Source organism: Methylosinus trichosporium OB3b (assembly GCF_002752655.1).
Lineage (GTDB): Bacteria > Pseudomonadota > Alphaproteobacteria > Rhizobiales > Beijerinckiaceae > Methylosinus > Methylosinus trichosporium.
This window is the reverse complement of record NZ_CP023737.1, coordinates 168,476-224,494: the sequence shown is the minus strand read 5'-3', so window position 1 is coordinate 224,494 and position 56,019 is coordinate 168,476. Positions and strand designations below refer to the sequence as shown.

At 67.5% G+C, this 56,019-nt stretch carries 51 protein-coding genes and 2 pseudogenes (2 of these 53 only partly in view); 20 read left to right on the top strand and 33 right to left on the bottom strand.

What is annotated here, in order from left to right; genetic code table 11:
- Nucleotides 1-849 carry the 5' end (the start) of an ABC transporter transmembrane domain-containing protein gene (locus CQW49_RS01065; protein WP_003610888.1) on the bottom strand. The gene continues 972 nt to the left of window position 1, outside the view, so only the first 849 of its 1,821 coding nucleotides appear in the window; the start codon lies at nt 847-849; its stop codon lies beyond the left edge, outside the window.
- Nucleotides 850-1,134: 285 nt separating this feature from the next.
- On the opposite strand from CQW49_RS01065, the gene CQW49_RS24985 reads away from it, so the two are divergent.
- Complete coding sequence (locus tag CQW49_RS24985; protein WP_003610889.1) at nt 1,135-1,311, top strand: hypothetical protein; 177 nt, start codon at nt 1,135-1,137, stop codon at nt 1,309-1,311.
- Between the two features lie 232 nt (nt 1,312-1,543).
- Here CQW49_RS24985 and CQW49_RS01060 read toward each other — a convergent pair whose 3' ends face one another.
- Both CQW49_RS01060 and ligA read right to left on the bottom strand, forming a co-directional pair.
- Nucleotides 1,544-2,260, bottom strand: coding sequence for a DUF1013 domain-containing protein (locus CQW49_RS01060; RefSeq protein ID WP_003610890.1), 717 nt, complete (start codon nt 2,258-2,260; stop codon nt 1,544-1,546).
- Nucleotides 2,261-2,502: 242 nt separating this feature from the next.
- On the bottom strand, nt 2,503-4,644 hold the full coding sequence (ligA, locus tag CQW49_RS01055; protein WP_003610891.1) for an NAD-dependent DNA ligase LigA: 2,142 nt from the start codon (nt 4,642-4,644) through the stop codon (nt 2,503-2,505).
- 156 nt (nt 4,645-4,800) lie between these two features.
- Between ligA and CQW49_RS01050 the strand changes: the two genes are divergently transcribed.
- Nucleotides 4,801-5,025: a DUF433 domain-containing protein gene (locus CQW49_RS01050; RefSeq protein ID WP_003610892.1), complete on the top strand. Its 225-nt coding sequence runs from the start codon at nt 4,801-4,803 to the stop codon at nt 5,023-5,025.
- Nucleotides 5,025-5,353 (top strand): annotated as a pseudogene (locus CQW49_RS26260) (DUF5615 family PIN-like protein). The gene CQW49_RS01050 and the pseudogene CQW49_RS26260 overlap by 1 nt, the downstream one beginning before the upstream one ends.
- A 15-nt stretch (nt 5,354-5,368) precedes the next feature.
- Here the strand turns inward: CQW49_RS26260 and CQW49_RS01040 are convergent.
- Nucleotides 5,369-8,239 carry an EAL domain-containing protein gene (locus tag CQW49_RS01040; RefSeq protein ID WP_003610894.1) on the bottom strand — a complete coding sequence of 957 codons (2,871 nt, stop codon included), beginning with the start codon at nt 8,237-8,239 and terminating at the stop codon, nt 5,369-5,371.
- Between the two features lie 304 nt (nt 8,240-8,543).
- Between CQW49_RS01040 and ptsP the strand changes: the two genes are divergently transcribed.
- Nucleotides 8,544-10,811, top strand: coding sequence for a phosphoenolpyruvate--protein phosphotransferase (gene ptsP, locus CQW49_RS01035; RefSeq protein WP_003610896.1), 2,268 nt, complete (start codon nt 8,544-8,546; stop codon nt 10,809-10,811).
- A 233-nt stretch (nt 10,812-11,044) separates the two neighbouring features.
- Here the strand turns inward: ptsP and CQW49_RS01030 are convergent, their stop codons facing one another.
- From CQW49_RS01030 to CQW49_RS00995, 10 genes and pseudogenes are all read right to left on the bottom strand, one after another.
- Nucleotides 11,045-12,499 carry an RCC1 domain-containing protein gene (locus tag CQW49_RS01030; protein WP_003610899.1) on the bottom strand — a complete coding sequence of 485 codons (1,455 nt, stop codon included), beginning with the start codon at nt 12,497-12,499 and terminating at the stop codon, nt 11,045-11,047.
- A 215-nt stretch (nt 12,500-12,714) separates the two neighbouring features.
- Entirely contained in the window at nt 12,715-13,590 is an 876-nt protein-coding gene (locus CQW49_RS01025) for an RCC1 domain-containing protein (RefSeq protein ID WP_244593407.1), read from the bottom strand.
- Between the two features lie 30 nt (nt 13,591-13,620).
- Nucleotides 13,621-13,689: pseudogene (locus tag CQW49_RS26255) on the bottom strand (hypothetical protein); the annotation flags it as partial.
- Nucleotides 13,690-13,746: 57 nt separating this feature from the next.
- Nucleotides 13,747-14,055 (bottom strand): Ig-like domain-containing protein, encoded by a 309-nt coding sequence (locus tag CQW49_RS25335; RefSeq protein ID WP_003610901.1) that lies wholly within the window; start codon nt 14,053-14,055, stop codon nt 13,747-13,749.
- Nucleotides 14,056-14,161: 106 nt separating this feature from the next.
- Nucleotides 14,162-15,577 carry an Ig-like domain repeat protein gene (locus CQW49_RS01020; RefSeq protein WP_003610902.1) on the bottom strand — a complete coding sequence of 472 codons (1,416 nt, stop codon included), beginning with the start codon at nt 15,575-15,577 and terminating at the stop codon, nt 14,162-14,164.
- A gap of 90 nt (nt 15,578-15,667) precedes the next feature.
- The gene (locus CQW49_RS01015) at nt 15,668-17,110 is read right to left on the bottom strand and encodes an RCC1 domain-containing protein (RefSeq protein ID WP_003610903.1); all 1,443 of its coding nucleotides are present in this window, start codon (nt 17,108-17,110) and stop codon (nt 15,668-15,670) included.
- 306 nt (nt 17,111-17,416) lie between these two features.
- The gene (locus tag CQW49_RS26250; protein ID WP_197507806.1) at nt 17,417-17,527 is read right to left on the bottom strand and encodes a hypothetical protein; all 111 of its coding nucleotides are present in this window, start codon (nt 17,525-17,527) and stop codon (nt 17,417-17,419) included.
- A 360-nt stretch (nt 17,528-17,887) separates the two neighbouring features.
- Nucleotides 17,888-19,330: an RCC1 domain-containing protein gene (locus CQW49_RS01000; RefSeq protein WP_099831848.1), complete on the bottom strand. Its 1,443-nt coding sequence runs from the start codon at nt 19,328-19,330 to the stop codon at nt 17,888-17,890.
- An 81-nt stretch (nt 19,331-19,411) separates the two neighbouring features.
- Nucleotides 19,412-19,555 carry a hypothetical protein gene (locus CQW49_RS24250; protein WP_003610906.1) on the bottom strand — a complete coding sequence of 48 codons (144 nt, stop codon included), beginning with the start codon at nt 19,553-19,555 and terminating at the stop codon, nt 19,412-19,414.
- A gap of 166 nt (nt 19,556-19,721) precedes the next feature.
- The gene (locus CQW49_RS00995) at nt 19,722-21,203 is read right to left on the bottom strand and encodes an Alpha-tubulin suppressor and related RCC1 domain-containing protein-like protein (protein WP_003610907.1); all 1,482 of its coding nucleotides are present in this window, start codon (nt 21,201-21,203) and stop codon (nt 19,722-19,724) included.
- A 204-nt stretch (nt 21,204-21,407) separates the two neighbouring features.
- Here CQW49_RS00995 and prfA point away from each other — a divergent pair, with 204 nt between their 5' ends.
- The 4 genes from prfA to CQW49_RS00975 all read left to right on the top strand — a co-directional run bounded on the left by prfA (nt 21,408) and on the right by CQW49_RS00975 (nt 24,560).
- On the top strand, nt 21,408-22,478 hold the full coding sequence (gene prfA / locus CQW49_RS00990; RefSeq protein ID WP_003610908.1) for a peptide chain release factor 1: 1,071 nt from the start codon (nt 21,408-21,410) through the stop codon (nt 22,476-22,478).
- A gap of 144 nt (nt 22,479-22,622) precedes the next feature.
- Complete coding sequence (locus tag CQW49_RS00985; RefSeq protein ID WP_003610909.1) at nt 22,623-22,871, top strand: hypothetical protein; 249 nt, start codon at nt 22,623-22,625, stop codon at nt 22,869-22,871.
- 279 nt (nt 22,872-23,150) lie between these two features.
- The gene (locus tag CQW49_RS00980) at nt 23,151-24,233 is read left to right on the top strand and encodes a 3-deoxy-7-phosphoheptulonate synthase (RefSeq protein ID WP_003610910.1); all 1,083 of its coding nucleotides are present in this window, start codon (nt 23,151-23,153) and stop codon (nt 24,231-24,233) included.
- A 114-nt stretch (nt 24,234-24,347) separates the two neighbouring features.
- Nucleotides 24,348-24,560 (top strand): hypothetical protein, encoded by a 213-nt coding sequence (locus CQW49_RS00975; protein ID WP_003610911.1) that lies wholly within the window; start codon nt 24,348-24,350, stop codon nt 24,558-24,560.
- 362 nt (nt 24,561-24,922) lie between these two features.
- Here CQW49_RS00975 and CQW49_RS00965 read toward each other — a convergent pair whose 3' ends face one another.
- Nucleotides 24,923-25,153, bottom strand: coding sequence for a hypothetical protein (locus tag CQW49_RS00965; RefSeq protein ID WP_003610913.1), 231 nt, complete (start codon nt 25,151-25,153; stop codon nt 24,923-24,925).
- Between the two features lie 135 nt (nt 25,154-25,288).
- On the opposite strand from CQW49_RS00965, the gene CQW49_RS00960 reads away from it, so the two are divergent.
- Complete coding sequence (locus CQW49_RS00960; protein ID WP_003610915.1) at nt 25,289-25,738, top strand: four-helix bundle copper-binding protein; 450 nt, start codon at nt 25,289-25,291, stop codon at nt 25,736-25,738.
- A 52-nt stretch (nt 25,739-25,790) separates the two neighbouring features.
- Here CQW49_RS00960 and hisN read toward each other — a convergent pair whose 3' ends face one another.
- Complete coding sequence (hisN, locus tag CQW49_RS00955; protein WP_003610916.1) at nt 25,791-26,627, bottom strand: histidinol-phosphatase; 837 nt, start codon at nt 26,625-26,627, stop codon at nt 25,791-25,793.
- Between the two features lie 38 nt (nt 26,628-26,665).
- Nucleotides 26,666-27,613: an N-formylglutamate amidohydrolase gene (locus tag CQW49_RS00950; protein ID WP_003610917.1), complete on the bottom strand. Its 948-nt coding sequence runs from the start codon at nt 27,611-27,613 to the stop codon at nt 26,666-26,668.
- Nucleotides 27,614-27,823: 210 nt separating this feature from the next.
- Between CQW49_RS00950 and cpdR the strand changes: the two genes are divergently transcribed.
- Entirely contained in the window at nt 27,824-28,198 is a 375-nt protein-coding gene (gene cpdR, locus CQW49_RS00945; protein ID WP_003610918.1) for a cell cycle two-component system response regulator CpdR, read from the top strand.
- An 84-nt stretch (nt 28,199-28,282) separates the two neighbouring features.
- Complete coding sequence (rpmE, locus tag CQW49_RS00940) at nt 28,283-28,513, top strand: 50S ribosomal protein L31 (RefSeq protein WP_003610919.1); 231 nt, start codon at nt 28,283-28,285, stop codon at nt 28,511-28,513.
- A gap of 234 nt (nt 28,514-28,747) precedes the next feature.
- Here rpmE and rcdA read toward each other — a convergent pair whose 3' ends face one another.
- Together rcdA and CQW49_RS00930 are read right to left on the bottom strand one after the other, a co-directional pair.
- Nucleotides 28,748-29,284, bottom strand: coding sequence for a protease adaptor protein RcdA (gene rcdA / locus CQW49_RS00935; protein ID WP_003610920.1), 537 nt, complete (start codon nt 29,282-29,284; stop codon nt 28,748-28,750).
- A 252-nt stretch (nt 29,285-29,536) separates the two neighbouring features.
- The gene (locus tag CQW49_RS00930) at nt 29,537-29,815 is read right to left on the bottom strand and encodes a hypothetical protein (protein ID WP_003610921.1); all 279 of its coding nucleotides are present in this window, start codon (nt 29,813-29,815) and stop codon (nt 29,537-29,539) included.
- 132 nt (nt 29,816-29,947) lie between these two features.
- Here CQW49_RS00930 and CQW49_RS00925 point away from each other — a divergent pair, with 132 nt between their 5' ends.
- Together CQW49_RS00925 and CQW49_RS00920 are read left to right on the top strand one after the other, a co-directional pair.
- Nucleotides 29,948-30,826, top strand: a complete 879-nt coding sequence (locus CQW49_RS00925; protein ID WP_003610922.1) for an aldose 1-epimerase family protein — start codon at nt 29,948-29,950, stop codon at nt 30,824-30,826.
- 62 nt (nt 30,827-30,888) lie between these two features.
- Nucleotides 30,889-31,920 carry a cysteine synthase A gene (locus CQW49_RS00920; protein WP_003610923.1) on the top strand — a complete coding sequence of 344 codons (1,032 nt, stop codon included), beginning with the start codon at nt 30,889-30,891 and terminating at the stop codon, nt 31,918-31,920.
- An 87-nt stretch (nt 31,921-32,007) separates the two neighbouring features.
- On the opposite strand, the gene mobA is transcribed toward CQW49_RS00920, so the two are convergent.
- The 3 genes from mobA to CQW49_RS00905 all read right to left on the bottom strand — a co-directional run bounded on the left by mobA (nt 32,008) and on the right by CQW49_RS00905 (nt 34,130).
- On the bottom strand, nt 32,008-32,643 hold the full coding sequence (gene mobA / locus CQW49_RS00915) for a molybdenum cofactor guanylyltransferase MobA (RefSeq protein ID WP_003610924.1): 636 nt from the start codon (nt 32,641-32,643) through the stop codon (nt 32,008-32,010).
- A gap of 24 nt (nt 32,644-32,667) precedes the next feature.
- On the bottom strand, nt 32,668-33,501 hold the full coding sequence (locus CQW49_RS00910) for a hypothetical protein (protein WP_099831723.1): 834 nt from the start codon (nt 33,499-33,501) through the stop codon (nt 32,668-32,670).
- 341 nt (nt 33,502-33,842) lie between these two features.
- On the bottom strand, nt 33,843-34,130 hold the full coding sequence (locus tag CQW49_RS00905) for a CCDC90 family protein (RefSeq protein WP_003610927.1): 288 nt from the start codon (nt 34,128-34,130) through the stop codon (nt 33,843-33,845).
- Nucleotides 34,131-34,256: 126 nt separating this feature from the next.
- Here CQW49_RS00905 and CQW49_RS00900 point away from each other — a divergent pair, with 126 nt between their 5' ends.
- Nucleotides 34,257-34,772: a DUF7716 domain-containing protein gene (locus CQW49_RS00900; RefSeq protein WP_003610928.1), complete on the top strand. Its 516-nt coding sequence runs from the start codon at nt 34,257-34,259 to the stop codon at nt 34,770-34,772.
- 72 nt (nt 34,773-34,844) lie between these two features.
- Here the strand turns inward: CQW49_RS00900 and CQW49_RS00895 are convergent, their stop codons facing one another.
- Nucleotides 34,845-40,295, bottom strand: coding sequence for a GH36-type glycosyl hydrolase domain-containing protein (locus CQW49_RS00895; protein ID WP_003610929.1), 5,451 nt, complete (start codon nt 40,293-40,295; stop codon nt 34,845-34,847).
- Between the two features lie 303 nt (nt 40,296-40,598).
- Between CQW49_RS00895 and CQW49_RS00890 the strand changes: the two genes are divergently transcribed.
- A complete protein-coding gene (locus CQW49_RS00890; RefSeq protein ID WP_003610930.1) occupies nt 40,599-41,330 on the top strand; it encodes a hypothetical protein in 732 nt (243 codons plus the stop codon).
- Nucleotides 41,331-41,544: 214 nt separating this feature from the next.
- Here the strand turns inward: CQW49_RS00890 and CQW49_RS00885 are convergent, their stop codons facing one another.
- Nucleotides 41,545-42,426 carry a metallophosphoesterase family protein gene (locus tag CQW49_RS00885; protein ID WP_003610931.1) on the bottom strand — a complete coding sequence of 294 codons (882 nt, stop codon included), beginning with the start codon at nt 42,424-42,426 and terminating at the stop codon, nt 41,545-41,547.
- A gap of 10 nt (nt 42,427-42,436) precedes the next feature.
- Nucleotides 42,437-43,408, bottom strand: a complete 972-nt coding sequence (gene mbfA / locus CQW49_RS00880; RefSeq protein WP_003610932.1) for an iron exporter MbfA — start codon at nt 43,406-43,408, stop codon at nt 42,437-42,439.
- A 123-nt stretch (nt 43,409-43,531) separates the two neighbouring features.
- On the opposite strand from mbfA, the gene CQW49_RS00875 reads away from it, so the two are divergent.
- Entirely contained in the window at nt 43,532-44,023 is a 492-nt protein-coding gene (locus tag CQW49_RS00875) for an NUDIX domain-containing protein (RefSeq protein ID WP_003610933.1), read from the top strand.
- Here CQW49_RS00875 and CQW49_RS00870 read toward each other — a convergent pair.
- Both CQW49_RS00870 and CQW49_RS00865 read right to left on the bottom strand, forming a co-directional pair.
- Nucleotides 44,014-44,535, bottom strand: coding sequence for a GNAT family N-acetyltransferase (locus CQW49_RS00870; RefSeq protein ID WP_003610934.1), 522 nt, complete (start codon nt 44,533-44,535; stop codon nt 44,014-44,016). The genes CQW49_RS00875 and CQW49_RS00870 overlap by 10 nt on opposite strands.
- A complete protein-coding gene (locus tag CQW49_RS00865; RefSeq protein WP_003610935.1) occupies nt 44,529-45,086 on the bottom strand; it encodes a GNAT family N-acetyltransferase in 558 nt (185 codons plus the stop codon). The genes CQW49_RS00870 and CQW49_RS00865 overlap by 7 nt, the downstream gene beginning before the upstream one ends.
- 75 nt (nt 45,087-45,161) lie before the next feature.
- Here CQW49_RS00865 and CQW49_RS00860 point away from each other — a divergent pair, with 75 nt between their 5' ends.
- The 3 genes from CQW49_RS00860 (at nt 45,162) to CQW49_RS00850 (ending at nt 48,855) form a co-directional block, all read left to right on the top strand.
- Nucleotides 45,162-45,659, top strand: coding sequence for a GNAT family N-acetyltransferase (locus tag CQW49_RS00860; RefSeq protein WP_003610936.1), 498 nt, complete (start codon nt 45,162-45,164; stop codon nt 45,657-45,659).
- A gap of 25 nt (nt 45,660-45,684) precedes the next feature.
- Complete coding sequence (gene zapE / locus CQW49_RS00855) at nt 45,685-46,815, top strand: cell division protein ZapE (protein ID WP_003610938.1); 1,131 nt, start codon at nt 45,685-45,687, stop codon at nt 46,813-46,815.
- A 189-nt stretch (nt 46,816-47,004) separates the two neighbouring features.
- The gene (locus CQW49_RS00850; RefSeq protein ID WP_003610939.1) at nt 47,005-48,855 is read left to right on the top strand and encodes an ABC-F family ATP-binding cassette domain-containing protein; all 1,851 of its coding nucleotides are present in this window, start codon (nt 47,005-47,007) and stop codon (nt 48,853-48,855) included.
- Nucleotides 48,856-48,861: 6 nt separating this feature from the next.
- On the opposite strand, the gene CQW49_RS00845 is transcribed toward CQW49_RS00850, so the two are convergent.
- The 6 genes from CQW49_RS00845 to CQW49_RS00820 form a co-directional block, all read right to left on the bottom strand.
- Nucleotides 48,862-49,194, bottom strand: a complete 333-nt coding sequence (locus tag CQW49_RS00845) for a GNAT family N-acetyltransferase (protein ID WP_003610941.1) — start codon at nt 49,192-49,194, stop codon at nt 48,862-48,864.
- A gap of 229 nt (nt 49,195-49,423) precedes the next feature.
- Nucleotides 49,424-50,650, bottom strand: a complete 1,227-nt coding sequence (locus CQW49_RS00840) for a hypothetical protein (protein ID WP_024749393.1) — start codon at nt 50,648-50,650, stop codon at nt 49,424-49,426.
- Entirely contained in the window at nt 50,647-51,327 is a 681-nt protein-coding gene (locus tag CQW49_RS00835) for a hypothetical protein (protein WP_003614915.1), read from the bottom strand. Before CQW49_RS00835 ends, CQW49_RS00840 begins: the two co-directional genes overlap by 4 nt.
- A complete protein-coding gene (locus CQW49_RS00830; RefSeq protein WP_003614916.1) occupies nt 51,272-53,605 on the bottom strand; it encodes a GumC family protein in 2,334 nt (777 codons plus the stop codon). Before CQW49_RS00830 ends, CQW49_RS00835 begins: the two co-directional genes overlap by 56 nt.
- A 37-nt stretch (nt 53,606-53,642) precedes the next feature.
- The gene (locus tag CQW49_RS00825; protein WP_003614917.1) at nt 53,643-54,359 is read right to left on the bottom strand and encodes a polysaccharide biosynthesis/export family protein; all 717 of its coding nucleotides are present in this window, start codon (nt 54,357-54,359) and stop codon (nt 53,643-53,645) included.
- 92 nt (nt 54,360-54,451) lie between these two features.
- Nucleotides 54,452-55,252, bottom strand: coding sequence for a tyrosine-protein phosphatase (locus tag CQW49_RS00820; protein WP_003614918.1), 801 nt, complete (start codon nt 55,250-55,252; stop codon nt 54,452-54,454).
- Between the two features lie 283 nt (nt 55,253-55,535).
- Between CQW49_RS00820 and CQW49_RS00815 the strand changes: the two genes are divergently transcribed.
- Nucleotides 55,536-56,019, top strand: the start of a protein-coding gene (locus CQW49_RS00815; protein ID WP_003614919.1) for a sugar transferase. 1,064 nt of this gene lie beyond the right edge of the window; 484 of the gene's 1,548 nt are visible here — the first part of the coding sequence; it begins with the start codon at nt 55,536-55,538; its stop codon lies beyond the right edge, outside the window.

Here is a 56,019-nt window from a genome sequence, read left to right as displayed (position 1 = left end):
CGCGAGCACGTCATGGGCGCCGAGCCACAGCATGGCGACGACGCTCGAGAAGACGAGGAAGATCGTCACCGCCGTCACCAGCGCGCGCGCGCGCGTCGCGTCGCGCGCCGCGTCATAGGCGTGCTCCGCCGCGGCGGCGAAGCGCCCGGCCGCTGCATCCTGCGCGTTGCAGGCCTGCATGGTGCGCACGGCGGCGAGATTTTCGGCGGCGTAGGCGCTGGCCTCGGCGAGCCTGTCCTGCGCATGGCGCGATCGCTTGCGCACGGCGCGGCCGGAGAGAATGAGCGGCAGCACGATCAGCGGAATAGCGGCGAGCGCGACGGCGGAGAGCTTGGCGCTCGACAGCGCCATCATGATCACCGCGCCGACGAACAAGAACAAATTGCGCAGAGCCACCGAGGCGGAGGCGCCGAAAACCGCCTTCAATTGAGTCGTGTCGGCGGTGAGGCGCGACATCAGCTCACCGGTCTTGTTGGCGTCGTAGAAGCCTGCGTCGAGCCGGGTCAGATGGCGGAACAAGGTCGCGCGAAGATCGGCGACGATCCGCTCGCCGAGCGTCGTGACGAGATAATAGCGGGAGGCCGAGGCGAGGGCGAGAATGGCGACGACGCCCACAATGGCGCCGAAATACGCGTTGACGGCCGCCGGATCGTCGGTCGAGAAGCCATGGTCGATCATGCCGCGCACGGCGAGCGGCAGAGCGAGCGTCGCGAGGGAGGCGGCGGCGAGCGCGACAACGGCGAGACCGATTCGGCCGCGATATCGCAGCGCAAAGGGCGCGATCCGCCGCAAGGGCGCGAGAATGCGACGCCAACGGGAACCGGATTCTGGGGGATTTTCGTCGTTCATCGCCGGCGATATAGCCCGCAAATCGGACTCGTTCCACTTTTTTCGCCGATGCGACGCCGCCTGCGCGCCCCCTGCGACGTCATAGATGGTTGACTTTGTTGAAACTCGTAAAAAGCCTCGGAAAACCCGCGCGATCGGACGCAGAGAGCGACTGGACAGTCGATAAGGTTATGTTAGGCTCTGCATCGTCGATAAGACGCCCCCCGGCCAACGGGGGTATGAGCGCACCCGCCACCCTAGCAAAGATAAGGCGGGACGCTCGGGAAACCGGAAGGAGTGACAGCAATGGCCGAGAAAGAATTCGAACCGACCCTGTCCACCAACGTCTATCTCTTCGCCGGCATCGGCGCGCTTCTGCTCGGCGGCCTCGGCGCTGCGGGCCTCGGCGGCATCGCCAACACCGTCTCCGCCGCTGTCGTCGGCGGTCTCGCGGGCGGCGTGCTGGGCTTCTACTTCAAATAAGCCCAGCTCTCACGCGGCCGCTCTGCTTCGCGTGCGAGTCAAAACGCCCATCTGCCGCTGACCGGCTTCGGTCGCTTCGTGGCTGATCAAATCTAGCGCCGACGGTTGCCGCCGTCGGCGTTTTTGATTCTCTCACTCTCGCCGCCGACCTCTGCAGGAAACCATGAAGCACGGGCGTCGGTAAATGCGCCAGATTGTCGCGCCCCCCGTCCGCCCCTGCCCGCATAGTCGCTCAGTCCTCGAAATCGAGGTTTTTCAGGCGGCCGAACACGCGGTCGGCGTCGAAATGGTCTTCCTCCTGCTCGACCGGCGCCGGCGTGCTCTTGCCGAACACGTCCTCGGTGGTCGTCGGCTCGTGATAGGGCCGCGTGGTGACCTCCGCCGGCTGCAGCGTCTGGCCCTGCTCCTCGAGCGCCGCCGGACGATCCTTGGCGGCGCGAGTGACCTCGAAATCGAGATCGATCTGCGAGCAGAGGCCGAGCGTGACCGGGTCCATCGGCGCGAGCGCGGCGGAATTCCAATGGGTGCGCTCACGCACCGCCTTCAGCGTGCTCTTGGTGGTGCCGACGAGGCGCATGATCTGCGCATCCTTCAGTTCCGGATGATTGCGCACCAGCCACAGAATCGCATTGGGCCGATCCTGACGACGCGACAGCGGCGTGTAGCGCGGCCCGCGCGCGCGCTTGATCTCCGGCACCTTCACCTTTGACACCGACAGCGACAGGCGGTGCGCGGAATCGCGCTCGCCGCGCGCGATCTCCTCGCGCGTCAACTGGCCGGAGGTGATCGGATCGAGCCCGCGAATGCCGGCGGCGACTTCGCCGTCGGCGATGCCTTTGACCTCGAGCGGATGCAGCTTACAGAAGTCGGCGATCTGATCGAAGCTGAGCGACGTGTTCTCGACGAGCCAGACGGCGGTCGCCTTGGGCATGAGCGGAGCGGTGCTCATCTTCTGATTCTCCTTCACGTGCGATGGCCGCGGCGCGCGTGGCCGCGCGGCCCGAGGCATCCGCCTCGTCACTCGATCACCATGCTGGGGGATAGTCTTCATATAGCCTGTGGCGCCGGGAAGCGCAATGCGCGCTCTGCGCTCGAGCTCGAGCAGACAGCATAGAGCGATTCCTCGAAGGACTGCGAAGCCGCTCGCCGTCAGCGAGAAGCGAAGCGACCGACCGACCGGCGAGGATCGCTTCATTGCCCGGTGCGGGTGAACCACTCCTCCTCGCTGATCACTTCCACCCCGAGTTCCTTGGCCTTTGCGAGCTTCGAGCCGGCGCCCGGACCAGCGACGACGAGGTCCGTCTTCTTCGAAACCGAGCCGGAAATCTTGGCGCCGAAGCGCTCGGCCTGGGCTTTCGCCTCCTCGCGCGTCAGCCGCTCGAGCGCGCCGGTGAACACCACCGTCTTGCCGGCAACGGGCGAAGCGTTCTCTATGGTCGGCATAGGCTCGAGGCTCACATGAGCGAGCAGAGCGTCGATCTCGCGCTCATTGTGCGGCTCGGCGAAGAAATCATGCAGCGCCTCGGCGACGACGCCGCCGATTCCTTCGATCGATTCGATGCGCTCGCGCGCCTCGCTGCCGGGCGCCGCCTCGCGCGCAGTGTCGCGTAGGCTGGCGAAATCGGGGAAATGGCGCGCGAGGCGACGAGCGTTGGTCTCGCCGACATGGCGAATGCCGAGCGCATAGAGGAAGCGATTGATCGGAACGGTTCGCCGCGCGTCGATCGCCGCGAACAGATTGCGCACCGAGGTCTCGCCATAGCCCTCCTTGTTCTCGAGCTTCGTCAGGCTGGCGCGGTCGCGCTCGGCGAGCGTGAAAATCTCGGAGGCGGTGCGCACAAGCCCATCGGTGAAAAAATATTCGATCTGCTTGTCGCCGAGCCCTTCGATGTCCATGGCGTTGCGCGAGGCGAAATGCTTCAGGCGCTCGATCGCCTGCGCCGGGCAGACCAGCGAGCCGGTGCAGCGGCGCACGACGTCCTCGACGCCCTTCTCGTCGATCTCGCGCAGCGCCGCCGAGCCGCAGGCCGGACACTCGTGCGGAAACACATAGGGCGTCGCGCCTTCCGGCCGCTTGTCGAGGACCACTTCGACGATCTGTGGAATGACGTCGCCGGCGCGCTGCACCACAACAGTGTCGCCGATGCGAATGTCCTTGCGGGCGATCTCGTCCTCATTGTGCAGAGTGGCGTTGGAGACGACGACGCCGCCGACGGTCACCGGCTCCAGCCGCGCGATCGGCGTCAAGGCGCCGGTGCGGCCGACATTGATCTCAATGTCGCGGACAATGGTCTTCGCCTGCTCGGCCGGGAATTTATGCGCCACCGCCCAGCGCGGCGCGCGCGAGACGAAGCCGAGGCGGATTTGCAGGCCGATGTCGTCGACCTTGTAGACGACACCGTCTATGTCATAGCCGAGCGTCGCGCGCAGCGCTTCGATGTTTCGATAATGAGCGAGCAGCTCCTCGGCGCTTCCGCAGAGCTGCGTCAGCGGATTGGTGGCGAGGCCGAAGGACGCGAAGGCCTGCACCATGCCCAATTGCGTGTCCGCCGGCATCACGCTGACCTCGCCCCAGCCATAAGCGAAGAAGCGCAGCGGCCGGCTCGCGGTGACATTGGGATCGAGCTGGCGCAGCGAGCCGGCGGCGGAATTGCGCGGATTGGCGAACAGCGGCTTGCCCGCCTCCGCCTGCCGCTGGTTGAGTGCGAAAAAATCCTCGCGGCGCATATAGACCTCGCCGCGGATCTCCAGCACCTCGGGGATCACGTCGCCGCGCAGACGCTGCGGGATTTCCTCGAGCGTGCGAATATTTGCGGTGATGTCCTCGCCCTCCTCGCCGTCGCCGCGCGTCGCGGCGGAGACGAGCTCGCCCTTCTCATAGCGCAGCGAGCAGGAGAGGCCGTCGATCTTCGGCTCGGCGGTGAACAGCAGCGGCGCCGCGTCGGAGAAATTGAGGAAGCGCCGCACGCGCGCGACGAATTCGTGGACCTCCTCGTCGGCGAAGACGTTGCCGAGCGAGAGCATGCGCACGACATGCCTGATCTTGGCGAATTTCTCCGCCGGCGCGGCGCCGACCGTCTTCGTCAGCGAGGCGTCTCCGCCGAGCTCGGGAAAGGCTTTTTCGAGCGCCTCATAGCGCTGGCGCAGCGCGTCATATTCGGCGTCCGAGATCGCCGGATCATCCTCCTGATAATAGCGCCGGTCATATTCGGCGATCTCCTCGGCGAGCCTCGAATGCTCGAGCTTGGCGCGGCGTGGAGACAGCTCTGCCACGGGAGGGCGTTCTCTTTCGCCTCGCTTGCGGGGAGAGGGACGGACGTTGTCGGCGCTCATGACAATTCCCTTGATGGTCCCTGTCTCGTTTACGATTATTCGCCGGCCGGCGCCAAGAGAGTCCGACCTCGGGTCGCGCTCGCGCCGACCGCCGCGGGATGACTGGCGGCGGCGGCGGCGATATAGTGGGTTCCATTCCCTGGAGGAGGAGCGCTCGTGAGTGAATTGCATCGCATCACCGTCGATCCGCTCCAATGCGGCGGGCGTCCCTGCGTCCGTTCTCTCCGCATTCGCGTGAAGGACGTGCTGGACCTTCTCGCCGCCGGCGCTTCGCGCGAGGAAATCCTGGAGGATTACCCCATGCTCGAGGCGGCGGACGTCGCCGCCGTCCTGGAATTCGCGGCCAGGCAGAGCGACCATCCGATCCTGCGCGTCGCGTGATGCGCTTTCTCGTCGACGCCCAGCTGCCGCCGGCGCTGGCGCGCTGGCTCGTCGCTATGGGCTATGAGGCGGAGCATGTCTCCGACGTCGGCCTCGGCGGTGCGCGCGACGACGCGATCTGGAGCTCGCGCTTGCCTGCGGAGCGGTCGTGGTCACAAAGGACGAAGATTTTGCGCAGCGGAAGGCTCTCGAAAAAGACGGGCCGGCGATCGTCTGGATCAGGGTCCGCAACTCGCGAAAGCGCGAGCTTTTGCGCTGGTTCGAGACCATGCTCCCGGAAATCCATGCGGCATTGAACCGCGGCGAGACCTTGATCGAAGTCGTGTGAATGACGTGAAATGCCCTACGCCGCCTCCGGCGCCGCGCCGACCAGCCGCCGCGCCTCCATGGGCGTGATCGGGCGACCGAAGGCGTAGCCCTGCGCATAGGCGCAGCCGAGCTGATAGAGCTCGATCGCATCCGATTCCGTTTCCGCGCCCTCGGCGATCACATCCATGCCGAGGTCATTGGCGAGCGCGATCAGCGAGCGCAGGATCACCGCGCGCGAGGCCCTGCCCGTCTGCCGCACGAAATTGCGGTCGATCTTGATCGCGTCGAAGGGAAAACGCTGCAGATAGGCGAGCGAGGAATAGCCCGAGCCGAAATCCTCGAGCGACAGCCCGGCGCCGAGCTCCTTGATCCGCGCCAGCATCTCGACCGTATATTCCGGGTTTTCCATCACCAGACTCTCGGTCAGCCCGAGCTTCAAGCTGCCGCGCGCGATGTCGTTGCGCATCAGCACGCTCTTGACATCGCGTAATAGATCGTGGCGCAGCAATTGCCGCGAGGCCACCTCGACCGTGGCGAAGATCGGCGGATCGACGGCGAGCGCGCGCTGCCAGGCGGCGAGCTCGCGCGCCGTGCGCTCCAGCGCCAGCAGACCGAAATCGACGACGAGGCCGGTCTGCTCGGCAACCTGTCCGAACTCGCGCGGATCGAGCTGGCCGAGACGCGGATGGTCCCAGCGCAGCACGGCCTCGAAGCCGGCTATGGTGCGGTCCTCGAGCCGCACCACCGGCTGAAAGAACACTTTGACCTCGCCGCGCTCCAGCGCGCGGCGCAGCTCGGCCTCCAGCGTCAGCCGGTCGGAGCGCTGCGAGCGCATCGCCGGACGGAACACCTCGATGCGATTGCCGCCGTTGCGCTTGGCGTGGCGCAGCGCGATCTCAGCGTCCTCCAGCATATCGTTGTGATCGGGATGCAGCTCCTTATCGAACAGAGCGACGCCGATCGACACCGAGAGCGCAATCTCCCGATCGGTGAAGCGCACCGGCGTCGCCAGCGCCCGGCGCACCGCGTCGGCCAGGGCGATCACATGATCGACATGGGTCTCGGAGACGAGAATGATGGCGAAGCGGTCGCCGCCGAGCCGCGCCAGAGTGTCCTGCTTCTGCAGGAGGCGCGTCAGCCGATGGGCGACGGTCAGCAGCACGGAATCGCCGGTCGCCATCCCGACCTGCTCATTGGTCTGGCGGAAACGGTCGACATCGATGCTGAGCACTGTCGGCCGCACGCCGGAGTCGAGCCCGGCGAACACCAGAGCGGCGGCGAGACGGTCGCAGAACAATTCGCGATTGGGCAGGCCGGTCAGATTGTCGTGCACGGCGTCGTGCAGCAGCCGCTCCTGCGCATTGCGCATGTCGGTGACGTCGGTCAGCGCGCCGACGACGCGAATGACCTCGCCGTCCTGGCCGATCACCGGCCGCGCGCGCAGCCGATAGCACATGTAATGGCCGTCGGCGCCGCGCAGCCGGAACTCCTGATTGATGCGGCCGCGCCTCTGCTCGAGAATGGCGTCGAGGCAGGCGCGATAGCGATCATGCTCGAAGGGATGCAGCAGCGCGAGCCAGGAGGAGGCCGCGCCCTCGAGCCCGCCGCGGTCGAGGCCGAGCTGCTCCTCCACCTCGGGGCTCACATAAATGTAATCGGCCGGCACGTCCCAGTCGAAGACGATCTCATTGGCGCCGGTCAGGGCCAAGGCCTTGCGCTCCACCTCGGAGATCGCGCCATGGCCGAGGCCGCCGCTGGCGAAGGCATTCTGCATAACGGTGAAGCCGATCAGCATCACAATCAGCACCAGGCCGCCGACCAGCGCCGGCGAGACGAGGTCGTTGGTCAGCCATCCGCCCACGGTGAAGCCCGCCGCGCACACCCACAGCAGCAGCAGGAACCAGGTCGGAATGAGCATGATGGCGCGATCGAAGCCATGGGTGGCGAGATAGAGAACCAGCACGAAGCCGACAACCGCGACCGTGGCCAATGAGATGCGCGCGACGCCCGCCGCCACCGGCGCGTCGAAGACCGCGAGGCCGACGAGATCGGCGAGGATCAGCAGCCAGAGCGCAGCCACATGCCAGGCGCGCACATGCCAACGGTTGAGGTTGAGATAGGCGAACAGGAACACCACGAGCGTGGCCGAGAGCACGGTCTCGGCGCCGGCGCGCCAGATGCGGTCGGCGTTGGGATCGGCGCCGAAAATTTTGGCCCAAAAGCCGAAATCGATGCACACATAGGCGAGCACGGTCCAGGCGAGCGCCGCAGCGGCCGGAAAGATCACCGCCCCCTTGACCACGAAGACGATGGTGAGAAACAGCGCGAGAAGCCCGGCGATGCCGATGACGATGCCCTTATAGAGAGTGAGGCTCGTCACCTTGTCCTTATAGGCGTCGGGCTCCCACAAATAGAGCTGGGGCAGATTGGGCGTGCGCAGCTCGGCGACATAAGTGATGGTCGCGCCGGGATCGATGGTGAGGCGGAAGACGTCGGCGTCGGCGCTGTCCTCACGCTCGGGCGCGAAGCCCTGGCTGGCGGTGACCGCCGAGAGGCGGATGGCCCCGAGATCGGGCCAGACGACGCCCGAGCCCTGCAGGCGGAAATGCGGCGCGACAATCAGCCGCTCCAATTGCTCGTCCGTATCATTGGTGAGCGCGAAGACGATCCAGCTCGGCCGCGTGCCCGGCTCCTTGGCGCCCACCTCGATGCGGCGGATGATGCCGTCGGAGCCCGGCGCGGTCGAGACCTGCAGCCGGTCGCCCTGCGACGAGTAGGTCTCGACCGCATGGGTGAGGTCGATGGCCGCCGCGTCCTGCGGCACGCGCACGGAATCGATAGCCAGTGCGCGAGACGCCCAGAAGACGACAAAAAGCAGAGCGATCAGATATCTGGTCGAGGGCACGAATCACGTCTCTGGCGCGATGGCCGAAAGGCCCGGTGCGAAGCGGGAGGCGCCGTCCGGGCTTTCGGATTTCTTCTTGTCGGAACTTTGACTGGTATCGGCTGCGCAGCCGCTTCGCAAGGCGAACGAACCGGTATGGTCCTTGCGTCGGGGCGCCGGCCGCGCAGCCGCGCTTGCGGAGGCGGGAGGAGGCCAATATAGCTCGTTGGACGGGCGTGGAGATATTGGAACAGGTCTAAATCGAAGCGGGGCGAACCTGTCGGCTCGCCGCGGCGAAGGCATGTCGTCGGAACAGGAACACTAGATGCGTAGCGCTCTCGGCGGACCCCGCTTGCTGCTCCGCCGGCTTCGCGAGGTGATGGCGGAGCCGGTAAGCGCCCAGGCGCGGCTCGACAAGATCGTCGTGCTGATCGCGTCTAACATGGTCGCCGAGGTCTGTTCTGTGTATGTCCAGCACGCCGACCAGACGCTCGAGCTCTACGCCACCGAAGGCCTGAACCGCGAGGCGGTGCATCTCACCACCATGCGCACGAGCGAGGGCCTCGTCGGCCTCATCGCGCGCAACGCCGAGCCGCTCGCCCTCTCCGAGGCGCAGGAGCACCCCTCCTTCGCCTATCGGCCGGAGACGGGCGAGGAGGTCTATCACTCATTCCTCGGCGTGCCGATTCTGCGCGGCGGCAACACGCTCGGCGTGCTGGTCGTGCAGAACAAGGTGCGGCGCGTCTATTCGGACGAGGAGATAGAGGCGCTGCAGACGACGGCGATGCTCGTCGCCGAGATGATCGCCTCGGGCGAGCTGCGCTCGATCGCCAAGGCGCCCGAGAATTTCGCGCTCGACCGTCCGCTGGTGCTGAAGGGCGCGCCCATGTGCGAGGGCGTCGGCCTCGGCTATGTGGTGCTGCACGAGCCGCGCGTCGTCATCAAGCAGCTGATCGCCGAGGATGTCGCCGCCGAGGCGCGCCGTCTCGACGCGGCGATCGAGGCGATGCGCATCTCGATCGACGAGCTCGTCGCCCATGGCGACCGCATGGGCGCCGGCGAGCACCGCGAGGTGCTGGAGGCCGTGCGCATCTTCGCCAATGACCGCGGCTGGGTGCGCCGGCTGCACGAGGCCGTGCTCAGCGGCCTCACCGCCGAGGCGGCGGTGGAGCGCGTGCAGAACGACGCGCGCGCCAAGCTGCAGCGCCAGACCGACCCCTATCTGCGCGACCGGCTGCATGATCTCGACGATCTCGCCAATCGCCTGCTGCATCAGCTCACCGGCCAGAGCTATGTCTCCGACCGCGAGCTCATTCCCGAGAACGCCATCGTCGTCGCCCGCACCATGGGTCCGGCCGCTCTGCTCGACTATGACAGCAAGCGGCTGCGCGGCCTCGTGCTGGAGGAAGGCGGGCCGGCGAGCCATGTCGGCATCGTCGCCCGCGCGCTCGGCATCGCCACTGTCGGCCTCGCGCCCAATGTCTCCGATCTCGTCGAGGCGGGCGACGCCATCATCGTCGACGGCGTCACCGGCGACGTGCATATCCGCCCGCCGCCGGACGTGCAGACCGCCTATGGCGAGAAGGCGCGGCTGCGCGCCCGCCGCATGGAGCAATATGCGAAGCTCCGCGACGTTCCCGCCGTCACCAAGGACGGCGCCGGGATCGCGCTGCATATGAACGCCGGATTGATCGTCGACGTGCCGCATCTGCACGAGACCGGCGCCAGCTCGATCGGACTGTTCCGCACCGAGCTGCAATTCATGGTGGCGCCGCGCTTTCCGCGCATGAACGAGCAATATCTGCTCTACAAGGCGGTGCTCGATTCAGCGCCCGAGCGCCCGGTGACCTTCCGCACGCTCGACATCGGCAGCGACAAGATCCTGCCCTATATGGCGACGATCGAGGAGGAGAATCCCGCTCTCGGCTGGCGCGCCATCCGCATCGGGCTCGATCGCCCGGGCCTGTTGCGCATGCAGCTGCGCGCCATGCTGAAAGCGGCGGCGGGGCGCGATCTGCGCATCATGTTCCCGATGATCGCCAATGTCGCGGAATTCGACGCGGCCAAGGGAATCGCGCTGCGCGAGCTCGCCCATCTCGAGCGCCACGGCCATGCGACGCCGTCCGATCTGCGGCTCGGCGCCATGGTCGAGGTGCCCTCGCTGCTGTGGGAGCTCGACACCCTCGCCGCGCACGCCGATTTTCTCTCGGTCGGCTCCAACGACCTCGTGCAGTATATGTATGCCGCCGACCGCGACAACACGCGCGTCGCCAAGCGCTATGACCCGCTGTCGACGCCGGTGCTGCGCGCGCTGGAGCGCATCGCCGACGCCGGCCGTCGCGCCGGCAAGACGGTGACGCTGTGCGGCGAGATGGGCGGCCGCCCGCTCGAGGCGCTGGCGCTGCTCGCCATCGGCTATCGCTCGCTGTCGATGTCGCCCTCGTCGATCGGCCCGGTGAAGGCGATGATCCTCGCCACCAATCTCGATGAAGCCCAGGTGTTCGTCGCCGCGCTGCTCGCCGAGGAGGACGGCGCGCCGAGCCTGCGCGAGAAAATGCGCGAGTTCGCGCTGTCGCGGGAGATTCCGGTTTAGCGCCACGGAGTGGAAACGCTGCGCCCTTCTCCCGCTGCTCATGGTGAAGAGAGGCCCGCGAAGCGGGTCGGATAATAGCGCTGCAACGCCCAATGGACCCATTTATCCGAGCCGCATAGCGCAGCGCCGCTGCCGGTCATCGCACGAGCGCGGCCTCGGCCTACTGCGATCACGACGAAGCTGCTCGGACCTCACCGCGCATTCATGCGAGAGCGCGGCCTGCCGAGTTGTCGTCATGGATTGACGGTGTGCCATGTCGCCCCGCTCGAGGGCGTATGAAGCGCGTCTCCCTGAAAACTCGTCAGCAGCTGATGCGCCCCGACGCCGAGCGAATGGGTCAGCATTGTCGCCCGGGCGCGGATCAGCGCAGTGAAGCCGGGGACCGGCGCTGGGGACCGCCGGTTCGCGATCGTCCCATCGCCGAGCTGGCCGGCATTGTTTCTCCCCCAGCATCTGACGATCCCGGAACCGATCGAGATGCAGGTATGAAACTTTCCCAAAGCGATTGCGTCGACGTCCCGCGTATGTCCTGCGACAGCCACAGGCGTCGAGCGATCAGTGACAGAGAGGTCGCCGAGTTCGCCGAAATGGTTACGGCCCCAGCACAGAACGCCGCCGCCGCCCTTCAGCGCGCAGTTGAACTGGGATGTGGCTCCGGTCGAGATCGCGACCACGCCGCTCGAAAGACCCGAGACGGGGACAGGAATGTTTCGGGAAGTGGTCGTGCCGTCGCCGAGCTCGCCGTAGGTATTCAAACCCCAGCATTTGACGGCGCGGGCGGCGGTCAGCGCGCAAGTGTGATTGTTGCCCGCCGAAATCGCGACGATGTCGCGCGAAAGGCCCGAGACGGCGACGGGAACGAGACGATACAAGTGGTATCCGCTCGTCCCGTCGCCGACCGCGCCCGCTTCATTGGACCCCCAGCATTTGACGGCGCCGACGCTGGTCAGCGCGCAGCTGTGCTCGGCGCCCGCTGCGATCGCGACGACCCCGCTCGAAAGACCCTGCACCGCGACCGGAACGTAGCGGTCGAGTTTCGTCCCGTCGCCGAGCTGGCCTTTCGCGTTCGAGCCCCAGCATTTGACCGCGCCGGCGATTGTCAGCGCGCAGGTGTGCAGGCCGCCCGCCGCGATCGCGACGACGCCGCTCGAAAGACCCTGCACGGCGACCGGGGTAAGACGCTGCACACCGGTCCCGTCGCCGAGCATGCCGAAGTAATTCGGTCCCCAGCACGCGACGGCGCCGGCAGCGGTCAGCGCGCAAGTGTGATGGGCGCCCGCCACGATCGCGAGGACGCCGCTCGAAAGACCCGACACGGCGACGGGACTGTATCGATCCGTAATCGTTCCGTCGCCGAGCTGACCGTAGGAATTGTCGCCCCAGCATTGGACGTCGCTCGCTGCACCCAACACGCATGTGTGATAAGAGCCGCCGGCCAGAGTCGCCTGTCCCGCGCCATAGGGCGACAGGATTCCCGCGCCCAGCGCGACCGCGCCCTCGGCAAAGCTCACCGTCCCCGTCGGCGCTCCGCCGCCGAGGCCGTCGACTTCCGCTACGAGCTTCACGGTCTGGCCCGCTTTCGAAGAATAGGGATGCGTGACGAGCCGCGTGCGCGACGCATTCTGCGCCAATGCGGGAGCCGCGAGCGCGAGAGCCGATGCGAGGCAGAGAAATTTGAAAAAGTTCATGGTCGGAACCTCTATGCGATGGCGCGCCCGACGACAAAAAAATCGATGCGCCTGGGCCATTCGAAAAGCTTGATGGAGCGGAAGCCGCCCTCACGGCGCAATGACCTGCGATGTCGACCCGCTCGACGGCATATGCGACGCATTGCCTGGATAGCTCGCCCGGAGCGCATGCGTCCCACGCCTCGCGAGGCCGCCCTTCGATCTGGGCCGTTCCCTCACGGAACGATCGTCTGCGCGCGCGAGCCGCTCGACTGCGAATGCGCCGCGTCGCCCGAATAGGTGGCCCGCAGCGTGTGCGTTCCGACGCCGAGCGAGTTGACCAGCAGAGACGCCCGCGCGCGGACGAGGGCCGTCACACTGGGAAGCTTCGGCATGTTGCAGCATGTCAGCCTGCAGGTGACGGCGCCGGAGGCCATAGAGACGCAAGCGGAGCCTCCCGCCGACGCGACTACCCCTCGCGTGTAAATGGGTTCGGCGATGGGCACGCCGCCTTGACCGAGCTTCAAGCACAGCAGCGCGCCATCGCCTTTCAACGCACAAGCCCGTGAATTCCCGGCGTCGATCGCGACCAAGCCGGTGAACGTCCCGAAATCTTTCGGCGTCGACCCGACGATTCCCCCCGAGCTGCCGTCGCTGATTTTACCCCAGCATTTGACGCCATGCGCGCGGGTCAACGCGCAGCTGTGCAGTGCCGCCGAAGAGATCGCGCTGACGCCGCTCGACAATCCCGACACCGAGACGGGGCTGTGACGATCTTGCAGGGTCCCGTCGCCGAGCTGACCATACAAGTTCCACCCCCAGCATTTGACGGCGCCCGCGATGGTCAGCGCGCAACTGTAGTAGTCGCCCGTCGCGATTGCGACGACGCCGCTCGAAAGACCCGAGACGGGAACAGGAACACTTCGCGACGTGGTCGTGCCGTCGCCGAGTTGGCCATGCCAGTTCAAGCCCCAGCATCTTACCGCGCCGGTGGCGGTCAGCGCGCAAGTGTGCCCGTACCCCGCCGCGATGGCGACGACGCCGGTCGACAATCCCGGCACGGAGACAGGGGTGGAGCTGTCCTCGCAAATGTTGTCTTCGATAACAGTCATGCAACCCCAGCATTTGACGCCGCCGGCGGTGGTCAACGCGCAGCTGTGCGCATAGCCGACCGTCACCGCGACGGCGCGGCTCGAGAGCGACACGGCGACCGGCGTGAGGCGGCGCGTCGTCGTTCCGTCGCCGAGCTGTCCATGCTTGTTGACGCCCTAGCACGAGATCCCGCCGGCGGCGTCCAAGACGCAATTGTGCCACTGGCCCACCGAGAGCGTCGCCTGCCCCGCTCCATAAGGCGACAGCGTCCCCAATCCGAGCGTGACATCGCCATCGGTGAACGTCACCTTGCCGGTCGCCGCGCCGCCGCCGAAGCCATCGACCTCGCCGACGAGCTTCACTGTCTGGCCGAGCTTCGCCGGATTGGGCGAAGTGAGCAGCCGCGTGCGCGACGCGCTCTTGCCGAACGCGGGCGCCGCGAGGACGAGACACAGCGCGACGCAGAACATTTTGAAAGCGCTCATGATCGAAATCCCTCCCTGAATTGAGCGCAGGCTAGACATTTCGCGTGACACGAGCAAGTGCGGCGGAGCCGCCTCGCAAGACCGCCGTTCGATCAAAGACGCCTCTTCACGGAGCGATGGTCTGCGCGCGCGAGCCGCTCGACTGCGAATGCGCCGCATCGCCCGAATAGGTCGCCCGCAGCGTATGCGTTCCGGCGCCGAGCGACTTTGTCAACAAAGGCGCCCGCGTGCGAACGAGGGCCGTGAAATCGGGGATAGGCTTGGGAGCGCGGCGGTTCCTGGTCGTCCCATCGCCGAGTCGCCCGCTCGCATTGAAGCCCCAGCATCTGACGACCCCGGTGACCATCGAGACGCAGGTGTATCCGAATGCCGGCGCGATCGCGGCGACGCCCCGTGTATGGCCGGGCACGGCGACAGGCGTGTCGCGAGTCGTGGTCGTTCTGTCGCCGACTTGGCCGCTGTCGTTGGACCCCCAGCAGAAAAGCGCGCCGTCGCCTTTCAAGGCGCAGGTATGGTACTGTCCGCCGGCGATCGCCACCACGCCGGTCGACAGCGTAGAGACCTCGACCGGCGTCGAGCGGTTCGTCCTCGTGCCGTCGCCGAGCTCGCCCCAGTTGTTGGTGCCCCAGCATTTGACGCCGTGGAGGCTGGTGAGGGCGCAAGCGTGAGAAAATCCCGACGCGATCGCCGCGACGCCGCTCGACAGCCCGGGCACGGCCACGGGAACGGTGCTGTGATTGGTGTAGATGCCCCCCCAGCATTTGACGGAGCCGACGCTGGTCAGCGCGCAACTGTGATGTTGGCCGGCCGAGATCGCGACGACGCCGCTCGAGAGGCCCGACACAGTGACGGGGGTGTGGCGATTTTCTGTGGTCCCGTCGCCGAGCTGGCCGTAATAGTTGCTGCCCCAACATTCGACGCCTCCGACGGCGGTCAGCGCGCAGCTGTGCTGAGATCCCGCCGCGATGGCGACCACGCCGGTCGACAATCCCGAAACGGCGACGGGCTGGTGACGCTCCAAGGTCGTCCCATCGCCGAGCTGGCCGGCATAGTTGACGCCCCAGCATTTGACGCCGCCGACGGTGGTCAGCGCGCAAGAATACGAACCGCCGGCCGATATGGCGACGACGCCGCTCGAAAGACCCGTCACCGCGACCGGGCTCAGGCGCCTCGTCGTCGTCCCGTCTCCGACCTCGCCGGCGGAGTTGCGGCCCCAGCACGCGGCTCCGCCGGCGGATGTCAAGGCGCAGACGTGCCACATGTTCGCCGTCAGCGTCGCCTGTCCCGCGCCGTAAGGCGAGAGCGTCCCGGCGCCGAGCGCGACGTCGCCGTCGGTGAAATTCACCGTCCCCGTCGGCGCGCCGCCGCCGAAACCATCCACCTCGCCGACGAGCTTCACCGTCTGGCCGAGCTTCGCCGGATTGGGCGAAGTGAGCAGCCGCGTGCGCGACGCGCTCTTGGCGAATGCCGGCGCCGCGAGGGCGAGAGACAGGGCCACGCAGAGAATTTTGAAAGCAGTCATGATCGAAATCTCCGCAATGAAGCTAGATGATCGAGGACGCCGAGGCGCGCCCCGAACGAGGTCGGCCGCGCTGCCCCGCCGGAGCCGCCGTCACGGGACGATGGTCTGCGACTGCGCCGCGCTCGACGGGTCATGCGCCGCGTCTCCCGGAAAGCTCGCCTGCAACGTGTGCGCGCCGACGCCGAGCGAGCGCGTCGACAAAAGCGCGCGGCCACGCACAGCGGGAGTCAAGCGAAGGACCGGCGTCGGGGTCGAACGATGCGTATTCGTGCCGTCGCCGATCTGGCCGAAGAAGTTCTGGCCCCAGCATTGAACTGCGCCGGCGCTGGTCAGCGCGCAAGTATGGGAGCCGCCGGCGGCGACGACGCGAACGCCGCTCGAAAGACCCGTCACCGGCCCGGGAATGGGCCGACTGCCCGGCGTCGACGCATCGCCGAGCGCGCCGAACGAGTTCGATCCCCAGCACAGGACGGCGCCCGCGCCGGTCAGCGCGCAAGTGTGATATTCGCCCGCCGAGATGGCGACGACGCCGCTCGAAAGTCCCGACACCGCGACCGGGGTGGAACGATTTTCATAGGTCCCGTCGCCGAGCTGGCCGTCGAAATTGGCTCCCCAGCATAGGACAGCGCCGGCGCTGGTCAGCGCGCAGCTGTGAGCCCCTCCCGCCGAGATGCCGACGACCCCGCTCGAAAGACCCGACACGGCGACGGGCGCCGAGTGGTCCGACGTGGTCCCGTCGCCGATCTGGCCACGGTCATTATAGCCCCAGCATTTGACGGCGCCGGCGCTGGTTGCAGCGCATGTGTGCTCTCTGCCTCCCGTGATCGCGACGACGCCGCTCGAAAGGCCCGCTACGTCGACCGGCGTTCGGCGGCTCGACGTCGTTCCGTCGCCGAGCTGGCCCTCGGAATTGTACCCCCAGCATTTGGCGGCGCCGGCGCTGGTCAGCGCGCAAGTGTGGACCGCGCCGGCCGCGACGGCGACGACGCCGCTCGAAAGGCCCGACACGCCGACCGGCCTGAGTCGGTCGTTCGACGTCCCATCGCCGAGAATGCCGGAATTGTTGAAACCCCAGCATTTGACGGCGCCGGCGCTGGTCAGCGCGCAGCTGTGCAGAATACCCCCCGTGACCGCGACGATATCGTGCGAGAGCCCCTGCACATCGACCGGCGCGTCTCTTTGCTTGGTCGAGCCGTCGCCGAGCGCGCCGCGGTCGTTCCCGCCCCAGCATCGCGCGCCGCCAGCCGCAGAGACTGCGCAGGCATGCGTCGCTCCCCCGGTCAGGGTCGCCTGCCCCGCGCCGATGCGCGACAGCAGCGCCGCGCCGATGACGACCGCTCCATCGGAAAAGGTCACCTTCCCCGTCGGCCCGAGCCCGCGGCCGTCGACCTCGGCCTGTAGCCGCACGGTCCTCCCTATCTTCGCCGGATCGGGCGAAGCGAGCAGCCGCATGCGCGACGCGCTCTTGGCGAATGCGGGCGCCACGAGGGCGAGGGACAGCGCAGCGGCGCAGACAAATCTGAAAGCGTTCATAATCGAAATCTCCGTCGAATGAGAGGAAGCGGCGGCCGTCACTGGACGATGGTCTGCCATTGCGATCCGCTCGACGGCGTGTGAGTTGCATCGCCCGGAAAGCTCGCCTGCAGCGCATGGTCCCCACACCGAGCGCGCGCGTCGATAGCCGCGCGCGGGCGCGGACGACGGGCGTCAGGCGGGAGACGGGCGTGGGGAGGACTTTGTTTGTCGTGGTTCCGTCGTCGAGTTGGCCGTCATAGTTATAACCCCAGCATTTGGCGCCGCCGATGGTCACCGTGCAGCTATGAACCAATCCGAGCGCGATCACGGCGACTCCGCCGGAAAGATTTGATACGGCGACGGGCGTGTCGTTCCATCGCCGAGCTGGCCCTCGGAATTGTGACCCCAGCATTTGACGGCGCCGGCGCTGGTCAATACGCAACTATGAAGGCCGGTCGCGATCGCGACGATATGGCTCGAATTCCGGCGAACAAGGTCGCCTGCCGCGCTCCCGCGCGCGCCAATTTCGCCGAACCCAAAGACACGGAGCCGTCGGTGAGGCTCACCAAGCCCAACGGGCCGCCGCGGCGGCCGTCGACCTCGGCTTGCAGCAACACCGCCTGGCTTGCCTTCGCCGGATCAGGCAGAGTGACGAGCCGCGCGCGCGACGCGCTTTTTGCGAAAGCCGGCGCGGCGAGCGCGAGAGAAAGGGCTGCGACTGCGAGAAATCGCAAGGCATTCATGTTCGAAACTCCGTTAATCGAGAGGCCCGAGAGAAGCAGCGACGAGCCGGCGTCACGGGACGACGGTCAGCGACTGCGTTCCGCTAGACGGCGTATGCGCCGCATCGCCGGGATAGCTCGCCTGCACCGCATGCGTCCCGACGGCGAGCGAGTTGGTCAGCAGATGCCCCCGCGCGCGGACGAGCGCCGTGAAACCAGGAATCGGCTTGGGCGCGAGGCGGCGGCGCTGAAACGTTCCGTCGCCGAGCTGACCCAGCCCGTCGCTGCCCCAGCATCTGACGACCCCGGAGCTGATCGTCACACAGGTGTGATCGGAGCCCAGCGCGATCGCAACGACGCCTCGTGTGTGGCCAGGCACTGCGACGGGCGTCGTCCGATTTGTCATCGTCCTGTCGCCGAGCACACCGTCTTGATTGGATCCCCAGCACAGGACAGCGCCGTTGCCCTTGAGCGCGCAGTTATGATTGCTGCCCGTTGCGATCGCGACGACGCCGCTCGTCAAACCTGACACTACGACCGGGGTGTGACGGGTCGTCGTCGTTCCGTCGCCGATCTGACCGTTGGAGTTGTCGCCCCAGCAAACGACGGCGCCGGCCTTGGTCAGCGCGCAGCTGTGGCCCCAGCCCGCCGTGATCGCGACGACGCCGCTCGAGAGGCTCGGCACGGCGACGGGCGTCGCGCGATTCGCCGTCGTCCCATCGCCGAGCTGGCCGTGGGAATTAGAGCCCCAGCACTTTACGGCGCCGGCGGTGGCGAGCGCGCAACTGTGCTGGTTTCCGCCAGCGATGGCGACGACGCCGCTCCGAAGCCCTGTCACGCCAATGGGGGTGCGATGATAGGTCGGCGTTCCGGCGCCGAGCTGCCCCGCGACATTCGAACCCCAGCATTTCACCGCGCCGACGCTGGTCAACGCGCAGCTGTGGACGTCGCCGGATGCGATCGCAACGACGCCGCTCGAAAGACGCGTCACGACGCCCGGCGCAGACCGGTTCGGATAAGTCCCGTCGCCGAGCTGCCCGACTTGATTCCAGCCCCAGCATTCGACGGCGCCGGCGCTGGTCAACGCGCAGCTGTGGCCATCGCCCATCGAGATCGCGACGATGTCGCTCGGCAAACCCGACACCGAGACGGGACTGCTTCGGCGGACCATTGTTCCGTCGCCGAGCTGGCCATAATCGTTTCGACCCCAGCAGCTCACGCCGCCTGCCGCAGGCAAGGCGCAACTGTGCTGACCGCCCATCGACAAAGTCGCCTGCCCCGCGCCATAGGGCGACAGCGGCCCCGCGCCGAGCGTGATCGCGCCGTCGGCAAAGCCCACCGTTCCCGTCGGCGCACCGCCGAGCCCGTCGACCTCGCCGACGAGCTTCACCGTCTGGCCGAGCTTCGTCGGATTGGGCCGAGACAAGAGCCGCGTGCGCGACGCGCTCTCGGCGAATGCGGGCGCCGCGAGGGCGAGAGACAAAATCGCGGCAGCAACAAATCGGAAAGCGCTCATGATCGAAAACTCCGTGAAAAGCGAGAAGAGCGGCATGATCTGGCGGCTCGACGCGTTCGGACCGGCCTATCCGTTCGGCCGTCAAGGGACGACGAAGTGCGTATGCAGCCGGCTCGACGGGCCATGCGCTCCTTCACCCGGATAGCTCGCCTGCAGCCGATGCGTCCCGACGGCCGGAGCCGCCGTGACAGACAGAGCGATGCACAAAATTTTGAAACAACTCATGATGAAGCCTCCGCAACGTCAACGGAGGCTAGGAAATCGTCCTGTCGTGAACAAGCTTCGACCCCGGTTCGGCCCCGCGCTCTAACGACGCACCTCTCGGCCGCCGCTCGCGGCGGAGCGCCGCATTCGCTTTTGTTTCACGGCCGAGCGGCGCGCCGAGCCAGCGTCACGGGACGATGCTGTGCGACTGCGATCCGCTCGACGCCGAATGCGCGGCGTCGCCCGGAAAGCTCGCTTGCAGCGTATGCGACCCGACGGCGAGCGAATTGGTCAGCATGGACGCCCGCGCACGGATCAGCGCCGTGAAGCCGGGAATCGGCGCCGGGGCGAGACGGTTCTTGAACGTTCCGTCGCCGAGCTCGCCATGCCAGTTGTTACCCCAGCATCGGACGATCCCGCCGCCGACCGAAACGCAGCTATGATCGCCGCCCAGCGCGATCGCGAGCACGCCTCTCGTATGGCCGGGCACGGAAACGGGCGTGGCGCGATGCGTCGTCGTCCTGTCGCCGACCTGGCCGAAGTAGTTGCGCCCCCAGCACCAGAGCCCGCCGTCGCCTTTCAGCGCGCAATTATGACCGTAGCCGGCCGCGAGCGCGACGACGCCGCTCGAGAGGCCAGACACGGCCACCGGGGTGATGCGAGTCGTCGTCGTCCCGTCGCCGACCTGGCCATAGTAGTTGTAGCCCCAACATTTGACGGCATGGGCGCTGGTCACCGCGCAAGTATGGACCCCTCCGGCCATGATCGCGGCGACGCCACCCGCAAGACCGGTAACGGCGACAGGCTTACTACGCTCCGTCGTCGTCCCGTCGCCGAGCTGGCCTCGGTGATTTTGACCCCAGCATCGTGCGGCGCCGCCTCTCATCACCGCGCAACTGTGATTGTCGCCCGCCGTGATCGAGACGACGCCGCTCGAAAGCCCCCAGGCGCCGACCGGCGTGAGACGATTCACATAGTAATTCTCCACTCCATCGCCGAGTTGACCGAGTCCGTCCCAACCCCAGCAAAGGACGGCGCCCGCGCTGGTCAGGGCGCAATTGTGGAATTGGCCCGCCGCGATCGCGACGACCCCGCTCGAAAGACCCGATACGGCGACCGGCGTCAGACGATTCGTCATCGTCCCATCGCCGATCTGACCATTGGCGTTCGAGCCCCAGCAGAGCACGGCGCCCGCGACCGTCAGCGCGCAGGCATGCAACGCTCCTGTCGTGATCGCGACGACGCCGCCGGACAGGCCGGACACCGCGACCGGTGAAGGTCGATCCGTCGTCGTCCCGTCGCCGACTGCGCCGAATTCATTATAGCCCCAGCACATGACGCCGCCGACGCTGGTCAGCGCGCAAGCCGACGCCAGCGTCGCCTGCCCGGCGCCAAAGGCCGACAGCGTTCCCGCGCCCAGCGCGACGCCGCCTTCGGAAAAGCTCACCGTCCCCGTCGGCGCGCCGCCGCCGAGGCCATCGACCTCGGCGATGAGCTTCACCGCGAGGCCGGCTTTCGAAGAACCGGGCTGGGCCATGAGCCGCGTGCGCGACGCGCTCGCTGCGACGGCGGGCGCGGCGAGGGAAAGAGAGAGGATCGCGACGGCGAGCCACCGAGGCGCCGCGGCCGCGACGACCCCCGACATGCACGAAATTGTGAAAAAACTCATGACAAAGCCTCCCCCTATGCAACGGAGGCTAGAAAATAGCACTGTCGTGAACAAGCTGTGAACCCGGTTTGGCCCCGTGCTCTAACGACGCACTCGGTGCGCCGAGCCTGTGCTATGCCGCATCCCCTCCTTTCGCCCGCCATTTCTCTCGCTTTCCGCCCTGAAGCGGCTAAAGGAGACGCTCGCATTGGCCTCGGACCGGACATGTTCGCACAAGACAAGCTCGACCTCATTCTCCGCCGCCACGATGAGATCGGCGCCAGGCTCGCCGCCGGGCCGGACGCCGCGAGCTTCGTCGCGCTGTCGCGCGAGCTCGCCACGCTGGACGATGTGGTCGCCAGAATCAGGACCTGGCGCGCGACCAGCGCCGAGATCGCCGGCCTCGGCGAGATGCTGGCCGATCCTGCGCTCGAGCCCGAGATGCGCGCCTTCGTCGAGGGCGAGCTCGACGCGGCCGAAAGCGCGCTCGCGAGCGCCGAGCAGGAGTTGAAGCTCGCGCTGCTGCCGAAGGATTCGGCCGACGAGAAGGGCGTCATTCTCGAGGTGCGCGCGGGAACGGGCGGCGACGAGGCCGCGCTCTTCGCCGGCGATCTCTTCCGCGCCTATCAGAAATACGCCGGCGTCAAAGGCTGGGGCGTCGAGATTCTCTCGGCGAGCGAGGGCGCGCTCGGCGGCTATAAGGAAATCGTCGCCGAGATCTCTGGACGCGGCGTCTATGCGCGATTGAAATTCGAATCTGGCGTGCATCGCGTGCAGCGCGTGCCGGCGACCGAGACGCAGGGACGCATCCACACATCCGCGGCGACAGTCGCGGTGCTGCCGCAGGCCGAGGAAGTCGATGTCGCCATCGACGACAAGGATCTGCAGATCGAGACCATGCGCTCCGGCGGCGCCGGCGGCCAGCATGTGAACAAGACCGAATCGGCGATCCGCATCACGCATCTGCCCTCGGGAATAGTGGTGATGATGCAGGAGGAGCGCTCGCAGCATCGCAACAGGGCCAAGGCGATGGAAGTGCTGCGTTCACGCCTCTTCGACGCCGAGCGCCAACGATTGGACAGCGCGCGCGCCGCCGACCGCAAGGCGCAGGTCGGCTCGGGCGACCGCTCGGAACGCATCCGCACCTATAATTTTCCGCAAGGCCGCGTCACCGACCATCGCATCAATCTGACGCTGTACAAGCTCGATCGCGTGATCGAGGGCGAGCTCGACGAGATCTTCGACGCGCTGACGACGGATCATCAGGCGAAGCTGCTGGCGCAGAGCGAGGAATGACGTTCCGGGACAAAGGCGAGCCTTGGAGGCTCGCATGGCGAAACCGCGATGTGCGCCGGCGCACATCGCGCGCGGCGAGCCTTTCGTAAGGTCGCGAGGCTCGCCGAGGATGAGCGACGCCATTTCGTTTCACGGAGCGCGACCATGATCAAAACGCTTTTCACCGCAGGCCTGCTGGCCTTCGCCCTCGCGGGCTCGACCCTCTCCGCCGACGCGCACTCGCGCCACTATCATCATGATCATGGCCCCGACGCGGGCGACGTCGCCGCCAGCGCGCTCGGCGCGCTCGCGCTGGACGCGATCACCGATTCCGATTGCTATGTCAGCCGCCGTCCCGTCACCGATCGCTGGGGCAATGTGCGCTATTTCCGCGACGTGACGGTCTGCGACTGAGCGCGCGCGACGGCTCGCCTGCGAAGGGCCGGCGTCCCCGGCCCTTTCTTCGCGCTCGCGGACGCTTGACAGGATCGCGCGCGCCGATTTAACTGCCGCCCCATGACCTTCGTCCCCGCTGCGCCCTTCTATTGGTTTTTCGGCTATCTCGCGCCGGCGGCGAAGGGAGCGATGCGGATGGTCGACTAGAGACCCAGAAGCCCGCGAAAATCCCTGGAGCCGCCAGACCCGCTGGCGGCTTTTTTGCGCCGCCGGCCCCCACAGAAGAGGAGCCGCGCCGTGCCGACCGAAACCGACGATCTGCGCATCGTCAAAATCAAAGAGCTGACCCCGCCCGCCGAGATCATGCGCGAATTGCCGCGCAGCGAGAGCGCGAGCCGCGTCGTCGCTTCCGCCCGCGCCGCGCTGCGCGAGATCCTGCGCGGCCGCGACGACCGTCTCGCCGTCGTCATCGGCCCGTGCTCCATTCACGATGCCGACGCCGCGCTCGATTATGCGCGCCGTCTCGCCGCAGCGCGCGACGAATTTGCCGATCGGCTGCTGATCATCATGCGCGTCTATTTCGAGAAGCCGCGCACCACCGTCGGCTGGAAGGGCCTCATCAACGATCCGCGTCTCGACGGCAGCTTCGACATCGAGACGGGGCTGCGGCTGGCGCGGCGCCTGCTGCTCGAGGTGAATGAGCTCGGCCTGCCGGCGGGCTGCGAATTCCTCGACATGACGACGCCGCAATATACCGCCGATCTCGTCGGCTGGGGCGCGATCGGCGCGCGCACGACCGAGAGCCAGGTGCATCGCGAGCTCGCCTCGGGCCTCTCCTGCCCCATCGGTTTCAAGAACGGCACCGACGGCAATGTGCGCATCGCCGTCGACGCGGCGCTCTCGGCCGCGCAGCCGCATCATTTCCTCGCCGTCACCAAGGACGGGCGCTGCGCCATCGCCGCGACCCGCGGCAATGAGGATTGCCACATCATCCTGCGCGGCGGAAAGACGCCGAACCATGACGCCGTGAGCGTCGCAGCCGCCTGCGCCGAGGCGGAAAAATCCGGCGTCTCGCCCTATGTGATGGTCGACGCCTCACACGCCAACAGCGGCAAGAAGCCGGAGAATCAGCCCCATGTGATCGATGAGCTGGCGCAGCGGATCGAAGCCTGCGAGCGCAGCGTCATCGGCGTGATGATCGAAAGTCATCTCGTCGGGGGGCGTCAAGACCTCGTCGCCGGACGGCCGCTCGTCTATGGGCAGAGCGTCACCGACGGCTGCCTCGACTGGCCGCGATCGCTCGACTGCCTGCGCCGTCTCGCCGAGGCGGTCGAGCGCCGGCGTGCGGCGGCCGGCGCGCAGATCGCGGCGGCGGTCTGACGCCGATGCGGCGCAAATGCGACGATCCGCCGCATCGGCGTCGCGCCGCGGCCATGTGACAGATCCGGGGAGGCCGCAAGACAACCCGCCCCGGAGGCGGGAGGAGTTGACGCAATGGAGATTTCTCTCGAGCAGGCCGTGGAGATCCACGCCCGCGTGCTCACGCATCGGCTCGCCGGCAAAGCTCCGTCGAAGGCGCGCGAGCGCGCGCTCGACCTGCAGCGCGCCGGCGACGACGAAGGGCACGAGGTCTGGCTCAAGGTCGCCGATTCGGCCGAGCGCCTGCTGGACCGGATCGCTGCGGACGAGGCGACGCTGCTTCAGTAGTTTCCACAGGAAAGTCGTCACGAAAGGTCAGTCTCGGAACGCTAGACCGCGCATCGACTCAACGGAGCCGATGCATGACCCTTCTCACGCAATCCCTGGAGCGCTCGGGCCTGCTCGCCGAACCATCGTCGGCGCCCTCGGACGCTCATGCGCGCAGGCTCGACAGCTATCTGCTCAACCGCCATCGCGGCGCGGAGGCGGTGCGCGACATCATCCTCGCCGCGCGGCTTCGCCGATCTCGGCTTGCCGCATGTCGCCGCCGATCTCGCCGTGGTGCTGCGCCTGCTGCTGGCGAAATGTCCCGAGGCGCGCGGCGAGATCCGCCGACCGCTGGTCTGGGACGACGCCGCCTGAGCAGGGGCTCAGGCGTGCGCCGCCGCCGAGAGCGCTCCGTCCAGCACGGCGAGAACGCGCTCGACCACGGCGTTCTCCGCTTCGAAAAAAGCGCGCTCTTGCCGCTCGAGCTCGTCTCCCTCTTCGGGCTCGCACAGCTCGCGGCGAATGTCGCATAGACGCTCCGCCCGCCGCCGCAGCGTCCCGACGAGCGCTTCCGCATCGCTGCGCGCGAGCGAGAACGTGACGGTCTGCTCCATCTTTCCCTCCTCGAGAGACGAAATAAATGGAGTTGGCGCCATTGCTTCGCAACGCGCCGCGGGCGGGACGCGTTGATATTTCGTGACAGCGCTCCAAGTGGGGCGCAGCTTTCTCGAACACGAGAGGAACGACCAATGGAACGCCGCCAATTCGTCGCCGCCATCGGCGCCGCCGCGGCCGCGGCCTCGGCGAGCCGCGCCTTTGCGCAAACGACGCAAGGTCTCGCGCCGGGCGCGCCTGTGCATCACCATCCGGCGAAATATCACGCGCTGATGGAGACGAGCGCCAAATGCGTGTCGACCGGCAATGAGTGCCTGCGCCATTGCTTCGGCATGCTGTCGATGAACGACACCAGCATGGCCGACTGCACCAAGGCCTCCTATGATCTCGTCGCCGCCTGCGCGGCGCTGGAGACGCTGTCGGCGGTCAACTCGTCGGCGACGCCGGCGCTCGCCAAGACGGTCTATGACGTGTGCATGGCCTGCAAGAAGGAATGCGACCGCTTCCCGCAATATTCCGAATGCAAGAATTGCGGCGACGCGTGCAAAGCCTGCGCCGACGAATGCCAGCGCGTGTCGAGCTGAACGAAAGACGAGTTGAACGAACGAAAGGACGGGCGGCGCGAGTCGCCCGTTTTCAACCGTCCGCCAGCATCCGCATCGCCGCCTCATGGATGCGGCGATCGCCCACCGCGATGATCGCCCCGCCCTGCGCCGCCGAGCCGCCGTCCCAGGTGGTGACGATTCCTCCCGCGCCTTCGACGATCGGGATCAGCGCGACAATGTCGTAAGGGTTGAGATTGGTCTCGATCACGAGATCGACATGGCCCGCCGCCAGCGCGCAATAAGCATAGCAATCGCCGCCGTAGCGCGAGAGGCGCGTCTTCGCCTCGACGCGGAAGAAGGCGTCGCGCAGGCTCTCATCGATCAGCTTCGGCGAGGTCGTCATCAAGGTGGCGTCTGCGAGGCTCGCGCAGGCGCGCACGCTCAGCTTGCGGCGCTCCTCGGCGGCGGCGGCTTGCTGCGCTTTCCACGCGGGCTCCGCATGGCGGCGCGCCGGCCCGCGCCAATAGGCCGCCTCCCCGTCTCCTGAAAAACGCTCGCGCGTGAACGGCTGATGCATCAGCCCGTAGCAGGGGCGGCCATTATGAGTGAGGCCGATCAACGTGCCCCACAGGGGCAGGCCGCAGATGAAGCTCTTGGTGCCGTCGATCGGATCGAGCACCCAGACATATTCGGCGTCGGCGCGCACATCGCCGAATTCCTCGCCGACGATTCCATGGCTCGGAAAAGCGCTCTCGATGAGCCGCCGCATGGCGATCTCGGCGGCGCGGTCGGCCTCGGTCACCGGATCGAAGACGCCGCCATGGGCCTTGTCCTCCGTCGCGAGGCTGGTGCGGAAGAACGGCAGGATCGCCTCGCCCGAAGCATCGGCGAGACGCTCGACGAATTTCTCGAAATCGACGGCGGACATGCGCTCTCTTTTCCTCGCGGCTGGTCGGCTCTTCGCGGCTATTCGGCGGCGGCGCGCTGCTCGCGCGGTCCGACCGTCTGCGCCAGCAGCCGCGCCAGCTCGCCGAGCCGCGCGACCAGCAGCTCGAACGCGTCATTGCGCGCGAGATCGTTCTCGTCCATGTAGAGATTGCGCGCGATCTCGATCTGCACCGCATGCGAGCCGGCGGCCGGACGGCCGTAATGCTCGGTGATATAGCCGCCCGCATAGGGACGGTTGCGCTGCACGTGATAGCCCCATTGCCGCAGCCGCGCCTCGATGGTCTCGACGATCTCCGCCGAGCAGCTGGCGCCGAAGCGGTCGCCGAGCACGAAATCGGGCTTGCGCTTGTCGCCGCGCGGCGTCTGGCTCTCCTTGGCGACATTCGACGGCATCGAATGGCAATCGACGAGCAGAGCGACGCCGAAGCGGCGCCGCGCGCGCTCCACCAGCCCGCGCAGCGCGGCGTGATAGGGCTTGTGCAGGCTGTCGATGCGGCGCAGCGCCTCGTCGACGCGCAGCCGCTCGGCGTAGATCTCGCGCGCGTCGGCGACGACGCGCGGAATGGTGCCGAGGCCGGCGGCGACCCGCAGCGAGCGCGTGTTGACGAACTCTGGCAGCGCATCCTCGAACATGCGCGGATCGAGCTCATAGGGCTCGCGGTTGAGATCGAGATAGGCGCGCGGGAAATGCGCCTTGATGAGCGGCGCGCCCGCCGTCGGCGCGAGGCCGAACAGCGCATGCACATGCGCATCCTCGGAGCGGCGCAGGCTCGCAATGTCGAGCCGCGAGCTGGCGAGAAAGCCGGCGGGATAGATGTCGCCCGAATGGGGAGAGGAGAAGACCAGCGGGGAGACCAGCTCCTCGGGCTCGATCACCTCGAAAGGCGCGCCGATTCCCGCATCGGGCGACGCGGCGCCGTCCTGCGCCTGCGCGCTATCCTCGTCCTGCAACGGCTCGGAACTCATCGACCTCACCCTCGATCGTTTCGCGCTTGGTCCGTGCTCGCGCTTCGTCCGACCCGGCACCATAGACCGATCGGCTCGGGGATTCCCGAATTTTTATCGATATGCGAAACAAGGGCCAGGGCAAGGCGGCGCGAGCGTCGCCGCGTCTTCTTCGTTTCACCCGATTTTTACCAAAGTGCGTCCTTATGAGGCAAACAGGCGAGGAACGATATGACCGAGAAGATTTCCGCGAAGATCCTTCTGGCGGAGGACGACAACGACATGCGGCGCTTTCTGGTGCGCGCGCTGCAGACGGCCGGATTCGCCGTCAAATCCTTCGACAACGGCCTCGCCGCTTATGACCAGCTGCGGGTGGAGCCTTTCGAGCTGCTGCTCACCGACATCGTCATGCCGGAGATGGACGGCATAGAGCTCGCCCGCCGCGCCACCGAGCTCGATCCCGAGATCAAGGTGATGTTCATCACCGGCTTCGCCGCGGTCGCCCTCAATCCGGACAATCAGGCTCCCCGCCAAGCCAAGATCCTCTCCAAGCCCTTCCATCTTCGCGATCTCGTCAACGAGGTGCAGCGGCTGCTCGCCGCCTGACGCGGCGCCGATGGGCGCGCTTGCTCCTTTGCGCGCATTGCGCTAAGAGCGCCGCAATTCCTGCAGGATGTCGAGGACGAGAGAATGAAAAAGGAAATCCACCCCGAATACCATACGATCAAGGTCGTCATGACCGACGGGTCGGAGTATTTCACCCGCTCGACCTGGGGCTCGGAGGGGGACATCCTCAATCTCGACATCGACCCCAAGACGCATCCGGCCTGGACCGGCGGCTCGCAGCAGCTGCTCGACCGCGGCGGCCGTCTGTCGCGCTTCAACTCGCGCTTCGGCAATATGTCCTTCGGCAAGAAGTGAGAGAAGCCGCTTCGGGCGGCGCTCCCCCTCGATGCATGGCGATCGGGGTGAAGGGACTTATCCACGACCCTCGTCCTGAGGAGCCCGCGAAGCAGGCGTCTCGAAGGACGGCGCAACGGGAAGAGACCTGAAGATTTCGCCCCACGGCCGCCCTTCGATACGCCGCCTACGGCGGCTCCTCGGGAGGGTGGGGATCCTTCGCCCGATTGCCCTGCCCAACGACGCTCCTGAGCTTTACATTCCCGTCGCGAAAGCGTTGCGCAGCTTCTGCAGCTGCGCCTCGACCGGGCTCGGCTCGGTGGTTCTCTGCGGCGCGACGGACGCGCCATAGATCAGCTGATCGAGATGGATCACGCGCGCCTGCAGGCGCAGCGAGTGAATGGCGAGGTCGCGCAGCTTCTCGGGCAGATGCGAGAATATCTCCGGATTGGAGGCCAGCTCCTGCTGCGACAACCGCACCTTGTGCTTGTCGCTCGCCGCCTGGACCCTAGTGATCTCGCCCTGATTCACGGCGCGCTGCAGCAGCAGCCAGGAGGCGATCTGCATGAGACGGGTCGTCAGCCGCATGCTCTCGGCGGCATAGGCCAGCGCCTCAGGGCGCGGCAGAGATTTGGCGTCGTCGCGGCCGGAGCCGTCGAGATAGGCGGCCGCCTCCTCGACCAGCGCCATGCCCTCCCGGAACAGGGCGCCGAACGCCTCCGAACCTGCGAGCCTCTCCGCGAAAGACACGGGAGGCTGCATGCTTCCGATCAAATCCGACGCTTGCGCCATTTGTCACGCTCTCGAACGCTTCGCTACGCTGCGGGGTCACGCCGCCGCAGTCCCACCGGCTCCCTATGTATCGCAATTTCGCCGGGCGCGCCCTATTAGCTTTCGCTTAACCTTAATCCTTGAATCCGTACGTAATGCCACGCTCGCGGCGTCGGCCAGCGGCCGCCCTCGCCCCATGTGGCGCGGGGAGCGGCCTTCGCGACGCGGGGCGAAGCCTCGGTCGACCCCTTTAAGTCAATGACGCAGCTGATTTTAGCGGTCGCCGTTCACCATCCGCACATGCGCCGGCATCCCATCTTTCGACCATGTCTGCGCTCCCGCCGAGCCGGCGCGAAGCCCCGCGGCGCAAGCGAAGCCTGCCGCCAGCAGCATTGCGGCGCGAATGAGCTGCGCGAGGGAGAGCGTCGCCCGCTGGCGACGCAGCGGCGTCACGGCCGCCGCAGCGTCACGCCGCCCGCGGCTCTGCGTGTCGCGCATGAGCGCCGCCGGCCGGCAATTCGTTCCTGTCTCGCTGATCTCGAACGCATCCATCCCCGCCTCCTCGACAGTCGATGTCCAGCAATTTCTCCAATCGGCGTTACCGAACTGTAACCATACCTACGCGTTGACCGCAGCATCGCCGTCCGGCCTTGCGCAGCGCTGAGAAACAGGCACGCTCACGCTATGAGCGAACCGATTCTCCTCCGCGCCGGCGACGATGATGACGCCGCCGTCTCGCCGCTCGGCGCGCAGCTCTCCTCCTGGCGGGCGCGAGGCGCCGAGCTGCTGTGGTCGCCCGACGCCGCCGTCTGGAGCGAGACCGCGCCGCTGCTGTTTCCCGTCGTCGGCTGGACGCGCAACGGCCGCGCCCGCGTCGGCGACCGCGAGTTTCCGCTCGGCCTGCACGGCTTCGCGCGGCACAAGCGCTTCGCGCTCGCCGAGCGGTCGGAGACCTCGGCGCGCTTCGTGCTCGACGCGGACGCCGAGACGCTGGCCCTCTACCCTTTCGCCTTTCGGCTGGAGGCGCGCTATGCGCTGCGGCCCGGGGAGCTCGAGGTCGCGCTCCGCGCGATCAATCGCGACGAGCGTCCCCTGCCCTATGCGGCCGGCCTGCATCCGGGCTTCCGCTGGCCCTTGGCCGGCTCGCGGGCCCCGCATATGATCCGCTTCGAGCGCGCCGAGCGCCCCGAGGTTCCGGTCATCGCGCCGGGCGGCTTGTTCTCGGCGCGCCGCCGGCCGGTCCCGCTCGACGGCGCCGCGCTGCCGTTGACGCGCGAGCTGCTGGCCGAGGAGGCGCTGTGCTTCCTCGACGCCGCGAGCCGGCGCCTCGCTTACGACAACGGCGCCGGCGCGAACCTTTGCATCGAGCTCGACGATTTTCCGCATATCGCGCTGTGGTCGCGGCCCCCGTCGCCCTTTCTCTGCATCGAGGCCTGGACCGGCCACGGCGACCCCGAGGATTTTTGCGGCGATCTCTATGAGAAGCCGTCCATGCGCATTCTCCGCCCGGGCGAGAGCGCGACCCATCGCGCGACATTCCGCCTGCGCTCGGAAGCGGAATAATCCTTGCTTCTCCTTTGCCCATAGGCTAGCGCGACATATCCCGCGGAGAGGAAAAGAGCTCCATGAAATTCGCCGAAAATGTCATCGAAGCGATTGGCGCCACCCCGCTCATCGAATTGCGCGCGGCCTCGAAGGCGACCGGCTGCCGCATCCTCGGCAAGGCGGAGTTCATGAATCCCGGCGGCTCGGTGAAGGACCGCGCCGCCCTCTCCATCGTCCAGGCCGCCATTGCGGGCGGCGCGCTGAAGCCGGGCGGCGTCATCGTCGAGGGCACCGCCGGCAATACCGGCATCGGCCTCGCGCTCGTCGCCAATGCGCTCGGCTTTCGCACGGTGATCGTCATTCCCGAGACGCAGAGCCAGGAGAAGAAGGACACGCTGCGCCTGCAGGGGGCGGAGCTGGTCGAGGTTCCCGCCGTCCCCTACGCCAATCCGAACAATTATGTGAAGCTCTCCGGCCGTCTCGCCGAACGGCTGGCGAAGGAGCGCCCGGAGGGGGCGATCTGGGCCAATCAGTTCGACAATGTCGCCAATCGCGACGCCCATGTGAAAACGACGGGGCCGGAGATTTTCGCCGACACCAATGGCGAGATCGACGGCTTCGTCTGCGCCGTCGGCACCGGCGGCACGCTCGCCGGCATCGGCATGGCGCTCAAGGAGCGCAAGCCCTCGGTCAAAATCGCCCTCGCCGATCCGATGGGCGCGGCGCTCTTTTCCTATTACACGACTGGAGAATTAAAATCCTCCGGCTCGTCGATCACCGAAGGCATCGGCCAGGGCCGCATCACCGCCAATCTCGAGGGCGCGCCGATCGACCTCGCCTATCAGATCACCGATCAGGAGGCGCTGCCGATCCTGTTCGATCTCGCCGAGAATGAGGGGCTGCTGCTCGGCGGCTCGTCGGGCGTCAACGTCGCCGGCGCGATCCAGCTCGCCAAGGAGCTCGGTCCCGGCCATACGATCGTGACGATCCTCGCCGATCTCGGCACGCGCTACGCCTCGAAGCTCTACAATCTCGACTTCCTGCGCGGTCTCGACCTGCCGACGCCGCGCTGGCTCGAGCGCGCCGGCAAGATCGACCCGGGATACGTTTAGGCAGAATCTCGCCGTTCGCTCCCTTCTCCCGCAGGGGGGAGAAGGTGGCCCTCGCGTCGGCGAGGGTCGGATGAGGGCCCTTCGAGATCAGCGAATTTTCGTAGATTCCGCGCGCGCCATCTTCTCGATCGCCTTCGCCGTCTCGACATCCTCCGGCCGATTGACATTGAAGAACGGATCATAAGGCGTGACGGGCCAGTCGACGACCACATTCCGGTAGCGCTCGATGAAGCCGCTGACCTTGCGCAAATCCTCCTGCACCAGCGCATGGCGCAGTTCCTCGCGCAGTGCGACCGGCCACAGCGCCACCGCATGATGCCGGCGCTCGCCCGAGGCGGCGACCGCGATCTCGGCTCCTTCCGCGGCGCGCGCGGCGACGAGGCGCGCGACGAGATCGGCGGGAAGGAAGGGCGTATCGGCTGGCGCGCTCACCGCGAAAGGCGCGTCCGGATGCACGGCGGCGATGTGATCGAGCCCGGCCAGCACGCCGGCGAGCGGACCGGCGAAGCCTGGAACCCCATCGGCGAGGATCGGCAGGCCGTAGGCGGCGAAGCGCTCCGGCGCGCCATTGGCGTTGAGCGCCAAGCCGACGCATTGGGGCGAGAGGCGGCGGATGACATGCTCGAGGATCGAGGCGCCGCCGATTTCGATCAGCGGCTTGTCGACGCCGCCCATGCGCCGCGCCTGCCCGCCTGCGAGAATGATCCCGAAGCAATGCGTCATTCGTTTCCCCGCCGGTCGCCGCCCTCAGAACCTATACCATAGGGCGCCGATGAGGCCGCGCTCGGCCGAATCATTGACGCCGCGCAAGGCGGCGCGCGCGCCGAGCTGCACGGCGACCTCACGCGTCAGATCATAGACCGCGCTGAGCTGCAGACGTTGCGAGACGGTGAAGGCGGCGCTAGACGCGAAGGGCGCGACATAGAAGAAGCCCTGCGCCAGCAGCAGCATCTCGCGGCTCGGCCGCACGCCGGTCGTGACCTCGGCGCGGATTTCGTCGCTGTTCTGGCCGGCCGTGCGGTAGCCGACCTGTCCTTCGGCGAAGCCGGGCATGCCGAGGAACTCGATCGGCCAGCCGATCTGCAGCCGTCCGTCGAATTGGAAATGCTCGGCCATATCGAGGAACTTGCGTCCCTCGCCGACCGAAGCGCGCAAGCTCGCCTGGGTGGACAGGATCGCGGGACCGAGCTGCAGCAGCCGCAGCCGTGCGCCGAGCGACTGGGCGCCCGGCCCCGCATAGCGCGCGCCCTCGCCGACGCCCGGCGGCAGATAGAGCGGCGCGCCGGCGCGCGCCTGCTCGGTGAGGACCGCCAGCTGCTCGGACTGCTTATTCGCGCCCGAGCCGCGAAAGCGCAGATAATTCGTCTCGGCGACGAGCGTCATTTGCTCGATCAGGCCATATTCCACATAGAGCTGCGTCTCGAGCTTGTCATAGGCCGGAGCGGCGACGAGCTGGCCGCGCGAGTCATAGGCCCCATGCGCCTCTGCAACGTTGGTGGTGAGTATGGCGACGCCCTCGCCCGGAGGTTGCAGAAAGGCGCCGGCCGCGCCGGGCGTCGTGAAAGAAATCGACGCGAGCAATCCATAAAGCCGAGGGTCCGCCCACCCACGCATGATGCGACGCCACGAAAACGACTGGAAACGTAAGGCTCAGATCAGCTGGGGCCACGCTATTGCGAAACAGATGCGCGGGCAAGCGATGTGACGGGCGGGGCTACGAATCCAGATTGACGCTCCCCGCGCAGCCGCGTCATGCCCGCGCTTGTCGCGGGTATCCACGCCGTGACATCGCAGCACGCGAGGAGAAGAGCGGTGATGCGCGGCTCATACTCCCGCATCGCGAGCCGTCACGGCGTGGATGGCCGCGACAAGCGCGGCCATGACGCTGGAAATGCTCGGCTCGTCAACCCGAAGTCGTCGCGTCATTTGATGAATTTGACGGCGGCGAGAATGAGGCCGCCGATTGCGATAACGGCCGCGATAAGCCAACGGGCGATGTCCGCGCGGAGATTCGCCGCCGTGGTCTCGATCTTGGCCTCGAGCCGCAGCTCGGACTCGCGCAGATCGGCCTTCGTCGCCACAGAGTCGCGCAACGCCGCGTCCAGCGCATCCGCCTGGGTGCGCGCCTGCTCGTCGTCGAAACCGGCCTCTTTCAGCCCGCCGATATAGGCGAGCCGATCGAAGGTGATGGCGGGCGAGATCATGCGCATAGGATAGGCGCAGGCAGGGCTGGAATCAATCGACGGCGGCGGGGCAGCAGGCTCGGCTGGAATGCCACCGGTGCGCCAGAAGCGAAAATTTTTGGTAAATCCGACTCCAAAGTGGAGGATCCTAACATGACAGGACCTGTCAATATACGAGGACGTGTTGCCGGAATGATTCGCTCGGCGGCGAATGATGAGTTGCCTTACGGGTGGCTCTACCTCCCGAGGGGCGAAATTAAGGCCCACACAGAATGTGTACTTTTGATGGACGACACGGATGATCTTCCAAACATCGGTGCCGCGCTGGGCTTTCCCGACGAGGGCCTTTCGACAGATGACCTCAAGGATATTTTTCATTGCGCGCAACGCCTGGTCAACAATCCAAGCGATGACGTTTTGGTGCGCGCCTTCAGTTACTACCTAAAGTTCGACGCCTATCTCCCAAGCATCGACGCCCCGGATCCGCTTTCGCCTGAGGTCGTGCAAAGGAACCTGGACAGGGAATTTTATCAGTCACTCGGTGCCGAACGCGAAGGCACTGTCTGCCGCAAGACGGGGTGTGGACGAGGCACCGTTGCGTTTAGCATATTCTGCAAACCGCACCATTTTGAGAGTGTTAAGCAGCGGCCGTGTCCTTTTCGCGATTGAGATGCCCGGCGTCCGTTATGGGTCGAGAGCGGTCTATTTCAGACCGCGTTGCTCCACCGCGCCTACGCTGCGTCATGCCGTAAATGTCTCTCCCTTATAACTCACCCTCTCCAGCCGCAGCTCCCCCTTCGCCTCGAACGCATCCGCCCGCAATCGCAGCTCGCCCGCGACCATCTCGATCCCGAGCAGCGCATAGGCGGCGGACAACATGCGCGCCGCGGCGCCCGTATACCAGGCCCAGCCGCCGCGGCCCTCATAACCCGGCCCTTCATAGACGTCGGCCGGCTGTTGATGCGGCGCCAGACCGTAAATATCGGCCTGCGCCGGCGTCGTCAGCTTGGAGAGCGGCGAGATCGCCACCCAGGAGTCGAAGGCGCGCGCGAATAGCGCGCTCGCCTCTGTGCTGTCGCCGCGCGCGGCGGCGTCGACGGCGAGGCGCGTCAGCGCGTCGACGAGCCAGGAGACGCCATGCGAATATTGCCCGCCATTCTCGCGCACGCCCGGCGGATATTCGGCGCTGCGGCCGGGATAGGGGCTCGAATGCTCGTCGAAGGGCGGAGTCACCAGTAGAATGCGATCGGGCCGCGCCAGCTCGGCCAGCGCCGCGTCGAGAACCTCTTTGCCGCGCGCGAAGTCGACGGCGCCCGACAGCACCGGCCAGGAGGCGGTCATCGCGCTCATCGGCGCGACTTCGCGCCCATCATCCGCATAAGCGCGCAAAAAGCGGTCGCCGCGCCAGCAGGCGTCGAGCGCCGTGCGCAGCGCCTGCGCGCGCTCGCGATAGCGCGTCGCCCGCTCCGCCTGCCCGCGCGCTTCGAACAAAGGCGCAATGTCGGTGAGAATGCCGTGCAGGAAGAAGCCGACCCAGACGCTCTCGCCGCGCCCCTGCGCGCCGAGGAGGTTGAGGCCGTCGTCCCAATCGCCCGTTCCCATCAGCGGCAGCCCATGGGCGCCGAAACGATCGAGCGAATAATCGATCGCGCGCGCGCAATGGCCGAGCAAATCGTCCTTGTCGCGCGAGGTCAGCGGCACGCTCGCATGGCCCTCGCGATCGGGCGGCGTCAGCTCCGCCTCGAGGAAGGGCTCGACCGCGTCGAGAATGGCGAGGTCGCCGGTTCCCGCGACATAGCGGATCGTCAGATAGGGCAGCCACAGATGCGGGTCCGAGGCATGGGTGCGGTCGGCGATGCCGCAGCCGCCGCCGGGCGCGTCATGCCACCATTTGACCGCATCGCCCTCGATGAACTGATGCGCCGCATGTTTGAGAATTTGCGCGCGCGCGATCTCGGGAGAGAGATGGATAAGCGGCAGAACGTCCTGCAGCTGATCGCGATAGCCGGTGGCGCCGGAGCGCTGCGCCGGGCCGGTGCGGCCCCAGAGCCGCGAGGCGAGCAGCTGATAGGGCAGCCAATCATTGACGAAGCGATCGAAATCCGGCCGGTTGGTTTTTATGCGCAAGACGCCGAGGCGCTCGTCCCAGGCGCGCCGCGAATCGTCGAGCGCCTGCAGCGCATAGGCGGGCTCGCGCGCGCGGATCGCCAGCGCCTTCGACGCCTCGAGCGAGCGCGTCTGGCCGAGCGCGACCACGACGATGGCCTCGCCTTCCGCCGGTGCGTCGATCGTGCCGGCGAAGCTCGCCACCTTGCGCTCATGCTCGGGCGCGCCGGCGTCGGGATGGCCATGCTCGACCATATAGGGAAGCTTCGGATCGCGGCTCTCATGGCCGAGGAAGCGGCGCCGCGAGGTCTCGGCGAACTCCGCCGGCAGAGAGGTCGACACGAACGCCCAGCCGTCGACGAAATTATTGCTCGGATTGCGGAAGTAGAGCGCGCGCTTGTCCTCGCCGACGAGCGCCTCGAGGCGGCCGAGGCTCTCATTGGGCGTCTCGGCCAGCACCATCTCCATCATCGGAACGATCTGCAGCAGACGCTCGTGATCGCGACGATTGCAGATGCGCAGCAGCCGGTATTCGACCGGCTCGTTCGGCGCGACGAAGACGGTGAGCTCGAGATCGAGCCCGTCGCGATGGGCGCGATAGATCGCATAGCCGAGGCCATATTCGACCTCATAGCGCGCGTCGCGCCGCCGCAGCGGAACGAAGGTCGCCGAATGCGGGTCCTGGCGGGCGAGATCATAGACATAGATCGCCTGTCCGGCCGGAGCCATGCGGCCCTCGCCCATGCGGAAGGGCGTCAGCGCATTGAGCCGCGAATTGCCGTGGAACGAATAAATATCGCCATGATTGCCGAGCACGGCGCCCTGGCCGAAGCCGTTGGCGATCACATGCGCATGGGTGCGCGGCGTGTCGGGCGTCAGCGTGAGGCTGCGTCCGTCCTCGGCGAAGCGATAGCGATGCTCCTGCGGCGGCTCCGGATGAAGCAGCGCGCGGCGCTTGTCGAGCGCCGCCTCCACCGCGGCGAAATCGACGTCCGCGCGTCCGAGATGCTTGGCGATCGTTTGTGCGGCGGCGCGAATATCCTTGGCCCAGCCGTCGACGATGACGATCTCCGCCGCGCCGCCCGGGGGAACCTCCAGTTCCGCGCGCAGGCTCGCGATCGGCTCGAAGCCGAACAGCAGGCCTTCGTCGGAGCGCGCGCGCGGCGCGGCGCCGTCGAGCAGGCTGTCGGGCGCGCCGGCGGGCCCGAGGCCATAGAAGCGCGCCTTCACATCCTCATAGCCGATGACGCGCAAATGCGTCCCCTCGGCCGCGCCGATCGCATGGAAGCCGACCTCGGGCGAGAGGCGCCGATCGACGTCGCGGCGCGCGCCGCCCTTCAGCAGCCGGTTCTGCGCGATGACGGCGTCGAGCGCGCCGACGAACCATGTGCCGATGTGGATGGCGTTATAGGCGGCGTCGCGCTGCTCGACGCCGGTCTCGTTCAACACCCATTCGCGCAAACTCGCGAGCGTCAGCCGACGCGGGCGCTGCTCGAGATCGACGAGCCGCAGCCGCGTGATCTCCACCGCCTCGTCGGGCGCGAGCGAAATCTTCGCCTCGATCGCAAAGCCGTTCTGCTCGCTGAGAAAATAGAGGAAGGTGCAGCCCTCGCTCTCCAGCGACACCTTCTCGCAGCGCGTGCAGGTCGGCGCCGAGCCGAGCGACCACAATTCGCCGCCCTCCTCGCGAAAGAACAGAAAGCGGCCGCGCGGATGCGCAGGATCGTCGGGACGGCGCGTCAGATCGATCGGCGGACCGCCGCGCGCGACGCCCTCGACGCGCATCACGCCCTGCGCATCCTCGAACCATTGGCTGACGGCGAGGCCGTTGGTCAGCTCGAAAGGCTTGGAGCCCGGCACGCCGCCGCGGCCGGTGACGCCTTCGAGCGGCAGCTTGCCGGCGCGCGCGAGCTGCACGAGCAGGAACACGACGAGCGCCAGAGCGAGCAGGCCCGCATAAACCAGATAGCCGCCGAAGAGATAGGCGTAGGATGGCGGCCGCAGCGACGACATGCGCTCGGCGGCGCTCCAGGCGGAATCCCATTCGGCGCCGCGCGGAATATAGAAGGGCAGCAGCAGCGGCGCCCAGGTGCCGAAGCGGCGCAGACCTTCGGGGATCGCCCGGCCCTTCTGCGCCTTGCCGATGAAGCGCGCGGCCTTCTCATCGGCGATGTCGCCGCCGACGAAGGAGAGATTGACGAGCGTCGCCACGCGCAGGCCCATGTGATCGAACCATATCACCACGCGCACGACGTCATAGGCGAGCAGCGCTGTGAAGATGTCGAGGCTCCAGGCGCGGAAATCCTGGCCCGGCAGCGCATAGCCCATCCAGGCGGCGACTCCGGTGCGGATGAGGCCGTCCTGATTGTACCAGGTCGGATCGGGCGCGGCCTTCAAGAAGGAATAGATGACCGGAGCCATCCACAGACCCCAGCGCAGCACGCGCACGGCGTTCTCGATCAGCATGTCGAGCCCCTCGAGGCTCGCGAGCTGACGCAGCGGCGCAAGGCTGCGCTTCACCAGCGCGGTGAGGAAGAACAGATTGATCGAGAACAAAGGCGCCGCGAACACCCATTGGATGACGCCCGACAGAGATTCGTCGAAGAAGAGACGCACGCCGCCGTCGACGGGGCCGAGATCGGTCGTGCCCCATTTGGAGAACAGCGGACGGATCACATAATCGTTGAGCGGGCGGCCTTCGGCCGGATAGCTGAGCGCGATATAGGCGTAGAATTTATCGACGATGGTCTTCAGCTGGCCCGCGTCGAGATACCAGGCGATGGCGCCGCCGACGAGGCCGCCGAGCAGCGCGCCGAGCGCATAGACGCGCCAGCTGCGCAAATGCTGGCGACGATCATTCATCAGCGCATAGAGATCGAAGGCCGCGTCGACGCCCGCATAGGCGAGCGCGCCGGCGGCGGCGCCGAACAGGAAGCGCGCGCCGCCCTCCTGATCCGGCAGCGCGACGAGCAGAGCGACGCCCACCGCCGCTCCGGCCACGAGACCGCGCGCAAAATTCTCGATGCGGCGATATTCGAGCTCGAGCCGCGCGAAGAAGGGCGGCGTCGAATCCGTGCTCTCGACGATGGCGCGCGCCAGCGGATAGGCCGCAGCGCCGAGGATCGCGCCGCCGATCGGCCCGGAGGCGGCGATGACCGCGAGCGCCGGCGGAAAGGTCACGACGAGTCCCGCGACCAGCAGCAGCGCCATGAAGACGAGGCCATAGACGGCGCCCTTCGTGGCGCCGGTGCGCCAGTCGTTGAACACGATGACCGGCAGCGAGGGCGATCCGCGCAGCATGCCCGCCATGGATTGGGTGACGAGATAGGTCTCGCCCCAGAGCCCGGCTTGCGCGACGGCGGCGAGCAGAGCCGCGATGACGACAGCCACGGGACCGGGCAGACCAGCTACGAAAGGGCTCGAGGCGAGGCTGGCGATCTCGGGCGTCAGCGCGGCGACGAGCGCGGCGAGCGCCAGCACGCCATGCGGCCGCCATTGCTGCGGGAGATAACGGCCGAGCGCCAGCGGCGCGCCGACGATCACCGCCTCGTTGAGCAGGAACAGCACCAGAACCCGCCCGACGAGGACGCGGATGCGCTCCGGAACGTCGAAGCCGAGGAACAGCGCGCCGCCCAATTCGCCGATCGCCGGCGAGCCGAGCGCAATCAGCAAGCAGAACAGGAATGGCAGCCCGAACAGCGCCGCGCGCATGGCCGCGCGCGAGGCGCGCGGCGCGAAGGCGACGCCGACGAGATAGAGCGCTGTCGCGACGCCCGCGCCGACCGGCGTCAGCGCGAACACATGCTCGAGCCGATCGGGCGCCCGCCACAGGACTCCGGCCGGGTCGCACAGAAAGGCGAAGGCGGCGACGACGGCGAAATCCACAGCGAAATCGACGCCCTGTCGCAGACGGCCGGCGGCCGGGCGCAGCAGGAAGACGGCGGTCGCGGCGAAAAATCCTGCGATGGCCAGCCGCTCGCGTCCCCCGGCCGCCTCGATCGCCGCCACGCAGGCGCAGACGACCCCCACCGCCCAACGTTCGAAGCGTCCGATCGCGAAGGATAGGCCGAGGTCGAAGGACGCCATCGAGACATCTCCAGCTCACACTCTCGCCGCGGCGGAATCACGGCGCGGCTTTGCTGCGAAGACTTGCCGGATGAAGCGGCAAAAGTCGACTCTCCCCGCCGGGCGCGGGCGTCGGCGGCGCAATGCGCAATTCTACCGAGCGAGGGCGCGCGCTTTCGCCTTGTTTTCTCCGCTATCTCGATGAAGAAACGCTAAAATCACTGGCGATCCTGCGCCCTGCCCGCGCTTTTGCGCCTCTTGTCCTGCGGCGCCGCTTTCCGGTCGCCAGCCGCGCGCGACAGGCTATAATGTCCAGGATGCGCCATGCAGCCCTCGGTGCGAATGAGCGAGCTAGACGAATCCGAACCGCGCGGCCGGCGAGCCGCGATAGGCGACTCCGCTGCGGCGGCGCTCGCCGAGCGGCGCGTTCCGCGCGCACGCCCCGCCGCCGCGCGCGCCGAGCCCACGGCGGACAATAAGGAGGCGCGCGTCGCCAATCTCACCAGCGCGCTGCGGCGCGCGCGTCTCGCCAATGCGGAGCGCTCCGACGTGCTCGCCGATCTGCGCGAAGCCGAGGTCGCCCGGCTGGAGATCTTGCGCGACCATCTCGCCCCGGTGCTCGCGCAAGTGCCGAAGGATTGCGATCTCTTCGACGTCGGCCTCACCCATGGCGAGCGCCCGCGCCTCTTCATCGACCATGTCGGCTTCATCGAGATGGGGCGCGACCGCCGCAGCTACCGCTTTCTCCAGGACACGCGCCACGGCCGCGTCACCATCGGCGAGAGCGAGAGCGTCGCGACGCTGGTCGACGCCGTGACCGAATATATCGCCCACCGTCTGGTGGAGCGCGAGCGGGCGCTGGCCTTCGATTTCGCCGGAAGCGGCGGCGCCCGCGCCTTCGCGACCGAAACGCGCGCCCCGCGCCCGGCTCTGCCGCGGCGCGCCGCCGGTGCGCGCGAATCGGCCTATAGGGTGGCTCTGTTTCTCGCGCAGGGCGCCGGCGCAGCGGCCTTCTTCGGCCTGGCTTGGCTGCTCACGGCGCATTGGTTGCGCTGAGAACGGGCGATTTCGGCTCCGCCCTCATCCGACCCGGCTTCGCCGGGCCACCTTCTCCCGCCCTGCGGGAGAAGGAGCGCGCGTCAAGAGTCTCGATTTTCTTTAGACGCTGACGACGCCTCTCAAAACAAGGCGTTCCCTTCTCCCGCTCGCGGGAGAAGATGGCCCGGCGCAGCCGGGTCGGATGAGGGCCCGAGCCGACAGAGCGATTCTGCTACAGTTCCAGCGGCCCGAGATCGCCCACCGTCTCGCAGCCCTCGTCCACCCCGCGCGAACGGCCGGTGACGACGACACCCCGCTCTCCGCGCTCGATCGAATAGAGATTATAGGCCGCGGCCCGGTAATGCGCGCCCGGCTTGGCCGAGGCGGAGGCGGTTCCGACCACCGGCGTCGAGCCGTCGCGGCCGGGCAGGCGATGCACGCTGATCGCGTGATTATGTCCGTGCAGCACCAGCTCGGCGCCATGGCGGGCGATCGTCGCCTCGAAGGCGCCGGCGTCGTCGAGCCCGCGCAACGGCTTGGCGCCGCCCTGATGCGGCGGATGATGCAGCAGCACCACCCGCGCGAGCCCCTCCTCCCGAGTCTGCTCGAGCAGCGCGCCGAGCCGCCCGAGCTGCGCCGAGCCGAGGCGGCCCGAGGCGACGAAGGGCGCGGTCGGAACGGCCGAATCGAGCCCGATGAGCGCAATCCCGCCGCGACGGCGCAGATAGGGAAAGCCCGCACCCGCCTCCGAGCTGGTCCAGGGCGCGAATGTTTCGGCGACGCGCGCGACCGCGGCGCGCACATAGGCGTCGTGATTGCCGGGGGTGAAGCTCACCTGCTCCGGCCCGCCGAGCGTCATGAGCCAGTCGCGCGCCGCCTCGATCTCGGCGTCGAGGCCGATGTTGACGATATCGCCCGTCATCACGACATGGTCGGGCTGCTGCGCCGCTATATCCGCGACGATGCGCGCCAGCACGTCCATATCGTGGAACTGCGCGCGCTTGCTCAGCCAGTTGGCGTAGCCGGTCATGCGCTTGCCGGCCAATTCGCGCAGGCTCGGCTGCGGGATCGGGCCGATGTGAGCGTCCGAGAGATGAGCGAGGACGAAGGCCATGGGCGTTTCCTCAGGCGCCGCCGATCAGCACCCCGGCGGCGAGCACGATGGCGCCTCCGAGCACGATCTGAAACACCGCCTGCAAGAACGGCGTGTCCATATAGCGGGCGCGAATGAAGGCGATCGCCCACAGCTCGACGAACACCACGGCGGCGGCGATGCTGGTGGCGATCTTGAAATGGTCGGGGATCGTGTCCGGCACGAGATAGGGCAGCGTATGGCCGAGGCCGCCGAGCGCGGTCATCAGCCCGCTGACGCCGCCGCGCAGAAGCGGCGAGCCGCGCCCGGTGAGCGAGCCGTCGTCCGACAGCGCCTCGGCGAAGCCCATGCTGACGCCGGCGCCGATCGAGGCGGCGAGGCCGACCAGAAAGGTCTCCCAATTGTTCTGCGTCGCGAAAGCGGCGGCGAACAGAGGCGCGAGCGTCGAGACCGAGCCGTCCATCAGCCCGGCGAGCCCCGGCTGCACATATTGCAGGATGAAGAAGCGGCGATAGGCGACATCCTCGTCGCTGCGCGCGCCAGGCGTCAGAATGGTGGCGCCGAGGCGCACGGCGAGCGATTCATGGCCTTGCTCGGCCGCGGCGAGATCGCCGAGCAGCTTGCGCACGCCGACGTCGCTCGCCCGCTCGGCCGCCTTCTGGTAGAAATGCGCGCTCTCATATTCCATCACTTCCGCTTCCTTGCGGACAGTGTCGAGCGGCAGATTGCGCGTGAGCCAGATCGGCCGGCGGCGCAGAAAGCCCTTCACATCCTCGCGACGGATCGGCGGAAGATTGGGGCCGAAACGCTTCTGATAGAGGGCGAGCAGCGCATGGCGGTGCCCCGCCTCCTGCTCGGCCATCTCCTCGAACACCTTGGCCGAGGCCGGATAGCGATCGGCGAGATCCTCGGCGAAGCTCAGATAGATGCGGCCGTCCTCCTCCTCCGAGGCGATCGCCACGGCGAGAATCTCGCGCTCGGTGAGTTCGGAGAGAGATTTCAACCGTTAAGGCTCCTTGCGGGCGACGGCGGATCGGGTCTAGGCAGGCTCCGGCGTCGCGTCGTTCGGAACTTGTAGAATGAGCGGCGCCGAAAGACCAGAAGAGACAGCCCACTGCGAGGGACGATGAGCGAGACGCGCAAGGCCCCGGAAGCCGGCATGATGAGCCGGCTGACGACCCGGCTCATCACTTATGGCGCGCTGGCGGCGCGGCCGTTGACGCTCGGCGTGCGCGGGCTCGTCGTCGACCCCGAAAACCGCGTGCTGCTGGTGCGCCACACCTATGTCTCCGGCTACTACTTGCCGGGCGGCGGCGTCGAGGCCGGCGAGACGCTGGAGCAGGCGCTGGCGCGCGAATTGTCCGAGGAAGGCAATATCGAGATCGAGGGGCCGGCCGAGCTGCGCGGCGTCTATCTCAACCGGCGCGTGTCGCGGCGCGACCATGTGGCGCTGTTCATCGTGCGCGCCTTTCGCCAGAGCGGCCCGCGCGCGCCCGACCATGAGATCGCCGAGGCGGGCTTCTTCGCCCTCGATGCGCTGCCCGAAGGGGCGACGCGCGCGACACGCGACAGGCTCGCCGAATGTCTCGGCGGAGGTTCCGTCTCGCCCTATTGGTGAGCGCAGAGCCGCGCCAGATCGCGCCAGCCATAGGCGAGCTGCGGCGCGCCGCGCCAATGGGTCTCGCGGCCGAAGCGGCGACCGCCCAGCGCTTCATAGAAGCGGCGCGCCGGCAGATTGCCGCCGAGCACGGTGAGGCTCGCCCATTTCAGCCCCGCCTCGCGCATCTCCAACGCCATCGCCCGCATCAGCGCGCGCCCGAGGCCGCGGCGTTGGGCGGTCCGCAGCAGGTAGATCGCCGAGATTTCCGCCCCGCGGCCGAGACGCCCACCGAGAGCGAGCTCATGCGCGCGCCAGGCTGCGAAGCCGGCGGCGGCGCCGGCGTCGGAAGCGAGCAGCACATGCGTCCGCTCCGCCGCGAAAGCGCCGCGCCAATGGTCGAGACGTTCCTCCAGCGTCATCTCCGCCATCGTCTCCTCGGGAACGAGCCCGGCATAGGTCTCGCGCCAGCAGGCGAGGTTGAGCGCGGCGACGGTCTCGGCGTCCGTGGGCCCGGCGGCGCGGATCACCATGGCTTCGCCGGCGGCGGATCGATCAGCAGGCTGAGATTGCGCCAGCCATAGGCGACCTCCGGCACGCCATGCCAGAGGCCCTCGACGGCGATCTTGCGGCCGCCGAGCTTCTCATAGAAGCGCCGCGCCGAAAAATTATGGCGCAGCACCCAGAGGCTCCCCCATTCGATCCCGCGGGCGCGCAAATCCTCGGCCATGAGCCGCATCAGCCTGCGCCCGAGACCGCTCCGATGCGCTTCCTTCAACAGATAGATCGCCTGAAACTGGCCGGCGTAGCCACGCTCGGCGAGAATCGCGCTCTGCTGCGCGCCGCTGGCGCAAAAGCCGAGCGGCGCGCCATCCTCTTCTCGGAGCGCGAGGAACACGCTCGTCGCCGCCGGCGCCTCGGCGAGCGTCTCCCGCCATTGCGCGCAGCGCGCCTCGAGCGTGTAGGGGGCGAGAACCTCGGGCGGCGCCAGAGCTGCGTACGCTTCCGCCCAGGTCGCCACATGCAGAGCGGCGATGGTCTCGGCGTCGGCGCAGGTCGCGGGTCTGATCGTGAATTCGTTCATTTCCGCGGATCAGCAAGAGAGGGGCCAGCCGCGCTCTTTCCGGAGCGCCACGGCGCATGTTATGCGCGCATCGTCATGATCGATCTCGTCATCCGCTTCTCGCCGCAGACGCCGGCCGACGCGCCCGCCATCGAAAAGCTCGAGGAGCGGGCCTTCGGGCCGGGACGCTATGCGCGCACCGCCTATCGTCTGCGCGAGGGCTCCCCGCCCGATCTCGCTCTCTCCTTCGTCGCCCATGTCGGCACGCTGCTGGTCGGCGCCAATCGCATGACCGAGATTTTGATCGACAGCGCCCCTGCCCTGCTGCTCGGGCCGCTGACGGTCGAGCCGGCCTTCCGCTCGCAAGGGCTCGGCGAGGCGCTGGTGAAGAAATCGCTCGATGCGGCGCGGGAGGCCGGGCATGGGCTCGTACTGCTCGTCGGCGATCTCGATTATTACGCCCGCCTCGGCTTCGCCCGCGTGCCGCGCGGCCAGATCATGATGCCCGGCCCCGTCGATCCCGAGCGCCTGCTCTGCTGCGAATTGCGCGCTGGCGCGCTCGCGACGGCGAGCGGCCGGATGCGCCGGCTGTGACCGCCGCCGATCGGCGCCCGCCCGGATGACGCGGCGCCCCCTCCTCGCCCGCTATGAGGCTCTGGTCGCCGGCGGCGCGCTCGAGCGCGATCCGGCCCAGCTCGAAGCGCTCGCCCGGCTCGAAGCGCTGGCGCTGCGGCTGTCGGAGCCGAAGCCGGCAGGCGTCGGCGCGCGGCTGCGCGCTCTGCTGCCCGGCGGCTCGCGCGAGGCGCCGCGCGGCCTCTATATTCACGGGCTCGTCGGCCGCGGCAAGACGACGCTGATGGACCTCTTCTTCGATGCGGTCGCCGTCGAGCGCAAGCGCCGCGTCCATTTCCACGCTTTCATGGCGGAGGTTCACGCCCGCCTGCTGCGCGCGCGCCGCGCCAGCGACAGCGATCCGCTGACGCGCGTCGCCCGCGACATCGCGCAGGAGGCGCGCGTCCTGTGCTTCGACGAATTCGCCGTGACCGACATCGCCGACGCGACCATTCTCTCGCGGCTCTTCACCGCGCTGCTGACGCAGGGCGTCATCATGGTGGCGACCTCGAATGTCGAGCCGCGCCGTCTCTATGAAGGCGGACGCAATCGCGATCTGTTCCTGCCCTTCATCGCGCTGATCGAAGCCCGGCTCGACATCTTGCGGCTCGATGCGCGCGCCGACTTCCGGCTGGAGAAGCCGGCGCTGGCGGAGGTCTATTTCACCCCGGCGGACGATTCCGCGCGCGCGACGATCGATGCGTTGTTCGCAGAGCTCTCCGGCGGCGCGCGCGGCGCGCCGATGCGGCTGCGCGTCGGCGCCCGCGACCTCGACATTCCTGTCGCGGCGAATGGCGTCGCCCGCTTCGATTTCTCCGACCTCTGCGCGCGCCCGCTCGGCGCCGCGGATTATTTCACGCTCGCCGAATCCTTCGACACGATCATCGTCGAGAATGCGCCGGCGATGACGCTCGAGCGGCGCAACGAGGCGAAGCGCTTCATCACGCTCGTCGACATTCTCTACGAGAAGAAGACGCGGCTCATCGTCTCGGCCGAAACCGACGCGGCGGCGCTCTACGCCGCGCCGACAGGGCACGAAGCGCAGGAATTCGCCCGCACCGCCTCGCGCCTCGTCGAGATGCGCTCGGCCGCCTATCTCGAAGAGCGCGCGCCGCAGACGTCGATCAGCCCGGTTTAGTCCAATTGCGTCATCGAAAGAGGGCGCCCGTCATCGCGAGGAACGAAGCGACGAAGCAACAGAGCCGCCCCACGGCTGAAGGATTGCTTCGCTCCGAGGCCCATAATTTGCTCGGCGACCGGTAGCGGTTCGGCTCGCGCCGCTCGGCGGCGATTGCGCCGGCGCGGCGAAATGCCTACACGGGACCGCATGCTCTCGATCGACGATCTCACCTACCGGCTCGGCGACCGGATCTTGTTCGACCAAGCCGGCGTCTTCCTGCCGCCCCGCTCGCGCGCGGGCTTCGTCGGCCGCAACGGCGCCGGCAAGACCACGTTGTTCCGACTCATCAGCGGCGACATCGCGCCCGAGAGCGGAAAAATCTCGCTGCCGGCGCGGATCAAGCTCGGGCGAGTCGAGCAGGAGGCGCCCGGCGGTCCGACTGCGCTCGTCGATTTCGTCCTCGCAGCGGATGTGGAGCGGGCCGAGCTCATCGCCCGCGAGGCGGTCGCGACCGATCCGCACGAGATCGCCGAGATCCATACGCGGCTCGTCGATATCGAGGCCCATGCGGCGCCGGCGCGGGCGGGCGCGATCCTCGCCGGCCTCGGCTTCGACGCCGAGGCGCAGCAGCGCCCGCTCTCGGAATTCTCGGGCGGCTGGCGCATGCGCGTCGCCCTCGCGGCGGTGTTGTTCTCACGGCCGGAGCTGTTGCTCCTCGACGAGCCGACCAATTATCTCGACCTCGAGGGCACGCTCTGGCTCGTCGACTATCTCGCGCGCTATCCGGCGAGCGTCGTCGTCATCAGCCACGATCGCGATCTGCTCGACGACGTGGCCACGCATATTCTGCATCTCGAGCGCGGCAAGCTCACGCTCTACAAGGGCAATTACAGCTCGTTCGAGAAGCAGCGGCTGGAGGCGCAGGCGCTCGCCGCCAAGGCTGGCAAGAAGCAGGAGGAGCGCCGCCGCGAGCTGCAGGCCTTCGTCGACCGCTTCCGCGCCAAGGCCACCAAGGCGCGGCAGGCGCAGTCGCGGCTCAAGATGCTCTCCAGGCTGGAGCCGGTCACGGCCGTCGTCGACGACGAGGTTCTGCCGATCCATCTGCCCTCGCCCGAAAAGCCGCTATCGCCGCCGATCATCGCGCTCGACAAGGTCTCGGTCGGCTATGGCGAACGCATCGTGCTGTCGCGACTCTCGCTCAGCCTCTCCAATGACGACCGCATCGGCCTGCTCGGATCCAACGGCAATGGCAAATCCACTTTCGCCAAGCTGCTCGCCGGCCGGCTCGAGGCCAAGGGCGGCCAGATGGTGCGCGCGCCCAAGCTCGAAGCCGGCTTCTTCGCCCAGCATCAGATCGACGATCTGAACGACAACGACACGCCCTATTCCGTCTTCGCCGCCTTGATGCCGGACGCGCCCGAGGCGCGGATTCGCGCGCGAGCGGCGCGGACCGGCTTTTCCGGCGCACGCGCCGACACCAAGGTCGCGCATCTCTCCGGCGGCGAGAAGGCCCGGCTGCTGCTCGGCGTCGCCTCCTTCCACGGGCCGCATCTGCTCATTCTCGACGAGCCGACCAACCATCTCGACATCGACAGCAGAGCCGCGCTGATCGAGGCGATCAACATGCATGAGGGGGCGATCGTGCTGGTCTCGCACGACCGCTATCTGCTGCAGGCCTGCGCCGATCGTCTGTGGCTCGTCGACGGGGGAACGGTGCGCGCCTTCGACGGCGACATGGACGATTATGCGCGCATGGTGCTCGGCCGCGCCGGCGCCGACGCCCGCAAGGAGCGCGAGACGCAGGAGGAGGCGCCGGAGAAGCGCGCGAAAACGCCGCGCAAGGACGCGGGCCAGGCGCGCCGCAAGCTCGCCGCCGCCGAGGAGCGCATGCAGAAGCTAGGCGAGCTATTGGCGCGCGTCGACGCCGCCCTCGCCGATCCGCAGGCCTATTCACGCAATCCGCAAGAGACGAGCCGGCTCTCGCAGCAGCGCGCCGAGCTCGCCGACGCTCTGGCCGGCGCCGAGGAGCAATGGCTGAAGCTCGCCGACGAGGCGTAGAGCGCGTCAGGCTGACGCGCGCGGCGCCGCCAGAAGATCGGCGTATTCGGGATGACGGATGATATATTCGGCGACGAAGGAGCATTCGGGAACGACCTTCAGGCCGCGCGCCCGCGCCCATTCCAGCGCGCCGCGGACGAGCTGCGAAGCGGCTCCCCGACCGCGCAGCGGTTCCGGCGTGTAGGTGTGGACGAAGACGATCGCGTCCTGCGTCAGCCGATAATAGGCGACGGCGGTGCCTTCGTCGAAATCGAGCTCGAAGCGATCGAGCTCGACATTGTCGTGAATGGCGCCATGCGCCTTGCCGCTCGGGTGGTCCAGACGGACGATCGAATTCATCGCGCAGCTCCTGGAATTGCCCCCGCATCCCATTGCCGAGCCTATGACAAGCAAGTCACAGGCCAGACGATTCGAGGGGAATGATGCGCCTTGCAGCGCGGATATAAGCCTCGATCCGTCGATTTTCCGTCAATGGCGCGCGATTTTGCGGCCGAGCTGTCGCTATTTCGCGATTCTGCGTCGGAAGAGCGAGCCTGAAGGCTCGCGGTCCAGGGGCGCTCTTTCAGCCCTACGGCCCGAGCCGCTCGATCGCGAGCCGGGAATAATGCGCCGCGCCGCTGATCTGCAGCTCTGTCGCGACGCGCGCCGGCAGCTCCAGCACCAGAGTCTGCGCGCCGCAGCCTTCGGCCGGCACGACGAAGCGTGTGGCGAAAGGCCGCGGCGGCTGCGCGCCGGCGAGCAGAAAAGTCGTCGCCAGCTCGGCCCAAGACCCTCGAAAACAGGCGAGACGCCAGCGCAGTCCTCGCTCCGTCCGCAGATCCTCGGCGGAAGCGACGCCGGAGAAAGCATAGTCGCCCGCGGGCAGGGTCAGAAAATGCCGGACATGAGCGAAGGAGACGCGCGTATCGTAGAACTCGACGTCGAGCGTCCCACCCCCCTCCGCCGACGTCACTCGGGCCTCCGCTCCACGAACCGGCATGAGTTCCCAATCGAAGGGCAGATTGGTCGGCGGCCGGCGGAAACGGCCATTGTAGAGCAGGCCGAGATCGGCGAGCGTCTCCGGCGTCAGCATGTTCAGCCAGGCGAGATAGGCCTGATCGATCGCGCCGTCGCTCAGCAGCCGCAGCAGCAGCACGCGCGTCTCCTCGAGCGTCGGCGGAGCCGGGCTGGCGCGCAGACGATCATGAAGCCGCGCCAGGGCGTCGCTGTCCGCGAGATGGCCGTTTATCTCGACGAGCAGCGCCCCTCTCCAGGGCGGCGCGCGCGCCAGAAGCTCGGCGAAGCCCTGCTCGGCCTGCGGGCCGAGCGCCAGCAGCGCGGCGACCGGCGCGCCCATGCGCGGAGCGAGAAAGGGCCGCGCCCGCAGCAGAATATCGAGCTCGGCGAGTGCCGAGGCGGCGTCGCGCGCCGGCAAAGCGAGATCGAAGAGCGCCGCATGGGCGGCGAGGTCGATGGGCAAATGCGCGCCGGCGACATGGAACATGCGCGCCGCACGAGCTGCGTCGCCGCCCCGCGCCGTCGCCGTCGCGAGCAGCGTGAGCGCGCCCGGCGCCAGCGGATCGCGCGCCAGCAGAGCCGCCGCCACGGCCGCCGCCGCCGCAGGCTCCTCGGCCATCCGCCGTTCGGCGAGGCGCAGCGCCGCGACTGGCTGAAGCCCGTCGAACGCGATCGCCGTCTCCGGCTCGCTCGTCGCGAGCGCATCCGCCGCGCCGAGACGGAAAATCTCGAAGGCCAGGGCGAAGGCCGCCATCAGCGCCGCCGCGAGGCGGGCGAGCCGGCGTGGCGCTCGCCTCATTGGAAGCCGCCGGACGCGTCGTCCTCCGAGGGCGGCGCGAATGAGAGGTCGACGCCGAGATCGAAGTCGAGACAAACGAGCAGCGTGGCGACGGTCAGCAGCACGAGCAGCGCTGCGCCGAAGAATCGCGCGGCGACTCCGCGCCGCACGGGCGGCGCCGGGACGGAGGCGACCGTCGCGGCGTTCTCCGAGGCCGGAAAGGGCCATGGCCCGCTCGCGCCGAGCCGCCAGGCGTCCAGCACCCGGCCGGCGAGCTCCGCCTGCTGCGGATCCTGCGCATCGGGATCGCGCGCGTGATCGGGATGCAGCCAGATCATCAGCCAGCGCATATGGAGGCGCATCTCCTCGCGCCCCGCGCCGACGCCGACGCCGAGCATTCGATGCGGATCGGCGCCCTCGAAGAAGAGCGCATGGCGCAGATAGAAGGTCGCGGCCGCCTTCACCGCCTCCGGCTCGCTGCCGGTGAGCGCCACGGCCTGCCGCAGCGTCTCCTCGCAGCCGGCGGCGACTTTGATCAGCTCGAGAACGCCCTGCGGAAGCGGCTGGCGGCTGACGCGCTGCGCGAAGCCGGGCGTGGACGCGAGGCCGAGCGCGCCGAACAGCGCGCCATGGGCGTTCGCGTCAAACCTCGGACGACGACGACGGCGGCGGAAGAGGCGTCGATGGCCGTTTGCCATAGCTGTAATAATCCGGGCCGCCATAGCCATATCCATAGCCATAGCCATATCCGTAACCATAGCCGTATCCATAGCCATAGGAATGTCCGGCCTTGGTCGCGTCGAACTTGTTGAGCAGCACGCCGAGCACATTGGTGCGCGCGAAAGCGAGGCGGCGCACGGCCGCCTGCACCGTGCGGCGGCGCGTGCGGCTCGAGTCGATGACGAGTAGCGCGCCCTGCACGAGACTGCCGAGCAATGGCGCATCGGCGAGGCCGACCACCGGCGGGCTGTCGATGATGATGAGATCGAAGCTCGTCGACGACTGCTCCAGCAGCGCGATAAAGGCGGGACCCGCGAGCAGCTCGGCCGGATTGGACGGCAGCGGCCCCGAGGCGATGAAGGTGACGCCCTGCAGCGCGTCCTCGCGCATCGCTTCGGAGGGGAGGCAGCGACCGTCCAGAATGTCGGAGAGCCCGCGGTCATTGTCGACGCCGAGCGCCTTGTGCAGCGACGCCTTGCGCAGGTCGGCGTCGATCAGCAGCACGCGCATGCCGAGCTGCGCGCAATTGGCCGCGAGGCACATGCTGGTGAACGACTTGCCTTCATTGGGTTGCGAGCTCACGACGGCCAGCACCCTCGGCAGGCCGGCGGCGGTCGAGAACTGCAGCGTCGTGCGCAGCGAGCGGAACGCCTCGGCGATGGCCGAATGCGGCTCGTCGACGACCTGACGCGCGATCGACTTGTCGTCGAGACGGTTCTTCATCATCGGAATGACGCCGAGCACCGCAAGTCCGAGCGTGTTCTCGACCTGCTCGGGCACGATGAAGGTGTCGTCGAAGAATTCGAGGAAGCCGATCGCCGCCGCGGAGCACAGCAGGCCGAGCGCGAGGCCGAGACCGAGATTGAGCATGAGGCTCGGACTCGACGGACTGATCGGCGCCTCGGCTCGATCGATGATCTGCACATTGTTGGTGGCGACGCCGCCGCTGACGCCGACCTCCTTATATTGCTGCAGCAGCCCGTCGTACAGTGAACGGTTGGTGTCCACCTCGCGCTGCAGAATATTATATTGGATGCTGCGATTGCGCAGATCGAGCACCTCGTCCTTCAGCTGCTCGATCTTCTTTTGAAACGAGGCCTCCTGCTCGCGCGCCGCCTCGAACTGGCTCTTGATCGAATGCTTGACGAGCTCGGCCTGCGACTTGATCTGCCGGTCGTATTCGGCGATCTGCGCGCGCAGCTGCACCATCTCTGGATATTCGGGCTTCACCAGCCGCAGCTTGTCCTGATAATCGGCCATCAGCTGCGCGCGCTTCTCGCGCGCCATCTGGATCAGACGGTCGTCGAGCAGCTGCTGCAGGCCGTTCGAATGGCTCGACTGCGCTTGGCTCCAGAGCTCCTGCTTGCGAATGCGCTCGGCGGTGACGGCGGAGAGAGAGTCGTTGAGCGACCTCAGATTGGCGCCGGCGACGGACAGCTTCTCGTCGACATTGACGATGCCTTCCTTCTGCGCGTAAGCGACCACCATGCGCTCGGATTCTTCGAGCTTCAGCTTCAATTGCGCCAGCTTCTCCTCCAGGAAAGAACGCGCATAGGCGGAGGCGTTGAAGCGGCGGTCGAGCGTCATCGCCACGAAATTATCGGCAAGCCCGTCGGCGATGCGCTGCGCCAGCGCCGGAGTGGCGGCGTTGAAGAGAACCTTCACGATGCGCGAGCCGGGCACGGGCTGGATCTGCGCGCCGGCGCGCACTGCGGCGGACGCCTGCGCCCTCCGCCGCTCGGCGTCGCCGCGCTCCTTCTCGGCCGCGGAGCCTTCGCCGAAAATTCGCACGATCAACGTCTTCTTCGGCCGCAGGAATTCCGCGTCGTCGGCGAGCGCCAGCGCCGAGACCACGCGCTCGGCGAGCGCGCGGCTCTTCAGCAGCTCGTATTGCGTCGTGTAGAATTGCGGATCATGGCCATGATCCATCGTCAGATCCTGCGTGCGCAGCACCTTGGCCGCCTCGCGATCGATCTGGATCGTGGTCACCGCCGTGTAGACGCGCGGCGACAAATAGGTGACGACGAGGCCGCCGAGGCCGAACAACACGCAAATGACGCCGACCAGCGCGCGATGCTTCACCAACAGGCCGAAGATCTTCAGGACGAAATGAAATCCCTCGTTGTCCTGAATGCTCTTGGGAGCCTCGAACGACGCCGGCGGAGCCTGCGACGGCGCGGCCGGCGGACGGAACGCCGCGGTGGGCGCCGGCGTCATCGCCGACCCATCGTCCTTGGGAGCGCCGACCAGACTCATCTCGATCCACTTCTCCTCGTTCGCCTGCGCGATAACTCTACGGAACGGCTCGGACGCCGAGGCCGATCGCCGCGGGCACGGTGTTCTTGAGCACCTGCAGCCCGGTGCGCGAGGCGGATTCGTCGACGACGACCGTGTCTCCGCCGAACACCTGCGGATCGGCGGCGCGCCCCTCCCGGATCGCGTCGACATCGATGCGGGCGCTCACCTGCCGTCCGTCCGATATGCGCGTCAGCGTGATCGTCGAGTCGCCGACATCGCTGATGCCCTGAGCGAGCGCCAGCGCCTGAATCAAGGAGGTGCGGCCTTTCAGCGTATAGACGCCGGGCACGCGAACCGCGCCGTCGACAGTGACGCGCGCGCCGACCGATTCTTTCACGAGAACCGAAACTTGCGGCGACTGAATATATTTGGCTCCGAGCCGGCGCGCGAGCTCCGCCTCGAGATCCGCCACCGTGCGGCCGGCGGCGACGACTGTTCCGACGAGCGGCAGCGACACGCGCCCTGCTCCATCCACCTGCACGATGCGGCTGAGATTTGGGAACTGGTAGACGGTGATCTCCAGCGTATCCTGCGGAGCGATGCGATATTCATTCTCGACGAAGGCGGCGCCGGCCTTGACGCTGTCCGCCACAGGCAGGCTCGCGCCGGCGCGATCGGAACCCATTCCGCCGCCATAGCAGCCGGCGGTCGCCAGAGCGGCCATCGCCGTTGCGAGCCCGCGAAGCCCCTGTCCCGTCACGACCCGCCACATCCGCCAAACTCCCGCCGGCGCGCACCGCAACGGCGACTCTCTCGCTTCGCCACGCTCATTTGGGGCGGCCTTCGCTGTCTCCCTCATTCGCCTCAGCGCCTCGCCGCGGCGAATGAGGGAGTGTGTGGACGCGGAGGGTTAAGCGCGCGCGCAGAGATCATCGGCGCGGCGGCATTCGCAGCGTCGCGGTTCTCGAGAATGGCGAGTGGCCGCCAATAGACGAGATTGGCGGCCTCCACCTCGCCGAGAAGGCCGGCCGCCGCCTCGAAGCCCGCGCGCAGGCGGGGAGGCCGGCGCCGGCTGTCATGCGCATCGGTCGCGAGAATATGCCCGAGACCGTCGCGGAGCATGCGCTCCGCCCAAAATCTCGGTCCGGCGCCGAACTCGCCGAGCAGCGCGCCCGCGGTGATCTGCATCCATACGCCGAGGTCGAACAGGCGCCGCATCACGTCATAGCGTCGGGACAGCCAGGAGAGTCGCTCGGGATGGGTGAGCACGGGAACATAGCCGGAAGACAGCAGCCCCGCGAAGAACTCTTCGAGCATCGGAGGCATGAAATGGTGCGGAGGCTCCACCAGCACATAACGCGTGTCGTTCAGCGACGGGATCGCGCCGCAGCGCAGGCGGGCGACGAAATCGGGGGCGATATGCGCATCCGCGCCGACGACGAGCGCGATCGGAATTTCGGCCGTATCCAGCGCGCTCTGCAGCTCGTCGACGCGCGCGCGGATCGTCGCGCCGTCATTATCGTAGACGCCGGGGGTGATGTGCGGCGTGCAGGCGATGACGCCGACGCCGTCGGCCGCCGCCATTCGGGCCATTGCGAGAGACTCGTCGAGAGTAACGGCGCCGTCGTCGAGACCGGGAAGAAGATGACAGTGCAAATCGATCAAATCACGTCCTCGCGCCCGACCACTCGTCGCGGGGTGACCTCGCGATAGTCGCGCGCCGCCTAAACTGTCTCGTGGCGGCGACAAGCTGCATTCTATCCTACAGGACCGCACAAAAAGCAAAACCATTTCGGCGCGCCGCCTACGAGAATCCTCAAAAAAACGCCCCGAAGCTTCGCGCGCGCGTTGCGACGCGACGAATTTCCGGGATATACGAGAATGGGAAAAGCTTTCGCAGGAAGCGAGATTTTTGGTTTCGCCCGACGTTCCGACTCGAGTAGCGCGCATGGGACGATTTCACTTATTCGCAAGCGATTTGTCCCTCGTCGCGCTCGCGACCTTCATGGCGCTGTTCTTGCGGGATAATTTCGAAACCACTACGGAGCATGTCCTGGCGCTCCAGCCCTATCTCGTCGTCAGCCTCGGCGCCGCCGCCGTCATCTTCCCCGCCTTCGGCGCCCATCGCGCGCTCTGGCGCTTCGCCACTCTCGACGACGCGCTCGCCATCGTCGGCGCGGCGGTCGGCACGTCGATCGGCGCGGTGGCGATCGGATTCAGCTTCAATCGGCTCGAGGGCGTGCCGCGCTCGCTGCCGATCTTGCAGGCGCTGCTCGTCGTCGCTCTGCTCGGCGGCGCGCGGCTCGCCGTGCTCAGCGTCGGACATGCGCGCGCGAAGGCGCGCCTCGCCGCGCCTTCGCGCGCCGGCGACCCGCCACAGAAGACGACCCTCGTCATCGGCCTCGGACGTCTGACCGATCTCTATCTGCGAT

Excerpts from the sequence above, each read along its gene's own strand:
- CQW49_RS24985 (WP_003610889.1), top strand. The coding sequence starts at position 1,135 with ATGGCCGAGAAAGAATTCGAACCGACCCTGTCCACCAACGTCTATCTC.
- CQW49_RS01060 (WP_003610890.1), bottom strand. The coding sequence starts at position 2,260 with ATGAGCACCGCTCCGCTCATGCCCAAGGCGACCGCCGTCTGGCTCGTC.
- ligA (WP_003610891.1), bottom strand. The coding sequence starts at position 4,644 with ATGAGCGCCGACAACGTCCGTCCCTCTCCCCGCAAGCGAGGCGAAAGA.
- ptsP (WP_003610896.1), top strand. The coding sequence starts at position 8,544 with ATGCGTAGCGCTCTCGGCGGACCCCGCTTGCTGCTCCGCCGGCTTCGC.
- CQW49_RS01030 (WP_003610899.1), bottom strand. The coding sequence starts at position 12,499 with ATGAACTTTTTCAAATTTCTCTGCCTCGCATCGGCTCTCGCGCTCGCG.
- CQW49_RS01025 (WP_244593407.1), bottom strand. The coding sequence starts at position 13,590 with ATGACTGTTATCGAAGACAACATTTGCGAGGACAGCTCCACCCCTGTC.
- CQW49_RS25335 (WP_003610901.1), bottom strand. The coding sequence starts at position 14,055 with ATGAGCGCTTTCAAAATGTTCTGCGTCGCGCTGTGTCTCGTCCTCGCG.
- CQW49_RS01020 (WP_003610902.1), bottom strand. The coding sequence starts at position 15,577 with ATGACTGCTTTCAAAATTCTCTGCGTGGCCCTGTCTCTCGCCCTCGCG.
- CQW49_RS01015 (WP_003610903.1), bottom strand. The coding sequence starts at position 17,110 with ATGAACGCTTTCAGATTTGTCTGCGCCGCTGCGCTGTCCCTCGCCCTC.
- CQW49_RS01000 (WP_099831848.1), bottom strand. The coding sequence starts at position 19,330 with ATGAGCGCTTTCCGATTTGTTGCTGCCGCGATTTTGTCTCTCGCCCTC.
- CQW49_RS24250 (WP_003610906.1), bottom strand. The coding sequence starts at position 19,555 with ATGAGTTGTTTCAAAATTTTGTGCATCGCTCTGTCTGTCACGGCGGCT.
- CQW49_RS00995 (WP_003610907.1), bottom strand. The coding sequence starts at position 21,203 with ATGAGTTTTTTCACAATTTCGTGCATGTCGGGGGTCGTCGCGGCCGCG.
- prfA (WP_003610908.1), top strand. The coding sequence starts at position 21,408 with ATGTTCGCACAAGACAAGCTCGACCTCATTCTCCGCCGCCACGATGAG.
- CQW49_RS00985 (WP_003610909.1), top strand. The coding sequence starts at position 22,623 with ATGATCAAAACGCTTTTCACCGCAGGCCTGCTGGCCTTCGCCCTCGCG.
- CQW49_RS00975 (WP_003610911.1), top strand. The coding sequence starts at position 24,348 with ATGGAGATTTCTCTCGAGCAGGCCGTGGAGATCCACGCCCGCGTGCTC.
- CQW49_RS00965 (WP_003610913.1), bottom strand. The coding sequence starts at position 25,153 with ATGGAGCAGACCGTCACGTTCTCGCTCGCGCGCAGCGATGCGGAAGCG.
- CQW49_RS00960 (WP_003610915.1), top strand. The coding sequence starts at position 25,289 with ATGGAACGCCGCCAATTCGTCGCCGCCATCGGCGCCGCCGCGGCCGCG.
- hisN (WP_003610916.1), bottom strand. The coding sequence starts at position 26,627 with ATGTCCGCCGTCGATTTCGAGAAATTCGTCGAGCGTCTCGCCGATGCT.
- CQW49_RS00950 (WP_003610917.1), bottom strand. The coding sequence starts at position 27,613 with ATGAGTTCCGAGCCGTTGCAGGACGAGGATAGCGCGCAGGCGCAGGAC.
- cpdR (WP_003610918.1), top strand. The coding sequence starts at position 27,824 with ATGACCGAGAAGATTTCCGCGAAGATCCTTCTGGCGGAGGACGACAAC.
- rpmE (WP_003610919.1), top strand. The coding sequence starts at position 28,283 with ATGAAAAAGGAAATCCACCCCGAATACCATACGATCAAGGTCGTCATG.
- rcdA (WP_003610920.1), bottom strand. The coding sequence starts at position 29,284 with ATGGCGCAAGCGTCGGATTTGATCGGAAGCATGCAGCCTCCCGTGTCT.
- CQW49_RS00930 (WP_003610921.1), bottom strand. The coding sequence starts at position 29,815 with ATGGATGCGTTCGAGATCAGCGAGACAGGAACGAATTGCCGGCCGGCG.
- CQW49_RS00925 (WP_003610922.1), top strand. The coding sequence starts at position 29,948 with ATGAGCGAACCGATTCTCCTCCGCGCCGGCGACGATGATGACGCCGCC.
- CQW49_RS00920 (WP_003610923.1), top strand. The coding sequence starts at position 30,889 with ATGAAATTCGCCGAAAATGTCATCGAAGCGATTGGCGCCACCCCGCTC.
- mobA (WP_003610924.1), bottom strand. The coding sequence starts at position 32,643 with ATGACGCATTGCTTCGGGATCATTCTCGCAGGCGGGCAGGCGCGGCGC.
- CQW49_RS00905 (WP_003610927.1), bottom strand. The coding sequence starts at position 34,130 with ATGCGCATGATCTCGCCCGCCATCACCTTCGATCGGCTCGCCTATATC.
- CQW49_RS00900 (WP_003610928.1), top strand. The coding sequence starts at position 34,257 with ATGACAGGACCTGTCAATATACGAGGACGTGTTGCCGGAATGATTCGC.
- CQW49_RS00895 (WP_003610929.1), bottom strand. The coding sequence starts at position 40,295 with ATGGCGTCCTTCGACCTCGGCCTATCCTTCGCGATCGGACGCTTCGAA.
- CQW49_RS00890 (WP_003610930.1), top strand. The coding sequence starts at position 40,599 with ATGCAGCCCTCGGTGCGAATGAGCGAGCTAGACGAATCCGAACCGCGC.
- CQW49_RS00885 (WP_003610931.1), bottom strand. The coding sequence starts at position 42,426 with ATGGCCTTCGTCCTCGCTCATCTCTCGGACGCTCACATCGGCCCGATC.
- CQW49_RS00875 (WP_003610933.1), top strand. The coding sequence starts at position 43,532 with ATGAGCGAGACGCGCAAGGCCCCGGAAGCCGGCATGATGAGCCGGCTG.
- CQW49_RS00870 (WP_003610934.1), bottom strand. The coding sequence starts at position 44,535 with ATGGTGATCCGCGCCGCCGGGCCCACGGACGCCGAGACCGTCGCCGCG.
- CQW49_RS00865 (WP_003610935.1), bottom strand. The coding sequence starts at position 45,086 with ATGAACGAATTCACGATCAGACCCGCGACCTGCGCCGACGCCGAGACC.
- CQW49_RS00860 (WP_003610936.1), top strand. The coding sequence starts at position 45,162 with ATGATCGATCTCGTCATCCGCTTCTCGCCGCAGACGCCGGCCGACGCG.
- zapE (WP_003610938.1), top strand. The coding sequence starts at position 45,685 with ATGACGCGGCGCCCCCTCCTCGCCCGCTATGAGGCTCTGGTCGCCGGC.
- CQW49_RS00850 (WP_003610939.1), top strand. The coding sequence starts at position 47,005 with ATGCTCTCGATCGACGATCTCACCTACCGGCTCGGCGACCGGATCTTG.
- CQW49_RS00845 (WP_003610941.1), bottom strand. The coding sequence starts at position 49,194 with ATGAATTCGATCGTCCGTCTGGACCACCCGAGCGGCAAGGCGCATGGC.
- CQW49_RS00840 (WP_024749393.1), bottom strand. The coding sequence starts at position 50,650 with ATGAGGCGAGCGCCACGCCGGCTCGCCCGCCTCGCGGCGGCGCTGATG.
- CQW49_RS00835 (WP_003614915.1), bottom strand. The coding sequence starts at position 51,327 with ATGGCAAACGGCCATCGACGCCTCTTCCGCCGCCGTCGTCGTCGTCCG.
- CQW49_RS00830 (WP_003614916.1), bottom strand. The coding sequence starts at position 53,605 with ATGAGTCTGGTCGGCGCTCCCAAGGACGATGGGTCGGCGATGACGCCG.
- CQW49_RS00825 (WP_003614917.1), bottom strand. The coding sequence starts at position 54,359 with ATGTGGCGGGTCGTGACGGGACAGGGGCTTCGCGGGCTCGCAACGGCG.